The sequence below is a fragment of the Teichococcus globiformis genome (genome assembly GCF_042646265.1).
Classification (GTDB): Bacteria; Pseudomonadota; Alphaproteobacteria; order Acetobacterales; family Acetobacteraceae; genus Pseudoroseomonas; species Pseudoroseomonas globiformis.
On sequence record NZ_JBHRTN010000006.1, the window covers coordinates 1 to 57,671 of the forward strand.

Sequence of the window (57,671 nt, forward strand, 5' to 3'; positions counted from 1 at the left end):
CGGCGGCGAGGTGCGTGAGCTGTCCCTGGTGCCGCTGGGTGAGGCGCGGCTCGGCCAGACCAGTCTCGAGGATTGGCTCCGACGCCGCGCGGCCGCGGCCTGAATCACCTCAATGGCGGTTCTTTGCAGAGCTTCACCCAGGGGCAGAGCTTCACCGAGCTGCCGGGTGGGCGCTACGATGTGAGCACCAATGCCCGCCAGACCAAGCTGGCCAAGCTGCTCGCCGTCTTTGTAGTGGATACGGACGACACCGAGCGCACCACGCGCATCGTCGAGGAACAATAAAGCCCTATCCGGTCAGGCACGATCTCTGGGTCCAAGGAAGGGCCATCAACCATGACCTACTTCGGAGCTGAGGGTATGGACATTGAGGCGATCTTGCCGATGGCATCCTCCTGATCGTGCTGCCTCTCGTGTTCGGCTGCAGGAAGTTAACACTCTGATCCGTAACCGCCGCCTAGATGGCGCAGGTGAGCGTGCCTGTATCAGTGCCGGCGCAGTCTAGTCCGAGGTGCCTGCAGCACTAAACATCTGCTTACGGCTTGGAGTGTGACTGCTGGCGCTGCTCATGGTGCTCTACCCTTTGGCATTCCGCTCATCGGGGCACCAGTCCGATCGATAACAAGCGTGGTCCGGCACAATGACACAATGAGCTTCGTTGCAGTTTCAGCATCATAGGTAGCTTGTGCTGCTCTGTGCCAAAGGGTCGGGCTGGGCGCTTCCCAGCTGGATGAGACGTTCTCGCCTGTAGGTTGCCCCCCCCCGCCGCGGCCACATGCCGTACAGGTAGGCTTTGGGTCCCGCTACCTGAACATAGCTGCTACCCTGTGCCGTGAGCAGCGGCTCCTGCCATTGCCTACCTTACAGCAGGGGGCGATCAGACGCGGACCTGCGCTTTCCTAGGTTCAGGGAAGGTACATGGCAGAGTGCGCGCCAAGTCATGCACCGGAGGCGAGCGACCTCCCGGGCCCTTTAGCGGGCTGCGCTTCCTCCAAACTCCCGGCATCTCACCGGAGCCGCGACACCGTAGGATGAGCCTCCGCTCACTCGCGAGGCATTTTCCACGTCACCGTAGTGAGACCGAGCGGCCGATGTGGTAAACCTTAATGAACGGCGGCTTGGAATGGTCCGCGACTGCCATCTTGGCAGCGTGGACTCGTTCCCGATCCGCACGCTCCGACACGCGGCACCAGAAGGACTTGCCATGCCATCCAGCCGAAACGACCGTCAACGGACCCCCCGCCGTCGGGGCTTCGACGACGATGATTATTCCAGCCGCGCCGGCTTCACGCCCATGCCGAGCTTTGCCGTTGCCGCACCGGAACAGTCGGCCACGGTGAAGTGGTATAATGCCGAGAAGGGCTTTGGCTTCGTGGAACTGGCCGATGGCTCCGGCGACGCCTTCCTGCACGTGAAGGCGCTGCAGCCCCTTGGCCTTGAAGAAGTCAGCCCTGGTGCCACTCTGCGCGTCAGCGTCGGACAGGGCCAGAAGGGCCGCCAGGTCCAGCAGGTTGTTTCGGTGGATGAAAGCACCGCAGCAGCGCAAGCACCGCGTCGCGACGTTGGCCGTCCCCGGTCGGATCGCCCCACTGGGCCGCGCCGGCCAGCCGATCTCAGCAACGCCGTGGAAATGACCGGCGCGGTGAAGTGGTATAATCCCGAAAAGGGGTTCGGCTTCATCAGCCCCCAGGACGGTGGCAAGGACGTGTTTGTCCATGCCTCGGCCCTGGAACGCGCGGGGCTGAGCAACCTGCAGGACGGACAGATGGTGCGCATGCAGGTGGTGCAGGGAGCCAAGGGCCCTGAAGTCGGCTCTCTCGAAATCGCGTAAGCGCCACTGGACAGGTCATGGAGCGGTCGATGATCTTTCAACGGCCTTCGAACCCTCCTACCGACCTGATCCACAATGGGTTCGCCGGTTCGCAGCATCCTAAAGGCCGCCAGATCTTCGGTCTTGGCAAGTTGCGAGGATTGCTCAACCCGAGTAGGCAGGTCAGCCAGTCTGTTCAAGACGAGGGTGCCCCGGCGACTACGACCTTGCCAGGCTAACATCTGGAGCGTCGCTGAATCAGGCTCCTCGAAAACGACAAGCTCTGGTTTGGTGGCAGGCCCGGGCTTCCGTCAGATGACGGAACGGTGATAATCCACAGGTTGCAAACGGCGGCCTCCACTACTTTTAATTGTATTGGAGGTCGTGACGCCTATGAGCCAGCCTGTTTCACTCTCCCCGAAAGATCTAAGTCCCGCGGGCATCGCCGAATGGCTGTCGCAGGCGGAGCAGATCATGGCGCAGTTCTCAGACCCGAAAAATGCGCCTGCCTCGGACAAGAGCAATCAACAGGGTTGAACAACAAAATGGTTGAGGAGCTTCCTTATACCGTGGCCTCGATCATGCCTGCCAACCCGTACTCCTGTTGACGGTGCCTTCGGCCCTAGACAAGCTTCGGCCAGCGTTTGTCATTTTGATGACTGGTGGGTAAAACGGGATCTCGCTTAGATCCCTAGTGTCTCAACGTTCGGTCACGGTACGGTCGCCTGTTCGATCAGGGCTTGCTAGCTCTCATAGTCAGCCAGAGGCTGCCCGGCCTGAATCCATGCTGAGTTTGGCCGATCATCATCATGGCGTCCGAAATTGCAGCGATATCCAGGCCTGACACCTAGCCTGGAGGCCGGCCCAGCTGCGCAGAAAGGTCCGCGGCCTCCACGGCCTGAGGGTTCCAGCCTAGGATGGTCCGTACGAACCGACGGGCTTCCGCATTGCTCGCGATGCCTGCGAAGCGCTGCCGAAGGGCTACCGCAGCCGCAAGCTCTCCTCCTTGCTGGAAGGCGGCCCGGATCGCGTCAGCATCGCTTTCGGAAACACAGAACATCGACCTCAGCATGAGGGTGAGGCTGGGCGGGTAGCAAGGCTTATCCGGTGCTGCCATCAATGCTTGATCGATCGGACCGCAGATGGTCAGCTTACGAGGCTCCCCATATTCGCGGCGCCGAACCCCTTTTTGGCCTTGAACTGCGGCCAAGCCTCCTCTGGGCTCCTTAATGGCTGATGAGCCCGAGAACGTAGATGCCCAGGCCCGCGGCTCCGCACCAAACCACCAACAGGGCAATATCGAGCAACAACCAGCTGTGCAGGAAATCAGGCCGACGATGGAGGGCAGGGGGCGTTTCTTTCTGACCCACGACAGAGCTTCTCCCTGTGTCACCTCCAAGAACGCCGAACGAGAAGAAGAGTTCATGGACACAACCTCTTGAGGGCTGATCGTCCGGCAAATGTTTTTGGAGAGCCGGACACTGGTGCCGCCTGTCGCCAACAGGACTGCCGGCGGACGGGTTTTCTTCCTCTTCAAGCTTCTGGTCACCATCCGGAACCCAGTCCTTGCTGCACAGCCCTACACACAGCTGAGATCGTGTAAATGGCCCGCTGTCACCATCAGCTTGCGGTTGCTGGTGTCAGTGGATTGTCAGGTCGAAAGGAGAGGCGGCAGGGTCACGATAGCTGGCACCCGGACCTGCCCGGATCCTGGCCACAGGAGCCGCCGTGTCGTGAACGGTGACGCGATGGAACACGCATTCCGGCTTCCGTCACGCTTCCGCAGGTGCGGCCTCCAACCACTTGAAGCTCAGGTCGTGCCATAGGCTAGCCCTGGTTTCCTCCCGCGAGCCCGTTCGATAGAAAGCCCGCATGGACAACAGCATGTCGGCCAAGCCCTATAGCAAGCTCAAGGGTGATCCCTATCGGGCGTATGAGGAACTGCCAGCGGAGGTCCGCCAAGCTTTGCAGGAAGCCTTGGTAGATTGGTGTCCCTTGCGCGCTCGCGAATGGCACCTTCACTTATTGTATCAGCAGCGGCTACGGCCGGGGAAGGCGGCTTCCTTCCTGGTCCAGGCTATTCGGAAACACGACCACGCCGAAGTCGCTGCCTTCGCGAGGAGATGGTCCGGAGGTGCCCAGACGTACCCCCACCTCGCCGCCGGCGCGACTCTGCAGCGCTACGAGGGAAGGATCGGCATTCCTGCCGCCAAAACCATTGCTCTTGTCCCGGCAAGAAAACCATCCAAGGCACCAACGAAGCCTAGATCGAGGCGGTCTGCTTCCCGCTGACAACTTCCGGCCTTCGCCCACTCCAAGCGCTTCCCTACCCTGCGCTTCGGTGGTTCATGCTCCATCCCGCCGCTGCTGCCAGGCCAGCAAGCCAAAAGGCTGGGTTCCAGGCATCGACCAGGACGCCACATTGGCGAGCGTCATGCCGGAACAAGCTTTGCCTGGTTTCAGCAAAGGCAACCGTGGCGCTCAGCCTTGCGGCGCGTGCTCACCCAGTGTCCGAGCTGCGCCCTCATTACCCACCGCCCCGGCCCGCCAACGAGTCAAGAACGGATTGGATCATCCAGCGAAGCTGGCGTCCGGGGGGTCAGGAGGCGCCGGGGTCTGATGCACCCGGAGCCGGCGCCCTGTTAACCAGCCTAGTCACAAATCGGCTGTGGCGTTGACGACCATGCTGCCCGCATCGGAGCTTGGCTTGCGCGGCTAATCAGCCTTGATCGAGGCGGCCTCAACCAGTTGGCTCATCTGCTGTCGTCGCTGGCTCAACCAAGCTGTGAATTCAGTACGGCTGCTTCCCACCGTTGTCGCTCCGAGTTGCTCGAGCCGCGATCGAAGCTCTGGCATGTTGAGGGCGGATCTGGCGGCATCACCGATGCGATCCAGGATCGGCTCGGGCGTTCCGGCCGGTGCGTAGAGTCCGGCCCACTCATTGATGTCGAAGCCTGGATAGGTTTCGGCAATGGCTGGGACGTCCGGCAAGGGTCCAATGCGGTTCAGGCTCGATACGGCGAGCGGGCGTAGCTTGCCATCCTGTACGAGGCCGAGAACCGCCGAAACAGATGCAAAGGTGAAGGCAATCTGATTGGCGAGAAGATCCTGCACAGCCGGTCCGCCGCCGCGATACGCGACCTGCGTGACCTCGATCCCCGATCGCCAGGCAAAGGATGCGCAAGCCAGATGACCGGCGGAACCGTTGCCGGGCGTGCCGTATGACAGTGTGCCAGGCTCGCGCTTCGCGAGTGCCACAAACTCCCCGATCGTCCTGGCCGGTGAAGAAGGATGAACCGCCAGGATCTGCGGCGACACCGTCAGCTGCGTGATGGGCGCAAAATCCTTCGCGTAGTCAAAGGGAAGGTTCTTGTAGAGCGCGTGGTTCGAGCCATGTGCGGCAGCATCGACCAGCAACGTATACCCGTCCTTTGGCGACCGAGCGACCTCCGATGCGCCGATTGTGCCAGTCGCCCCTGGCCGGTTCTCCACGACTACAGCCTGTCCGAACGCCTGCGCCATCGGCACAGAGATGAGCCGCGCCGAGGCGTCGGTGCTTCCGCCTGGCGCATAAGGAAGAACAATGCGCACCGCCCGCTGCGGCCAGGAACCTTCCGCCTTTGCGCTGGCGGCCAGCAGGAGCGGGATGGAGCCGCCGATCAGCGTGCTCCGCCGGGTCAGGTATTTCGGCACGGACATTTCCTTTTCTGTTCACCGACGCGGTCGGGGCCCGACTAGCCCGCCAGCGACAAGATCTCCTGGGCCCGCTTCACGACGGGCAAATCGACCATCTTGCCGTCGATCTGAAAGGCTCCGATACCTGCCTCGCGTGCTTGGAGGTCACCATCGATAACGCGCCTGGCCCAGTCGAGCTCCTGCTCAGTGGGAGAGAATGCCGCATTCAGTGGACCCACCTGCGACGGATGCACCACAAGAGCGCCGCGGAAGCCCAAGCGACGAGCCTGCCGTGCCATCTCTGTAAAGCGCTCCTTGTCAGAAAAGTCGCCGATGCTTCCAACAAACCCAAGCGGCAGAATGCCCGCCGCGCGGGCCGCGGCCAGAACGGCGTAGTTCGGCGTCAGCAGGGTTTCAGCGACAGGAATGCCGCCAATAGCAGCGGAATAATCCTCCGGACCAAGCGTCATCGCCGCGACCCGGGCATGTGCATTAGCGATGGCCTGCAGCGAGAACAGCGCTCCTGGCGTCTCGATCTGCAGGATGAAACGCACCGTTCCGAGTTCCATGCCCTGCGAGACTTCCAACTCGCTGACCGCATCGGCCACGTCGCGGACGAACCCTGCGTCCTCAACCTTTGGCAGCACCAGGGCTGTCAGGCCCTGCCGGACCGCCGCTTCCAGATCGGCTCCGATGTGCCGCATGTGATGATTCACACGAACCATGACCGCGACGCCATTGCCGGATAGCGCGTCGATGGATGCCGCCAGCGTCTGACGTGCCTCGGGCTTCCGTGGCAAGGGCACGGCGTCCTCAAGATCAAGAATCACACCATCGGCGCCGCGCTCGTGGGCCTTGGCGACAAACTTGCCGACATGGGCCGGAATAAAGAGGAGCGACCGCCAGCGGGGATAGGGAGGCTTGATGTGCGTCATGCGGCATTCGTCCCATTGGTGGCGGCTGCCGGGGTGGAGATGACCCCGGCGTCCAAAAGTTCTTGGACCTCCTCCTCCGACAAGCCGAGCAGGTCGCGGAGGATCTCCCTACTATGCTCGCCCAAGGCCGGGGCAGGGCCTGAAATCGGGGATGGGCTGCCATCCTCAAAACGGATCGCCGGGGCATGAACCAGTGCGCTGCCGAGCTCGGCATCAGGCACCTCAACCAGGGCACCCCGCTCCCGGAGGTAGGGATGACCAACGAGCTGCGTGGCGTCGAGGACGGCGCCGGCGGTGACGTCAGCCTCCTCGAAAAGCGCCAGGTTAGCCTCCAGGTCGCGGGTCGCGATCGCCGCTGCTATCAGGTCGTCCAGTGCGTCCACATTGGCCTGCCTTGCCGCCGGCGTGGAGAAACGGCTGTCCCGACTAAGCTCTGGCCTGCCAAGGGCTGAGAAAAGCCGCTCCACCGACACCTGCATCCCGGCCGACAGGGCGACCCAGCGGTTATCGGCGGTGCGATAAACGTTGCGTGGTGCATGGCTCGGGGCCCGGCTTCCCTGTCGAAGCGGGACGCGGCCCGAAACCTGGTGATCCAGGGCTAACGGGCCCAGGACGGAGAAGACGCCGTCGAACAGCGAAAGGTCGAGGATGCGCCCGGCACCGGTTGCTTCGACCTGCCGAAGCGCCGCCACAATGCCGAGGGCGCCGTAGAGCCCGGTGACGCTGTCGGCCAAAGGGAAGGGTGGCAGAACCGGCTCGCGGTCGGCAAACCCGTTCATCGCTGCAAATCCGGACAGGCCTTCGACAAGCGATCCGAAACCGGGCCTATGCCGCCAAGGGCCGCTTTGACCCCAGCCGGAGATGCGGGCCAGGATCAAACGAGGGTTCACCGCGTGCAGCACATCGGGGCCAAGCCCCATCTTCTCGAGCGTACCGGGGCGGAAGTTCTCTACCAAGGCGTCTGATCTGCCGATCAGGCGGAGGAGAATATCCTTTCCTGAAGTGGTGCGCAGATCGATCGCCAAGCTCTTCTTGCCGCGGGCATAGGCCTTCCAATGGGTCGACACACCGTCAGTACGCCAGGCCCGGAGTTCATCGCCGCCACGCGGGGTTTCCACCTTGATGACCTCTGCGCCCAGGTCGGCCAGTGCGGCCGACAAGACGTTCCCGGCCACCAGCCGAGACAGGTCCAGCACCCGGATGCCTGTCATCAGCGGAGGGCGAGACTTGCTTTGTTTGGTTGGCATCGAAATCTCCCGTTCCGTCATCATGACAACAGCGTTGCCATAGGAAAAATATGGATGGACGATAGTATCCATTGCATTTTCTTATACCTGGAGCGGCCATGGACGTCCGGCAACTGCGTTACTTCCTCGGCGTCGCCGAGGCCGGGAGCTTCTCGGCCGCGTCTGTAAGGCTCGGCATCGTGCAGCCTGCCTTGAGCCAGCAGGTCGCGCGGCTGGAGGCTGATCTGGGTGTTGCGCTCATGGTCAGGAATTCCCGAGGCATCGCCTTGACCTCGGCAGGCGAGGTTCTGCGAGACCGGGCGACAATCCTCCTGAGGGATCTGCAAAGCACGAGGGAGGCCGTCTTGACTGAAGCCGGCGGACCGGTGAAGGGCAGCGTCACGGTCGGCCTCCCGACAACCGTTGCCATGGCGCTCACGCTACCCTTTCTGCGCAGCATGCGAGAGCGCCATCCTCAAATCGCCCTGCATCTCGCGGAAACACAAAGCGGCCACCTGTTGGAATGGCTCCACCAAGGTAAGATGGATATCGCCATTCTCTTCGACACCAATGGCCCTCAGGCTCGGGGATTGGAGATCGAGCCCCTGGTCACGGAAGAACTCCATCTGGTGAGCTCCAGTGGCCATGATCCGGGTGGAAATGGGGATTGTCCGCTTTCCCGAGCCCTGACGCTTCCGGTCTTGTTGCCGAGCCGAGAACACGGCTTCCGCCGTTTGCTGGACGCGCAGGCTGCGCAGCTTGGGAGCACTTGGAATGTTGTGGCGGAGGTCGATGCGCTGCCTCATCTGAAAAGCGCGGTCGCTGCAGGACTTGCCCACACGGTCTTGCCACGCAGTGCGCTGATCAGGGAAATCGAAACGGGCCTGCTCCACTCGCGGCGGATCTGCGAGCCTGTTCTGCAGCGGACGGCAGTTCTGGCGGTTCCTTCGGGAAAACCATCAAATGCGGCGGCACGGGCCGTTCACACGTTGATGGTGGAGCTGGTCCGCGATCAGATCGACCGCGGAGACTGGAGCGGGGCGGCCAAGCCGACAGGTTAAACAGCAGGCCCTCCGGGACCACCAGTTGATGCTCCCGGGTTAGATCCGCAGCCGTCACAGCTCTTGATGCTGTCCGCCCCCCGCTCAGGGTCTTTGGTGGGGCGCCTGCATGCCATCATGGCGGCGTCTCGCCACTATTGGCGCGGCAGAACGCCGCCGGTGGGACAAGGGACCGAACGCCCGTGTTCTCTTCCGGCGTCACTGGCCTTAGGTCACCAGCCACCAGCGATGGCCTTGGTCCACCTTTCCACACGACGCCCTGCAGGATGAGGGACGGCCGGTCCTTGGTCATTGCAAGGGGGTCAGCGTCCGCCGCACCGCATCACGCCAACCGCCGAGCAAGGTTTCGCGACGTACGCCTTCCATCCTGGGTTCAAAACGCCGGGGCGGATCAACGGTGCCGGCTGCCGCGCCCACCGTGGAATGCAGGCCGCTGCCCAGCCCCGCCAGCACCGCGGCGCCTAGTGCCGTGGTTTCCAGGAACGCCGGACGTTCCACTTCCGTGGCGAGCATGTCGGCCAAAAACTGGCAGAACCAGTCATTCGCCGCCATGCCGCCATCCACACGGATAACCGTTGGTGCACGGCCTCCGTCAGCCGACATCGCCTCAGCCAGGTCATACGTCTGGTAGGCCACGGCCTCCAGCGCGGCCCGCGCGATATGCGCAGCCGTGGCATCCAGCGTCAGGCCGCAGATCAGGCCGCGCGCTTCGGGGTCCCAGTGCGGGGCGCCGAGGCCGACGAAGCCTGGCACCATGTACACGCCGTGATGGTCGGGAACGCGCGTGGCCAAGTCATCTGTCTGCGAGGCATGGGTGATCAGCCCCAGCCCGTCCCGCAGCCACTTGATTGCGGCCCCGGCAGTGAAGATGGCACCTTCCAGCGCATAGGTCGTGCGCCCTCCCAGCCGGTAGCCGACCGTGGTCAGCAGCCGATTTCGTGAAGCCAGCGCCTGTTCGCCGGTGTTCATCAACGCGAAGCAGCCTGTGCCATAGGTGGCTTTCACCATGCCGGGCGCGAGGCAGCCTTGGCCCACCAGAGCCGCCTGCTGGTCCCCGGCCATGCCGGCGATGGGTAGCACCCCGTCGAACAAGCCGGGCGCCGTCTCGCCAAAGATCGTCGCGTTGTCGCGCAGCTCGGGCAGCATTGCGGCAGGAATGCGAAACAGACGCAGCAGGTCCTCGTCCCAGCAGCATCGATGAATGTCGAACAGCAGCGTGCGTGCGGCGTTGGTAGCATCCGTCGCGTGCACCTGCCCGCCGGTCAGCCGCCACAGCAGGAAGCTATCGATCGTGCCGAAGAGCAGCTCGCCTTGCTCCGCCTGGCGCCGAGCGCCCTCCACATGGTCGAGGATCCAGCCCAACTTCGTCGCGGAGAAGTAGGGATCGAGCAACAGTCCGGTGCGCTCTCGTACCATCGGCTCGGCGCCATCGGCCCGCAGACACGCGCAGGCCTCGGCAGTGCGGCGATCCTGCCAAACAATGGCGGGGTGAACCGGGGCACCGGTTCGGCGATCCCACACCACCACTGTTTCGCGCTGGTTGGCGATGCCGATCGCTCGCACCGCCTGTCCAGCGCCGGCCAGGGCGCTGCGCGCCGTGGCCATGGTGTCGCGCCAGATCGCCTCGGCATCCTGCTCCACCCAGCCCGGCCTCGGGTATTGCTGAGGGAGCTCGCGCCGCTCCGTCGCCAGTGGCCGGCTACCGACATCGAACACGATGCAGCGGGTCGAGGTAGTGCCCTGGTCAATCGCCAGAATAGCCTTGGGGTCAGCCATGCCAACCGTGTTCCAGCCTGGCGGCCCAAAGCCTGTTCATAAGGTGCTCCTGCTTCGCGTTCGATGACCGCCAACGCGATCATAGCCTGAACGGTGGCTGGAAAAGAAACCATGCCTTTCACCCAATGGACAAAGCCCAGCAGCACGAAGCAAGGCCTCGGCCCCAGACTTTGCACCCTGAACTCAAGCGCAGCGCTTCGAAACCCAGCTTGCGAACCGGGCTCAGCACTGTGGCCGTTGCTGGACGCACATGCGCTTGGATGCAGGAGACACGATGGTTCGTCGATGAAGCGCGGGCGTTTGATCCACTTCATCACGGACGGGGGGGCTCGTAGCAACAGGTGAGCCCCGGTTCGGACGCCGGCCCTGGGTGACATGAGCCGTCATACCGAAGCACAACGGCCATAAATCCCGGCTGGCTCGGCTCCATCAGCTGATCAGGAACAAGTTCGCGTTCCGACGGATCCGTACTCGCCCTGGGGAGGAGGCCGTCAGCCAGGAAATAGGGCTGCGCCATCGTCGCCAGAGGAGGGAAGACCATTTCGGCTTCACATCCGAACCGCCTCAGTGTGGCTGATCTTTTTCGGGGGCAGCCTTCCGGGGCAAACATTGGCCTTCCGGCCGAGCAGGCCCTGTCGCCGAATCCAAGCGCCGAGTCGCTTGGGAATAGAGGGTCCGCAGCATTTCTGCCGCCAAACGGCAGCTGATCTTTACCGGGGGGCAGCTGATCTTTGTCGGAAGGATGTCTGCTCCTGCTGTCAGCAAAATCAAAAGTTTATCAGCCGTCCACTGACCTTTGTCGGGGCTATAGTATCAAGGTTACAAATAGCTTCTTGCTAGTCCCCGACAGAGATCAGGGTGTCAATCAACACCGCTCCGGGCAGGTTGCCCAAAGTGGCTGCACCAACGCATTGGTCCACAAAGGCGGTCAGGAATGGGCGAGGTTCACCGGCTTCTTCGGGAGCACGGAAAGGAAGCGGCGTTGAGGAGCGACATTCCACGGGATGTTGTGGAGGCCGCCGCTGGCTACCTCGCCTCCGAAGACACTGAAATCGGCTACCTGTATAGCGGCTGGGCGCAAAGCGCGCTGCCGCACCGTCGGCTGCCCGATGAACAGGCCTGGCAGGTGCAAACGGACCGGGTGACGCTGGTTGTCTCGCCGGGGCATCGCCCGTCCCAGGAAGGTGCCCCCACCCCGGTCGGGGTTCCCTACGGTTCGCGGGCCCGCCTGATCTTGCTTTACCTCCAATCGGAGGCGCTGCGGACGAACAGCCGGGAAGTCGAACTGGGTCGGACCCTCCATGCCTGGCTGCGACGACTGGAAATACCCATTGGCGGCAAGGCGATGCAGGTCGTCCGTGATCAGGCGGAACGCATCTCCCGTTGCCGTATGAGCTTCCAGATCCGTCAGGGTGGTCGAACCGGGTTGGTGAACCAGAACATCCTCGATACCTCGATGTTTGTCGACAGCGAGGACGAGACGCCGTCAGGCCAGGCCAGCCTGTTCATCGAGACCGCCACCCTCAGCCAGTCCTTCTACGACCAGCTTCGCGCACATCCCGTGCCAGTCGAGGAAGCCGCCGTCCGTCAGATTGCCAACAATTCGATGGCTCTCGACGTGTATTGCTGGCTCGCTTATCGGCTGCACGCCCTGAAGGAGGACACGCCAGTCTCCTGGCGGGCCCTGCACCAGCAATTCGGTCGCGCAGTCGCACGGCAGGATCATTTTCGTGCCCATTTCAGGAATGTTCTGCAGCTGGCGATCGGAGTTTATCCGGAGGCGCAAGTGGAGGAAGGCTCAAACGGCTTGATCCTGAAGCCCTCACGACCGCCGGTGACACCGAAGGTCCATTCCGCTTCGGGGCCAAAGTCCATGCAGCGACCGTTGATTGGGACCTCCCGGTAAAGATCAGTCCTCGCCGCGATCACAGAGGGAGAACAGCGGAGCTGAGTCCAAGCTTTCCCCCTGCGGCGTGCCATCCCGGCAAAGATCAGCCTTTTTCTCAGGTGGAGCTGATCTCTTTCGGGGCACCGAGCCATGTCCTGTCCTTCTCGCCGCGTGAGAAGCATCCAAGCCAGGCATGACCCGAAGCTGATCTTTGTCGGGAAGTCGGATCAGTGCGTCATTACGACGCCCGAAGCGAGCGACGCTTGGTGACGCTCACTGCTGCCTTGAGCACAGGAAACAGGATGTCAAAGCCGATCGCTGCGGGCTCTACCTACCGATATGACCTCAAGAAGAAGGAAGAGGCATGTGCCGTCCGCTTCCTCCCTGAACGAAGTCAACTATTTCGGACGGGCATTCGTTCCTAGTGACCAGGACTCGGATCCTCGGAAAGCCAATCCTTGTCGCCGAAAATGCCGTACCGTTACATCTGTAGCCATCTTCCGAAATGAACACCGGGCCACGATGACTACTAGATACGTCGTCCAGCCCTTCTCGATCCATCCGGATGCGCTTGTGCAACGGCTCACAGCCAGGAGCGAGAGAGCCGGGAGCATTGCAGAGAGGTACCCTGGGGAGCTTTGCTTTGCAAACAGTCCACAACCGGCTGCCGGCGCAACTTCATCAGCCTTAGACCCCGGACGACCTGGAAGGCTCGTCGCTTCATGGCGACAGCCTCCTTGAAGAAGACGTGGTGACCAGGGCCTCCTTGTTGCGCTGCAGTCCTGATGCTGGTCGCTCAACCATGGCTCCTCTATGGCTTAGCCAAGCAGCTGGAGTTCATGCAGCAAGCTGCGTTGCTTGATAGCAGCGCCACCAGTGGACGAAACGGCAGCGGCTGAATGCCGCAAGAAGGTGGCTATCAGCTCTCCAGGGGCGAGAGGGAATGTCCCTCAACATCACGTCCGAGGTGAAACGGTCCACCTTTCTTCTGAATGCCGTGCTTACTTCCAGGCGTGAACAGGCACCGCATGCCCATCCTGCTTGCTCCCTCTATCCCGCTGTAGATGTGCGAAGCGTGTTCAAGCTCTGCCCAAAGGTCCGCGCCATTTCAGGATCAAGCAGTGTACCGCTGGTGCGAACTGACTGAGTTACCTGGCGGCGCCACCTGGCAAAGGGTCCGTGAGTTTCGGAGTGATTCTCGCCCGTGCCGACCATATAAAGTCCGGCTGTCGCGGGATACGCCAATGGAAAACCGCCCTGTGCCGCACGGGCTTCCCACTCATGGTGCGAGCCCAGCGCCTCGTGGGGGTCCAGCAGATGCGTCTCGGACGCCGTGGCAACGATGCGGCCAATCGTGCAAGACCCGCACAAGGCATGAAATGGGCCGTTGAACGCGCCAGCTATGGGAAAGGGTGCGGTGCGGAGGCTGGCGTAATCCAGCGCGAAGCCGCTTCTGACCACCGCACCTAAATGACAGGGCCGCATCTCGGCACGCACCTTCTCCACCAAGTCAGACGCGACCCAGTCATCGGCGTCCATGAACATCAGCAGGCCGCCCACTCCAGCCCGCACCGCTTGCTTGATGAGCCACTTCTTACGACCGCCATCATCATTTGCTGATGTTGGCGGCTCCGGTGTCCAATCGGCGCGGATTAGATGAAAGCCGGGTTTGCATGAAACATCGTGCCAAGCAGCAGGAACATCGTGGGCCGCGAGGATCACGCTGAAATTGCGGTCAGTCTGAGCCAGCAATGAGCGCAGTGTGAATGAGAAGAGGCGCTCGATCACAGCCCAGTCTCCGGCACCGGCCCTGGACACCAGAGGGATGCCAAAGGTGAACGGTTCCCTCAACGCATGTCCTTTGCAAGTGCCTCAACGTGGCTCCCGTAAAGATTAAGACACTGATTGTGACGCTTGTGGATCAACGGGTCGGCCAGCAACTCCGTCACCGCCTGCCGGGTGGCTGCTGCGTGGCGCTCAATGCTGAGATCGGTCTCCTCGTTCCGGTTGAAAGCTTCCCAGTTCGATGCGCGGTCCCAGCGCTCCGATCCAAGACCGCCGCCGCGCCAATGCTTTACCAAGTAGTCCTGCCGAGAGCGTGTATTGTAATGGTTTACCTGGGCCAGCCGCCACGTTACGGCTCCAGGATCTGTCTGCAGAAACTCTTCAGAGCGTGCATATCGCTCAGGCAGTGGCTGGCCCGCACCGTCGACAACCCTGATGCACCGCAAGGCGTCCGCCCGTGCATATCCAGGTCCATGCGGTAAGAGGGGGCAACGATAATGCCCTGGATTCCGGAACAGCGTCTTGAAGGATCGATTGACCCCATGATTTCGGGCTGCCGCCTGCCGAAAGCGTTGCAGCACTGAATCCGCTGACCAACTCTCATGGCCGGCGCTGCCGAAGATCCGCCAGTTGATCATCATTGCGGTCGCCTGCGGCATGGAACCCAGCAGTTCCGGAACCGTGCCGCCTCCAACATGGATGTTAAGAAACTCATCGCCGTCCAGCACCATCAACACGTCGGGCCAAGCCTTGGAGAGGACTGCCTCCACTTGCTGGTAAGCAAAGAGCTGCGCCTTGTCGTCCGGTCCTGGATCGCACGGGATGTGGCGTAGCTGCCCACGTGCTTGCAAAGCGTCCAGCAGCGCCGGCGTACCGTCAACGCAGTTATTGCTGCAGACGACGATTTCGCTGAAACCGATCATCCGGTGGTAGGCGACCCATTCCAGCAAGTAGGGTCCTTCGTCGCGCATCGTCGCCACAAGCGTCACGTTTGCCACCGGAACTCCCTCATTCAGGCCCACCGGATTGTAACGCCAAACGAGCGATAGCGTTCTGGTAGGCCAAGATCTCCATGCGGGTTGTGGCTCTTGGTCCGCCGGACGATCAGAACGCTGGAGAGCCAGTTCATCTCTCATCAATTGCGTCTTCCGGTAAGCCAAGCCGGCGCCAGGCAAGTCTTCCGCTGATCACGGATACACGAAACGTCTTCTTTTCCACTCAACGAGATCAACCGGCAGAGAGATGACGCAGTGAACACCGTCCGGCCCGAAGGTAAGTTCAGCCCTACCCCGTAACTGGTAGGGCAGGGCACGCTGAATGAGTTCTGTACCGGAACCCCGGCGAGGTGGTGTTACCGAGGGGGGCATTGTGACACCGCGCTCCCGCCAGTCCAGGACCAGATGGTCCTTGCCATTCACGCTTTCGAAGTGCCACGTGATGGAAAGTGTCGCAGCCGGCTGTGCCAAGGCACCATACTTGACCGCATTGGTTGCAAGCTCGTGGAGCGCCAAGGCAAGTGGTTGGACCTTGTCGCCCGACAGTTCCACCGGTGGTCCGGCAACGACGGAGCGCTGAGATGCCTCGGCTCCGGTGGCGGCCAGTTCGGCCGTGATAAGCGCAGCGAGCGAAACTGGCCGTGACGTGGTACCGCCGAGAAATGCTTGTACGCGTCCGAGAGCCGCCAGCCGCCCATCGATCTCATCCCGCTCCGCCGAGTGCGGCAGGCTTCTGACCAGGATCGAGCGGATCACTGTCAGGAGATTGCGGGTACGGTGCTCCAGTTCTGCCACAAGAATCTCTTGTCGATGCTGGAGACGAATGAGGTCCTCGATGTCGGTACAGGTTCCGATCCACTCCGTCGTCATACCTTCGGAGCACTCGCGTCCTTGCGTGTTCCGCGCCAACAATGATCGGGTTCGGTGCCAGCGCCAGCTTCCGTCAGCTGCACAGCGGATCCGGAACTCAACGGTGAGCTGGCCCTGGCGCGATGCCTCGTACCATGCTTGCATCGTTGCTTCCCGGTCGTCCGGATGCACCGCGTTCAGCCAGCCTAACCCAAGGCTCTCTGTTGCGCTTTGACCGGTGTAAGCGCGCCACTGTGGACTTGACCAAGTCCATCTCCCATTGTTGGCAGAGCGCCAGACCAGCTGCGGCATGCCCATGACCAGCAACCGGAAGCGCTCCTTCTGTTCAAGAAGAGCGGCCTCAGCTTCCTTGCGCGCAGTCACGTCGCTGGCGGCGCCGAACCACTCCTGGATCTCCCCCTTCTCGTCGCATACGGGAACCGCCCGGGATTGCACCCAGCCAACTCCTCCTCCTTCCCGAAGAAACCGGTGCTCCATCCTGATAACGCTTTTAGACGCGATGCCTCGCCGAATCGCCAGCCGAACTGCGGTGCGATCATCCGGATGAACGTAGAAGTCCAACCATCCTTCTTTAGAGTGGTGCAGGTTGGTGAAGAGGCCTTCACCGTCCAAGCGATGCAGAACAGTCCAGTCCGGATTGGTAGTGTACATGACTTCGGAGGAGGCGCTGACCAAATTCCGTAGACGCTCCTCGCTCTCCCGCACCGCAGCTTCGGCCTCGTGCCGGTCCGTCAGGTCAGCGGTCACAACTAGCAGGCTACGTACCTGGCCCGTCTCGTCAAACAGTGCTGAGATGCTGCTGCTTGCCCAGACATGCGAGCCATCCGGACGGAGATAGCGCTTGTCGAGCTTGGACGTTTCCTTGCTTTTCAGAACCTCGCCCAAGATGTCAAAGCTTTTTGCGAGGTCCTCCGGATGCGTGACATCCGCGACGCTCATTCGCTGCAATTCGCGCCGAGGACGACCCAAGATGCGGCATAGCTCTTGATTGACCCGGAGAAAGTTTCCTTTCGGCGAGAGCTCGCAAAGCCCAACCGCCGCAGCGCCAAAGATGGCGGACAAGCGAGCCTCGTTTTCGCGCGTCGTCTCGGTAGCCTTCCGCTGCGCAGTGTCGTCCCGCAGGATCTTTACAAAGCCACCGATGCTGTCCTTGTTCAGCCGATTCAAGCGGCCCGATCCCCAGAAGCGGGAACCGTCGCGGCGAAGATGCCAGCGCTCCTCAACCAGCGACCCAGTCCTTAACGCCCGTCTTCTCTCAGCCTCCGGAACAGAAGCGGCTCTATCCTCTTCGGTCCAGATGAAGTCGCTGCTGCGACCCAGGACCTCGTCGGCCTGCCATCCCAGGATGGCGACCGCCCCCGGGCTCCACCCGGTGATGCAGCCATCGTGATCCATGGTAATGATCGCGTGATCAACCGCACTCTCGAGCACGGCACGATAGCGGGCTTCGCTCTCTTCCAGGGCAGCCCGGCTTTCGTCCAGAGCAAGGTTGGCGCGTTGAAGCCCAGCAATAAGCTCTTCCGCACCAGCCAGTTCCGTGTGGCTTGCGGTCCCATGCCAACCTTGCCCCGCAGGGGTAACGGCAGCATGGCTTCTTGCAGCTTTGAGGCACAGGACTTCTGCTTCCAGTTCAGCTACCCTGGCGCGCAATGAAATATCGTCGGTTGTCTGGTTCTCGGCGGCCATCAGAGTCACCTAGCCGGATCAGCACTACGTCATTACGATGGGAGATCAAGGCCGCCTCGTCCCAGGAGTTGCACAGCTGTGTCGCCTTCCCAAACTTGTTTACCTGAGTGCGCCGAGCATGGTTCGCGAAGTTCCGCCGGCTGGGCATGGGCCGCCAGCTTTGGCGCGGCCACATTGCCTCAACCGCTGCGCGAAATTGATGCGACTAGCAGCACAGACGCGCGCTACAATGTGGCGCAACAACGATGCGTGGCATCCTGTGAGCATTAGAAGTGCCGGAAAGGGGTATTTAACTGTCACAGCCCTGAACAATCGTGAACTCTAGTACGGCTTCGCCTTACGCGGAGCCGTCATGGGCTGACCATTTTTACTAGACCGGATCAGCGCAGAACCTCGAATTACCGATAGAGATTCAGGCAAGATGGCCGCCGCTTTCGCAGAATGTAGCGCCGGAGTTGCGGAAGGTTGCCGCTAATGGCAGGTCACGACGATACTAACTTGGTCCTGTGAAGAGCCGGTGGACATAACCAATACGGTGGACCGTAAATCTATGAAATAGGGTCAACGGCGACGGTTGCGCTTATAGATTCCCCATAGTCCACGGAGTATGGCCAGATTTCGAATGAGTCGAAGCATGTTCTACTTTCCTCTTCCACTGGCTTAGAAGCCGGTAAGATGCCGTCGGTTCAGTTGGCAGATGTATCGCGCTAGCTAGGCTATTCCTCGTCCTCGCTGTTATCGAGAGGGATCAGGAACATGACGGCTAATCCATCCTCATCGTCACCCTCGTCCTCCTCATCTTCCAGCATTTCAGCGACATCTGCCTCACCAATATCCTCGTCCACAACATCGTCGGCATCGTCAAAATCGGCTATTTCGCTTTCATGTGCCGGCCGAACATCAAGAGAAGCTTGCCCATCCCAGACAGGGTTGCCTGCCGTGCGGAGACGCTTCAACTCCTGACGGAAGTCTTCGCTTGCGACGATGTTGCGCCCATCCTCTTCGTCAGCGTCAATGACAGCTACGGCTTTACCGCCGATCATAAGCGTGAGCATTGGATTGCTGTCCCTCGAAGTACACGCACTCCAACGTCGCGCTGCTGGATTGGTTGAAATGATCCTGCAAGAACGAACCACTGGCATTGGCTACACCGCATGATCGAGCAGCAGTGACAGTACAAGGTACCAGCAAGAGCACGTACTACCTCTACCTTGAGGGGCCTTGATGCTTATCTGACATGCAGCCACAGTGCTGGAAGCGGAAGGTGCTGCTGCAGAAGCCGGGCGCTGCCAAACCAAGATCTTGCAGGTGCAGTCGATTCGGTTTCGTAGGTGGAGCAATGTGTGGCAAGTCGTGGGCCGCTTCACTGGCCCACCGGTGGAGCCTCGACGGTCAGGACAGCGCAGGAACCTGACCGACAATGCCACGATGTAGCGCTGTCAGCCAGGAATTCTGGACTGATGATGCCTTGCTCTCACGCAAAGGTACAAGCTTCGGTGTCACGTCGCTCTGGTGGGCAGGGCCAGCAACAGCTGAACCAAGGCGAAGGATCGAATGTTCGGACGAGCCGCGAAGGACCAGCAAGACAAGGGAGCTTAGTTCACGGATCCACGATGCTGATCGGGCTCCAAGCCACGATGCCCGTCGCGGTTCGAAAAGCTCGATCCTCGCGGCCGCGTCAATAGCAGGACGAGGCAGCAAGTTTGGGACGGCGCGTGATAATTGATCTCCTCCATTGTCCGTATCGCCATGATGGCTGTCGCACCCGGCTTATACGAAGCTACCGCCCAATAAAGAGCGGGGCCCGCTTCTCGAGCCAAGCCGCCTTGCCTTCCTGCAAGTCCTGTGAACGCCGGGCCTCACGAGCCCGGGCCTCCACTTCCTCGTGGTCCATATCACCGCGGGCTACAGCATTCAGCGCCGCCTTCATGCCTTGCACGGCGAGTGGTGCATGGCTTGCCAGTGTCGCTGCCAGCGCTGCTACACGTGCAGCCAGTGCGTCCGGCGCGACCAGCTCAGTCAGGAAGCCGATATGCAACAATTCCTCCGCGCCTAGTTTCTCGGCCGTCAGGAACAACTGCTTCGCAGCGTTCAGCCCAAGCCGGCTGACATAGCGTTGCATCCCACTTGGATAATAGTGCAGTCCGAGCCGAGCCGCTGGCATGAACATTGCCATGCCGGTGACACCGATGCGGAAATCGCAGGCCAAAGCCAAGTCGGTGGAACCGCCGTAAACGCCCCCGTTAAGGGCACAGATCGTAGGCTGGCGCAGCGCTTCGAGCTGAGTGGCGACGTTCGCGAAGGAAGCGTCGGCCGATGTCTCGTCGCCCTTGATCTTTCCAATGTGAAAGCCTGAGCTAAAGGATTTTCCTGCGGCGGTGATAACCACAGTGAGCACGGTTCGATCGTCTTCGATGCGGTGCAACATGTCAGACAGCACCAGCAGATCGACAGGCTCAATCCGATTATGGACGTCCGGTCGGTTGAGGCGAATGGTGGCAATCGGGCCTTCGATAGTCAGGCTCGGCACACCCGGTGTGGAGTCGATGGTCAATGCGGCGTCTCCAATTCAGTCGGACCCCGATGGACGCATCTACGTCTCGGTGTCATGGGCTATTATGGAATCGCCACGCCCGATCCGGCTAGGCTCTCCTGGGACAGGCCGGCCGGGGGTATGGACAACCGAGCCTGGATGCCTCGCCAGCATCCAATGACCTCCGGAATAGCCGCGCACCGCTTCGCCAAGAGCATGCTGTCGCAACATCCTTGACAGAAGCCAGTTGTGCAACGCTGACAGGCGGTCAAGCCCTATTGGCTGGGCGAAGAAGGCATGAGAAGCCATCCATGCGGATGGTAGGGCCATAGCATGGCAAGGGCCGCATCGTGCTCCGTGTCCGTAAAGGGAAGGATAAGTAGCTTGGCACGCCTCAGGTCGCTTGACGTTCGGTGGCTGTGACGCGCTTCTCTGTTGGATCCAGGCCATCGTATATCGCGGCTGTCCTGAAGATTCCGGACCGCACCATGAGGCGCGATCCTGCCTACCAAATGGCCTTTCCGCCACTGGAGAGTTGCGACACAGCCTGCAACGGCGCACCGAGGCCCTTCTATTCCGATCGTTTCGCAGCCCTCTCAGGGTGGGGCCCGATCCGGCGGAAAGGCGGGCGCTTCTTTGCCATTATCGCAGCTGTCGATATTGCCTGATTATTCTGCTTCGGGAACGCAAACCTCCTGATCCCGAATGTGGCCGCAGAGGCGGTTGCAAGTTGGAATAGACCATTGTTTGCCGATAATGCTTAGCTTTTCATAGAATGCAGGATGCCGGAAGCGGCCCTTGGACAAGGGGAAACTCCGGAAGTTCAGGGAAGGGATGCCGCGCATGAGTTGGAACCCCGCCATGGAACCCGGATGTCCGGATGAGGTCGGGCTCGACGCCATCGAGACGCTCATCATTCCGCGGGCCCGGGACATCGGAGGCTTTGAGGTTCGGCGTGCATTGCCAGCGCCGAAGCGGCAGATGGTTGGACCGTTCATCTTCTTTGACCAAGCCGGACCGGCCGAGTTCCTGACCGGACGTGGCATCGATGTCCGCCCTCATCCGCATATCGGCCTCGGTACCGTCACTTACCTGTACCGCGGCGACTTTCATCACCGCGACAGCATCGGGTCCGACCAGGTCATCCATCCCGGGGCATTGAACTGGATGGTCGCCGGGCGCGGCGTGTCCCATTCGGAACGCACTTCGGCAGCGGGGCGAAGCGGGCCACACAGCCTCTTCGGGATCCAGACTTGGGTGGCGCTGCCTAACAGCCATGAAGACATGGCCCCTGTCTTTGAACATCACGGCAAGGACGCACTGCCTGTGATTCAGGATCATGGTGTCTCAGTTCGTCTTATCCTTGGAAGCGCTTACGGCGAGAACGCTCCTGCAACGATGCTCACGGAGACATTCTACGCCGACGTCAAGCTAGATGCAGGGAGCCGCTTGCCGATGCCTGATGAGCATGAGGACCGAGGCCTCTACATCGTCGAGGGATCAATCTCGATCGCCGGGAAAAATTTCGATGCGGGCCAGATGATGGTTTTTCGCCCCGGGGACAAGATCACAGTCGCGGCCGGCATCCAAGGCGCGCGGCTGATGATCCTCGGCGGTGCGACCTTCGGGGAACCACGCTACATCTGGTGGAACTTCGTCGCTTCCTCCAAGGAGCGTATCGAGGAGGCGAAGGCGGAGTGGCGCGCAGGAAACTGGGGGAAGGGACGCTTCGATCTTCCCATCAATGATCGGGATGAACACATTCCCCTGCCAGGCTGAGGTGCGCTGATGGGATTAGATGGATTCTCAATGTGGTGGAGGACATGCATGACGTTGTGAAGGCAGCAAGCGCCCTGCCAGGACATGGCTTCTCCGATGTTCGCCCGCTGATGAGGCTGCTCGTAAGCAGTCGCCGAGACCTATTGATCAAAGTTCCATGGTCCGACCTGCCTCGACGCCATTGAATCCAGCAAACCATGGATACCACTGAGTACGGCGCCGAAGCGGTATTCCGGGAGTGCCTACCATCGCCAGGTTGCCCAAGCTTTAAGTTTAGGATTCAGTCACCTTCCACCGCGTAACCGCCTCGGTCGGTGCCTCACAACTTCTACCGTATTGCGGTCCATTGAGGCAGAACGCGCACCTATTCGGAGAAACGGTAGCCTATCCCTGGCTCAGTTTTAAGCAATCCCGCCGCCCGTCCCAGCTTCTGTCGCAGATGGCCAACATAGACGCGAAGATACTGGGCCTCGTCCGAGTGGGCAGGACCCCAGACAGCTGTCAGCAGCTGTCGCTGTGTCATGACACGTCCGCTGGCTCTGGCCAGAGTCACCAGGAGTGACCACTCGCGCGGGGTCAAGCGAAGCGCCTCATCGCCGTCAATCCTTGCCAAGCGGTGCTCGATATTGATGGAAAGCGGCCCGACGCGGATCACGGCGTCTTCGACTGATGGCTCTCCAGCGATGGATCGACGTAGCGCGGCGCGGATACGTGCCAGAAGCTCCGCAAGTGCAAAGGGTTTCTCGACGTAATCGTCTGCACCGGCATCGAGTGCTGCAACCTTCTCATCCTCGTGTCCTCTGGCTGATACAACCAGGATCGGGATCGCGCTGAACGCGCGCAGGCGTGGAATGAGAACCTGCCCATCTATGTCCGGCAATCCCAGATCGAGGAGAATAAGGGAGGGCTGGCGCGTAGCGGCAAGCCGCAGACCCTCCTCTCCCGTTTCTGCCTTGATGGGGTCATATCCGGCTGCGCTCAGTGCCGCGCCCAGGAAGCGGTGGATCTGCGGTTCATCATCGACAAGAAGGAGTTTCGTGCGGCTAACGCTCATGCCGGCAGGTGTACGGTTATTCGCGTCCCGCGGCCATCCTCGATGGGGCTCTCGGCGGCGATCCGGCCACCCATCGCATGAATGAGGCCGCGGCAGATGGCTAGCCCTAAGCCACTTCCCGCTGGCGCGGCATCGCCGCGCTTTACACGGAAGAAGGGATCGAAGATTTGCACGAGATGATTCGGTGGGATTCCAACTCCGCGATCTTCCACAGCGACGAAGACGTCGGCGTCCATCCGGCCAGCCTCGATGAGGATCTGTGTTGCGGGCGCCGAGAACTTTGCGGCGTTGTCGAGAAGGTTGGCCAGGACTTGGTCCAACAGAGTGGCATCGAGGCGCAGCATGGGCAGGTGCTCCTGCACCTGACAATCGATGAGGCGACCTGTCCTGCGACTCACGCGATCAGCGGCCACACGGACCGCGTCACCAATGTCGATCGGCTGGCGCTTGGGCTCCACTTGGCCAGCCTCCAGGCGCACGATGTCGATGACGTTGCCGAGATAGCGGGTCAGCCGGATGGTTTCCTCTTCTGCTGTCGTCAGGAGGTCCTGCCGAACGGGATCGGACAGCCCACCGCCGGATATCCGAAGCGTCTCCAAGGCTCCACGGATCGAGGTCAGAGGGGTCCGCAGATCATGGCCGATGGACGCCAGCAAAGCGGACCGCAAGCTTTCGGCTTCCGCCCGTGCCGAGATACGGGCGTGTTCCTCCATCAGATGCGACCTTTCCAGCGCGATGGCGGCCTGATCGATCAGCGCGTTCATTGCGCGATCCCGCTCTGCATCGAGTTCCATGTTGGGAAGGCCCGCCATCTGCAGCGCCAGCAATCCCACAACACCGTTTGCGGTGCGCATCGGCCGAAACTGCCAATCTGCGGAAGGTAGGGCGTCAGTGGCAAATCCGGCTCGGGTGCCGCGCGCCAGAGCCCACCGCGCAGCCGCCATGGATGCCGTGTCCGGTTCCGCCTCAACCGGCTGAGCGGCGCGTGGTACCGGCTCGCCATCCAGAGGCAGGAGCACGCAGACAGGGCGCTCGGTGAGTCGTTCAGCCTCCTGTGCAATAACAATCAGCAGATCTCCCGTCGAGGCGGCCGCACTGAGCTTGCGAGACAGTTCCACCAGACGCCTCATACCGAAGAGCCTGGCCCGTGCCGTGCTGATGGAACGCCCCAGGGTACCCGTGGTCCCAGCTAGCAGCAGTGCGACGGTGAAGAAGATCGCCGCGCCCATGACTTCCTGAATGCCGGACATCGCAAAGGTGAAGCGTGGCATCAGAAACAGGAAGTCCCAGGCCAGAAAAGATAGCAGCGCGCCGGCCGCCGCCGCGATAGGGCCAAGCAGCGCGGCGAGCGCCACCACAGCGGACAGGTAGATCATCCCGATGCCACCTTCGGGAACGCTTCCGTCAAACCAAAGGCTCAAGCCAGTGGTGATGGCTACAAAGGACGGCACTGCGACCCAGCTCGCCCACCGCGGCAAGCCGTTGGCCTCCTGCCGGATGCGTGGCGTGACGCCCGAGGGTGCCGGCACTATGTGCAGGGTGAAGGCGCTGGCACGCCGGATCAATGCTGCGCTCAAGGTTCTGCCCAGCCAGCGTCGCCAGAAGCTCGGCTGTCCGCGGCCGATGACCAAGTGCGTCGCATTATGGATCCTGGCGAAGTTCAGCACTACGGTGGGAAGATCGCGGGCCGCCGTAATCTCCACCTCAGCCTTTAGCTGCTCCGCCAGACGCAGGGCTGGCGAGGGGCTGGTCGACTGCGCAACGCCCATCATTTCGACGTGCAGAGCCATCATCGGCGCATGCAGGGCATCCGCGATACGTCGCGCATGGCGTACCACTTCTTCTGCGGTAGCATCCCGGCCCACCAGCGCCAGCACACGGTCGGTGGAAGGCCAAGGCCCCGAGATGGCGTTGGCCTGCATGTAGCTCATCAGGTCCGCATCGACACGTTCGGCCAATCGGCGCAGTGCGATTTGCCGCAGCGCGGCGAGATTGCCTTCGCGGAAGAAGCCTTTCAAAGCGAGCGCCGCTTGGACCGGACGATACACCTTGCCTTTCCGAACCCGATCCAACAATTCGCTGGGCGATATGTCGATCAGCTCGACAATATCGGCCCCAGTCAGCACATGATCCGGCACGATCTCCTGTACGCGGATTCCGATGATGCGCGCGACGTCCTCAGACAGGCTTTCCAAATGTTGGACGTTGACCGCCGTCCAGACCTCGATGCCCGCGTCGCGCAATTCTTCAACGTCTTGCCAGCGCTTGGGGTGGCGGCAGCCCGGCGCATTGGTATGGGCGAGCTCGTCTAGCACCAGGACCTGAGGCCGGCGCTCCAGGGCAAGGTCCAGATCGAACTCCTTCAGCAGCTGTCCGCGATACGCGATTTTACGGAGAGGCAGCACTTCAACGTTGCGCAGTTGAGCCGCTGTGTCGTCGCGCCCATGGGTTTCCGCCAGACCCACCACAACGTCGACGCCGCCTTCGCGGACACGCCGCGCCTCGTTCAGCATTTGGTAGGTTTTGCCGACACCCGGGGCAGCGCCAAGAAACACCTTCAGGCGTCCACGTCCTTCTCGTTGCGCGATCGCCAGAAGAGCATCCGGATCGGGGCGCAGTGACGGCTTATCCATTGCGGAGAATTACTTCCAAGGTCCTGGCTGCACAATGGTTTCAAACACTACCGCTTGGCGGCAGAACAGGTACGCCAAACCATAGGGCGACCGATGGATGCACATTGGTCTCCGGCGCTCAGCACGAGCGAACCAAAAGGTTCCCGAGCGCCATGGCTTGCTCCCACGGCTGGGAGGATCCATGAAATGTGGGGCCAACCTGGTGCTGAAAGGGAAGCTGCCGCCGTGGCGGCAGAGTCCTGAGCATGAAACACGGTATCCAAAGGGTCCACCTCGGTACAGGGGAGGACGCCGCCCCAAGGGCAGGCATGGTTGCCTTCGCCAGTGTCAAGGACTTCCCGGCCGGAGTACCTCGGGTCGTAATCCGTGTTGGTATAAAGAAGATATGCGTGATGCCGGGTAGGATCATAAAAAGCATATCAAGAAGGTCCAAGACGCCGGTGATCTTTATAGAAAATTTTCAGATCTGAGCGGTAATCCACATAGAGCGTTTAGACGCCGCGATCGTAACAGGGAGCAGCCTTGATAATGGCTCCCTGTTCTCTATCGCGAGTTCATCTCGATGATCGACATCCTATTGCTGGCGCTGGGTCTCGGCTTCTTCGGCCTGATGGCCCTGTATGCGGCACTCTGCGAGAAGGTCTGAGCTCTATGCTGGACCTGATCCTGGGCGCCGCCGTCTCAGTCGGCCTGCTGGGCTACTTGCTTTGGGCTTTGCTGCGCCCCGAGGACGTGTGAGCCGATGACGATGATTGGATGGGCGCAGATTGCGCTCGTGCTCGCAGCCATTGTTGCGGCCGCCATTCCGCTCGGCCGCTACATCGCCGCTGTGGCCGAAGGAAGCATGCGCTGGCTGCGGCCTGTTGAAGCGCTGTTCTATCGTGTCAGCGGAATTGACCCCGCAGCCGAGCAAGGCTGGCGAGCCTACTCCATGGCCATGTTGGCGGTGAATGCGGCCGGTTTCCTTTGGCTTTACTCCGTTCTGCGCCTACAGGGCCTGCTACCCCTTAATCCCCGGGGCTTCGACAGCCTGCCACCCTGGCTAGCCTTCAACACTGCCGTTTCCTTTGTCGCCAACACAAACTGGCAAGCCTATTCCGGCGAAGCGGCCATGTCATACTTCTCCCAGATGGTGGGCCTTGCGGTGCAGAATTTCTTGTCCGCCTCCACTGGCATCGCCCTGGCAATAGCAGTGTCCCGAGCCTTTGCGCACGGTCGCGTTGGCGGCCTCGGCAATTTCTGGGTCGACTTCACCCGTGTGACGCTCTACCTCCTGCTGCCGCTGTCCGTCGTGGCAGGCCTGGTGTACGTTGCACTTGGCGTTCCGCAGACCCTCGGCGACTACGTCATTGCTGCAACTTTGGAAGGCGATCGGCAGGTGATCCCATTAGGGCCTGCAGCCTTCCAAATCGCCATCAAGCATCTGGGCACCAATGGCGGCGGCTTCTTCGGCGCTAACTCGCTGCATCCTTTCGAGGGACCGAACGCACTAGCCACGGCCATCCAGATCTGGTCGCAAGCACTGATCCCCTTCGCGCTTTGCATCAGCTTCGGCCATTTGGTGCGCGATACACGCCAGGGCCGCACCTTGATGGCCGTGATGCTGGGTTTTGTGGTGGTGGCCACCGGCGCCATCTACGCCGCTGAGGCCGCCGGTACACCGATGCTGGCGTCCCTGGACATCGAGCCTGCGCAGGGCAACATGGAAGGTAAGGACGTCCGCTTCGGGCTCGCCTTGGCGGCACTGTTCACCGCCACCACCACGGGGGCATCATGTGGCGCGGTGAATGCCATGCTGTCTTCCTTTACGCCACTGGGCGGCATGGTACCGCTATTCCTGATCCAGCTGGGGGAGGTGCTGCCCGGCGGTGTCGGCTCTGGCCTCTACGGCATTCTGAACTTCGTGCTGCTGACAGTGTTCATTGCCGGTCTGATGGTGGGCCGCACGCCGGAGTACCTGGGCAAAAAGGTCCAGGCACGCGAGATCAAGCTGGTCATGCTGGCAGTGTTGGTGCTGCCGGCCACCATCCTCGGCTTCACAGCCGTGTCCATGGTGCTCCCGGCGGCCACTGCCTCTCTGGCTCATGCGGGACCGCACGGGCTAACTGAGATGCTCTACGCCTATACCTCTGCCGCCGGCAATAACGGCTCGGCTTTCGGCGGGCTGACGGCGGATACGCCCTGGTTGAACACCACCCTCGGCGTCGCCATGCTGCTCGGCCGCTTCGCCTATGCGCTGCCGGTCATGGCCATCGCCGGCAGCCTAGCGGGCAAGGTGAAGATGCCTGAGGGCAGCGGCACACTGCCGACGCATGGACCACTCTTCGCCGGGCTGCTGGCCGGCATCATCCTGATCCTGGGTGGGTTGCAGTTCCTGCCCTCGCTCGCCCTCGGCCCTCTGGCGGAGCACTTCGTCATGCTCGCCGGCAAGACCTTCTGAGGTTCCACACGATGGACATGCCAACAGCCACGTCCACCACGTTCCGGCGTAGTCGGGACCGCGTGGGGCTTGATCGTTCCCTGCTGGGACGCGCCGCGCTGGACGCAGTCTTCAAGTTGAACCCGGCAAGATTGATCCGCAATCCGGTTATCTTTGCCACCGAAATAGTCTCGATCCTGGTGACCATTCTGGCGGCTATGGCAGCCGCGCGCGCCGAGCCATGGAGTTTTCAGGCGTCCGTCGCCGCGTGGCTGTGGTTTACCGTGCTGTTCGCGACCTTTGCAGAGGCCTTGGCCGAGGGGCGTGGCCGGGCGCGAGCCGAAAGCCTGCGTCGCGCCCGCACCGAAGCGCGGGCCAAACGTTTGATTCGCGCCGACGATCGTAGCCTGTGGGAATTGCGCGCAGCATCCGAGCTCCGGGTTGGTGATTTAGTGCTCGCTGAAGCTGGTGACCTCGTTCCATCGGATGGCGAGGTGGTTGAGGGCATCGCTTCGGTTAACGAGGCGGCGGTGACCGGCGAAAGCGCACCTGTTATCCGCGAGAGTGGCGGCGACCGCTCTGCCGTGACCGGCGGCACAACCGTTGTCTCCGATTGGATCGTGGTCCGCATCACTGCCGCGTCGGGTTCCACCTTTCTCGACCGCATGATCAGCCTGGTGGAAGGTGCCGCTCGGCAGAAGACCCCGAACGAAATCGCCCTCGACATCCTGCTGGCCGGCATGACGATCATTTTCCTGATCACCGTGACGACGCTGGTGGGTCTTGCGTCCTGGAACGGGCAGGCCCCGTCTGTGCCGATGCTGGCGGCATTACTGGTCACGCTGATACCGACCACCATCGGCGGGCTGCTATCTGCCATCGGCATCGCCGGCATGGACCGGCTGGTACGCTTCAACGTCATGGCCACCTCCGGCCGCGCGGTGGAGGCGGCGGGCGACGTGGACGTGCTGCTTCTGGACAAGACCGGAACCATCACCCTGGGCAACCGCCAAGCGGCTAGCTTCTCCCCAGCGCCGGGCATCGAGCTCGGAATGCTGGCTCAGGCCGCGCTGCTGGCGTCCCTGGCGGACGAGACGCCGGAGGGCCGCTCGATCGTGGCTTTCGCGCGGGAGCAGCACCACCTGCCGCTATCGGCGCTGCCTGCCGAGAGCAAGGTCGTGCCCTTTACCGCGCAGACCCGCGTTTCCGGCCTCGACACGGCAGAGGGGACGTATCGCAAGGGTGCAGTGGACTCGATGCTACGTGCACTGAAGACCGAGGCGCCGCCTGTCATCCGACAGGAAGCGGAGCGTATCGGCCGCAAGGGCGGTACCCCGCTGGCGGTCGCGCAGAATGGGCGGCTGCTGGGACTTATCGAGCTGAAGGATATCGTCAAGCCGGGCGTCCGGGAGCGCTTCGCCGCACTCCGTCGCATGGGCATCCGCACGGTGATGGTGACCGGCGACAACAAAGTGACCGCCGCCGCGATCGCGACCGAAGCGGGCGTGGACGACTTCATTGCCGAGGCGACGCCGGAGGACAAGCTCGGCTACATCCGCGCGGCGCAGGCGGAGGGCCGCCTTGTCGCTATGGCGGGTGATGGCACAAACGACGCGCCGGCACTGGCGCAGGCGGATGTCGGGGTCGCCATGCAGACCGGCACGCAGGCCGCACGCGAGGCCGGCAACATGGTCGATCTCGACAGCGATCCCACCAAGCTGATCGAAGTGGTGGAGATCGGAAAGCAAATGCTGATCACCCGCGGCGCGCTGACCACCTTCTCCATCGCCAACGACGTGGCCAAGTACTTCGCGATCCTGCCCGCCATCTTTGTGGCGTCCTATCCGGAGCTCGAGGCGCTGAACGTGATGCGCCTTCACAATCCTGAAAGCGCTATCCTGTCGGCGGTGATCTTCAACGCACTGATCATTGTGGCGCTCGTGCCGCTGGCGCTTCGCGGAGTGCGCTGCCGCCTCACCGATGCCGCCGCGCTGCTGCGGCGGAACCTGCTGCTCTACGGCCTGGGTGGTCTCGTTGCACCTTTCATGGGCATCAAGATCATCGACCTTATCCTCGTCCTGCTTGGAGCTGCCTGAACCATGATCGCTATCCTTCGTGCCGCCGCCACCATGGTGGTGCTGTTCACCGTACTGCTGGGTTTGGTTGCTCCACTTGCCATGACAGCCATTGCCGGTGCCGTGTTTCCCCGACAGGCCGGCGGCAGCCTGATCGAACAGGATGGACAGGTGATTGGCTCGGAACTGATCGGTCAAGGTTTCGCCGGAGCTCGCTACTTCCAGCCGCGCCCCTCAATGGCCGGCGCAGGCTACGACGGCGCCGCAGGCGCGGCGTCGCAGCAAGGGCCCACAAGCGCCCAACTTGCCAGCACCTTGCGTGAACGTGTCGCCGCCGCTGGATCGCAGCCGGTGCCGGCTGACGCGGTCACCGCCTCAGGATCGGGCCTCGATCCGCATATCAGCCCGGAGAATGCGGCGCGGCAGGCTTCGCGCATCGCCAAAGCGCGAGGCGTGCCAGTGGAACGTGTCCTGGCGCTGCTACAGAAACACACCCAAGGTCGCGAGCTTGGTCTGTTGGGCGAACCGCGGGTCAACGTGCTGCAGCTTAATCTGGCACTCGCAGCGCTGCGATGAATTAAAGGGCGCGCGCCGTGAAAGTGGTCGGGGCTTGCGGGAGACGTCCGGACTGCAACCCTCATCGCTCTACATCTTCGCCTTTGGCACCCTCCTCGGTCAGCGCCGTCCAATGATGTTCTCAACGCGTCATTGATCATCTCGCAGAGCGGTCAGGGGTATCTCGATGGATTCCCCAATGGCTAATGGGCCTTGAGGCTTCAGTGGCTGGGCCTAAGCGGGCGCAATCGTCAGAATTGCCGTGCCCCATTTCCCAGAAACGATGCGGAGATGGGATATGGCACGGGCACTGAACTTGCCCTGCTGGGAGTTGACGGCTGCGAGCCCGACAATCGCTAAATGGCGCCCGGTGGTCAGCGAAATGCAGCTTGCCCTGCCCTTCAATTGTAGCAGCGATCTTGCGCTGTTTCCTGCGCCCACAGCTTTCTGGCATGCACTGCTCGCCATGTCTTGCAGCCTGGGGCGCCAGGAGCCGGTCGTTGTTCTGGCAGGCATGACGGCTTATCGCTCCGACCTGGGCGTTGTCGCAATAGGCGTGCTGGATACCGCCCACCTCGCGAATGGAACCCATTGCATCCAGGTCGCAAGTCTCATGCATGCTTTCCTCCGGGTACTCCATCATTGAACCGCCTCGCGGTAGTTCGTGTGCGTGATCAGAGCCTGAACACATACTGGAAAAGGTCATAGAGTAGCTTGGCCTGCCCACCCCTTTCTGGGAGGAGGTACCTTAGGGAAGCGATCCCGGTAACCAGCGGAGCTTGCATCGAACAGCAGGGCCAGCTGTGTCGGCTTGGTAAGATACTCAGGTCAGGAACCATGCAGGTGTCCGACAACGGTGTAGTGCTTCGGACCTAGCAAGGTGACCGGCCCTAATCAGGGCTCCTTGGTGGCCGAAGGCACTGGCGCCGACCTTGGGTAGCCAGCTTCCATCAGAAGCCAATGCTGCTGTTCCTCGTGAGCCCGCCATGGTCTGAGGCGGATCTGGTGGGTCGCTCGCGGCCCACCTCCTGGCAACGACGCAGCATGGAGACCGCTCTCCTCCAGAACTGCTCCGCCAGCCAGAGCAGGGCATCGCTTCCAACAACAAGCCAAGCCGGCGCGCCAAGTCTCGCGAAAGGCAACGCGACGGATCCGGTCCGGTATCCGCTGCACCGGCACGGCTTCGATAGCAGAGCAGGATAGATGAATCCGGTATGGCGAGCCGGCGATTATGCGCGGGCCTCGGCTGATAAGCGCCGGTGACGCCCTTTGTTTGTATCCGAACATGTTGGGGATCGGCGCGCCCTGGCCGGACGTAGGGCTTGGCGATGCAATGCAGGCGATGGGGGACCGAGCCCTGACCGCACCGTTTATGGACGATGCATCGCGTCGTAAAAGACGATCGAGAAGGCGAAAAAATCCATATTGACTCATTCTGAATAGTGTAATCAGAATGATGCAGCTTGGAGGAACGTGAAATGACTGGGCGGGTAGGAAGATCAATGGCGAGCTCTTCAGGTCGGTGCCGCAGGCCCATAGGCCGCCGATGTTGCATGCCCCATCAGCCTCCTCTCCCGCCCACCGTCTTCATCCGGAGAAACTGCAGCCATGGCTCTGCACATCACAGGCATGATTTGGGCCCGCCCTACCTCTGATCTCGAGGTACCCTCCGGCGAGGCATTCCAGCCTGACTTCATCGCAGCCATCACCCGCGCGCACGAAGAGGCCGGGTTTGATCGCGTTCTTGCCGGCTACTGGACCAATGCCGCAGACGGATTCCTCGTCCTGGCTCATGCTGCATCGGTTGCACATCGCATCCACTTCCTGCTGGCTCATCGCCCCGGCTTCGTGGCGCCCACTGTTGCCGCACGCAAACTGGCCACGCTCGACCATCTGACGGGCGGCCGCCTGGCGCTGCACGTTATTTCGGGCGGAGAGGACCTCGATCAGCGAAAGGATGGCGACGCCGCCGGTCACACCGAACGTTATCGTCGAACGGATGAGTTCCTGCACATCGTTCGCCGCATCTGGAACGCCGAAGCTCCCCTCGATCACACGGGCGAATTCTATCATTTCCAGCAGGCCTGGTCCGACATCCGGCCACTACAGAAGCCGTCTCTGCCTATCTTCTTTGGCGGTGCATCCGATGCCGCACTGCAGGTTGCGGGCCGACATGCCGATGTTTATGCGCTGTTCGGCGAACCGTTGCGGGACACCGCGACCATGCTCGACCGCGTGCGCGCCAGCCTTCCGGAGGGTCGGGAAGTCGCCTTCTCCTGGTCCAACCGGCCGATCCTCGGCGCAACTGAGGCAGAGGCTTGGGACCATGCGCGCCACATTCGCGAGCGCGCGCGCGCCAAGTTGGAAGCGGCAGGGCATGAGGGCCTCATTCCTGCAGGACAGGCGGTGAACTCGCAGCGTTTGGTGGGACTCGCGCAGCGAGGTGAGGTACTGGACGAGCGGCTATGGACCGGCATGGCTGAGTTGCTGGGCGGCCGCGGCAACAGCACGGCGCTGGTTGGCACTGCAGAGCAGGTGGCCCGCGCCATGCTGCGCTATCGAGAGATCGGTGTAAGTCACTTCATTCTTCGCGGCTGGGACCCGCTACCGGACGTGGCGGCGTACGGGCGTGAACTGATCCCCCTGCTGCGCGAGATGGCGGAGGCGCAGGATCGTGGCCGTGTCAGCCTCGGCGCCCGCACCATTGCAGCCTGACAAACGAAAAGGAGAGTTGCCGGTGAGCCTGCATCCCGAAACGCTGGCGCTGCATGCTGGCTGGCGAGCCGATCCGACGCATGGCGCCGTTGCCGTGCCAATCTACCAGACCACCTCCTATCAGTTCGCTGACAGCGAGCACGCCCGCAGCCTTTTCGCGCTCGAACAGTCTGGATTTATCTACTCGCGCACCGGCAACCCGACCGTGGATGTGCTGGAGCGGCGTCTTGCCGCCCTGGAGGGCGGCGCCGGCGCGCTGGCACTCGCATCGGGCCAGGCTGCCTCGGCCTTCTCGATCCTGGCCCTGGCGCGAGCCGGCGACAACATCATCTCTTCGACCGATCTTTACGGCGGCACCTGGAACCTTTTCGCCAATACGCTGCGGCGTCAGGGCATCGAGGTGCGCTTTGTTGACCCCGCCAATCCGGAGGACTTCCGGCGCGCCACTGATGACCGCACCCGCGCCTATTATGGGGAAACGCTGCCGAACCCGAAGCTGGTCGCCTTCCCGATTGCCGAAGTGGCGGAGATCGGCCGCCCACTGGGCATCCCACTGATCCTGGACAACACCGCGGCACCGCTGCTGGCCAAACCGTTCGCACATGGCGCCGCCATCATTGTGTATTCGACCACCAAGTTCATCGGTGGTCATGGAACCAGCATCGGAGGCGCGGTGATCGATAGCGGTGACTTCGACTGGCGGACGGTTCCCGCGCGACAGCCGGCATTGAACACGCCGGATCCGAGTTACCACGGGACGGTTTGGTCCGAGGCTGCGCCGAAGCTCGGTCTTGCACCCTACATTTCCGCCCTGCGGGCCACGGTGCAACGCGACCTCGGCGCGCCGCTGGCACCGTTCAACGCATTCCAGATCCTGCAAGGGCTGGAGACGCTGCCGCTGCGCATCCGCCGGCACAGCCAGACAGCAGCGGCCATTGCCGGCTGGCTGGCTTCACGCGCGGAGGTGGCGCAGGTGATTTACCCATCCCGTCAAGCGGGAGAGGCACGCGCGCGGGCGGAGCGGTACCTGGAAGGCGGCTTCGGGGGGCTGGTCGGCATAGAGCTGACTGGGGGCAGGGAAGCTGGGCAGCGATTCATCGACGCGCTGCAGCTCTTCTACCACGTTGCCAATATAGGCGATGCGCGCAGTCTCGCGATCCATCCAGCCAGCACCACCCACAGCCAGCTCGCGCCCGAGGCGCAGGAACAGGCCGGTGTAACGCCTGGCTACGTGCGCCTGTCCATAGGGCTGGAGCATCCGGACGACATCCGCGCGGATCTGGAGCGAGGGCTGGCGGCCGCGGGTCGGCTCGCCCACGCCGCGTGATCGGAATGGCGTATGTCTTTCCAACAGACGCGGCATTCCTCGCCGCACGCCCACTGCCTGACCGGAGCGCCTTCATGAATGACTGTATCCAAACCGAGGCTCGACTTCCTCTGCTCGACATCAGCCGCTTGGCCGGCGACGCCGCCGAACGCGCGGCCTTTCTCGAGGAGTTGCGTGGAGCGGCACGTCGTATCGGCTTCTTCTACCTCTCGGGCCACGGCATTCCAGCAGAGCTGGAGAGCCGGGTCCGAGCGGTTTCCCGCAGCTTCTTCGCTCTGCCAGAAGCCGAGAAGCTGAAAGTGCAGATGATCCACTCGCCCCATTTTCGCGGCTATAATCGGGCAGGGCTGGAGTTGACGAAGGGTAAGCCCGATTGGCGCGAGCAGTTCGATCTGCATGCCGAGCGTGAGGCGCTTCCCGCCGGTCCGGGCCGTCCGCCCTGGGCACGGCTACAAGGCCCGAACCTGTGGCCCGATGATGCGCTGCCGGAACTGCGCCCGTTGCTGCTGGAGTGGCAGTCCCGGCTTACCGAGGTTGCGGTACGCTTGGTTCGCGCCTTTGCGGAGGCGCTCGTAGGCGATGCTGGGGCATTGGAGCCGATCTGTGCCGGATCCCCGAACCAGACCATGAAGATCATCCGGTACCCCGGCCGGCAAGCAGTCGAGCCCGAGCAGGGGGTCGGCGCGCACAAGGATAGTGGCCTGCTGACCTTTGTGTTGCAGGACGATGTAGGCGGCCTGCAGGTTGAGACCGCACAGGGGTGGGTGGATGCCACCCCCTTGCCAGGAACCTTTGTAGTCAACATCGGTGAATTGCTGGAGTTGGCATCGAACGGTTACCTGAAGGCAACGGTTCACCGCGTAGTAAGCCCGGCGAGCGGGCAGGACCGCTTTTCCATCGCCTTCTTCCTCGGCGCACGACTGGATGCCGAAGTGCCGCTGCTGGACCTGCCGCCGCATCTGGCAGCGGAGGCGCAGGGCCCGGCGAGCGATCCGGAGAATCCGCTCTTCCGCAATGTTGGCGCCAACTACCTGAAGGGGCGGCTGCGGTCGCACCCGGATGTGGCGCGCAAATACCATGCCGACCTCCTCGGATGAGGCTGCCGTCGCATGGTGCCGATCGATCCAAGACCAATGTGAGGGAAACTCGACGATGAAGACGCCATTCCAATTGGAAGACGTAGCGTCCAGGCGTAGGCTTCTCGGTGCCCTGGGCACAGCTGGCCTCGTGCTCCCGCTGTCCGGCTTCACTTCGATGAGCGCCGAGCGGCGTGCATTCGAGACCATGCTGGCCAATGATCCCCGCTGCTTGACGCCCGCCGCGGCGGCTGGGGCTGCATCTCGCAAGCTGCGCCTGGCATGGAATGCGACGGCCATCTGCACCTCGCCAGTCGAGGTCGCGCGCCGCACCGGCATTCTGGCTCGCCACGGGCTAGAGGTGGAGCTTGTGAACTTTGGTGGCTCCACGGAGGCGCTGCTGGAAGCAATTGCCACGCGCAAGGCGGATGCCGGTGTCGGCATGGCGCTACGCTGGCTCAAACCGATGGAAATGGGCTTCAACGTCAAGATCACCGGTGGCACCCATGGCGGCTGCATGCGCCTTGTGGGCAATCCAGCGGCAGGGATCACGACTGACCTTAACTCCATTCGTGGCAAGACGATTGCCGTTACCGACATGGCGGCGGCAGACAAGAACTTCTTTGCCATGCTGCTGAAGCGCAACGGCATAGACCCGGACAGGGACGTCACTTGGCGCGTCTTTCCGGCGCATGTCATGGGACTGGCACTGCAGCGGGGTGAGGCGGATGCGTACTCCCTGGGCGATCCTATTGCCTGGACGCTGCGGCGTGATGCCAACCTTGTGGAGATCGCAACCAATCTCAGCGGCGAATGGGCGAACCGGGCCTGCTGCATCATTGGTGTTTCCGGCGGGCTCGTACAGGAAGAGCCGCAAACGGCCCGTGCTCTGACACAGGCCTTGATCGAGGCGCAGCATATCGCCGCACACAAGCCGGAGGTCGCTGTGGACGCGTTCCTCGATTACGCGCCGGCCAGTGTGAAGCGCGAGGACTTGATCGCTATTATGCGAAGCCATACCCATGGGCACAGCCCTGCCGGTACCGACATCCGCCGGGAGATCGAGCTCTATGCGGAGGAGCTGAAGTCTGTCGGCGTCATGCGCGCCAGCACTGATCCAAAGCGTTTCGCTGAGCGCGTCACTGTTGATGTGATGAGCGTGTGATGAGCGGGGCTATTGTTGCCGAGCAGGGCCAAGAGCAAAGGCAAGATGCCGCATCCACCCGCCTTTGGCCTGGTGGCTTCGTCGCCGGCGCCGCATGGGTCCTCGCCGCTGCCGTGACAGGCCTTCCCGCAGACGGGATCGAGGTCGGCAGGACTCAGGAGCTCGCGCTGATCGCGTTGTTGTCAGGGGGTATCTTGCTGCTGGCGGGACTTCTCGCGCCCCGGCTGGGTGCTGCGGGCCGCAGGCTCCGCAAGGGAGGGCCATGGCTGGCCGTGCTCGGCCTCGGCCTCATAGCGTGGGAGCTAGTGACGGCCAAGCTGGCCTTGTTGCCGTTGCCCTTCTTTGCTTCTCCGCAAGGCCTTCTGGAAGTGTATCTGGAGGATTGGCCGCGCCTCGGCGAGAGCGTTCTGCATTCCCTCTGGCTCTTGCTCAGCGGCTACGCCCTGGGAGCGCTGGCGGGCTTCGTCGCAGGCATCGCGCTTGGCTGGTCGCGCGCCATCGGCTACTGGGTTCATCCCGTTCTTAGGCTCATCGGTCCGCTACCGGCGACGGCTTGGCTGCCGATCGCCTTCTTCGCCTTCCCAAGCAGCGGCAGTGCGAGCACCTTCCTTGTCGCGCTGGCCACTTGGTTTCCCGTTACGGTGCTGACATGGTCCGGCGTCGCCGGCGTGAACAGGGCCTATTACGACATCGCCCGCACCTTGGGTGCTTCACAAAGCTTCCTCGTGCTTAAGGTTGCTGTGCCGGCAGCCTTGCCGCAAGTCTTTGTCGGGCTGTTTATGGGTTTGGGTGCATCCTTCTCCGTACTCGTTGTGGCCGAGATGCTGGGCGTCAAAGCGGGCCTCGGATGGTATCTTCAATGGGCGCAGGGTTGGGCCGCTTACGGCAACATGTATGCGGCACTCGTGGTGATGGCGTTGATGTGCTCAGGCCTAACCACGCTACTTTTTAAGGGTCGCGACCGGCTGCTCGCTTGGCAAAAGGGAACCGTCCGTTGGTGACCACAGCGATGAAGAACAGTGCTGGCGATGCTGGCATGGCGGTCTCGATCCGCAACGCCTGCCAGTCCTTCGAATTCAAGGGCGCTCCGCTGCCTGTCCTTGACAATGTGTCCCTTGATGTGGAGCCCGGCGAGTTCGTTGCCCTGCTTGGTCCCTCCGGCTGTGGCAAATCCACTCTGTTGCGGCTGCTGGCAGGACTTGATGCGCCGGTGTCGGGCGAGGTGCTCGGGGATGCCGAGTCGATCGTTTCACCCAACCCTTCCCGTGTGCTGGTCTTCCAGGATCCAACCCTTTATCCCTGGCGCACTGTGCGCGCCAATGTTGCTTTGGGACTGGAAGCGCGCGGATTGCTGAAGCGGCAGGGCCACCGCGTTCAGGAGGCCATCGAGCTTGTCGGCCTGGGCGGCTTTGAGAGCGCCTATCCTCATCAGCTTTCAGGTGGGATGGCGCAGCGCGTGGCGCTGGCCCGCGCGCTGGTCAACGAGCCACGTCTGTTGTTGCTGGACGAGCCTCTGGGCAAGCTGGACAGCCTGACCCGCCTTTCGATGCAGGCGGAACTGGTGCGGCTTTGGCAGCGATCGGGCTTGACTGCCCTGCTGGTGACCCACGATGTCGAGGAAGCCCTGCTTTTGGCGCAGCGCGTTGTGATCTTCAGCCCCAGGCCCGCCCGCATCACTGCCGAGCTAACGGTTGATCGGCCTTATCCGCGGCATCGTGACGATCCATACCTCGTATCACTCCGGCGCGATGCCCTGATCCTGCTTGGTTTGGAAACTGCGGGTTCCTGATCCGGCTGGGGAAGAGGGCATGGACGGGGGCGTGACGGAGTCTGTAGGCCGGCGTCCGGCCCATCGCAGCAGGCAATAACAAGGTTTGCCGATTGCCTGCCGTAGCGGATGGCCGCTTGATCTGCCTGGCGGATTGGTGAGCCCTGTCTTTCTATCGCCGTACATCAACCGGAAGCCCTCTGCCGGCGTTGCATGTCCCGTCACGCCAAGGAGCACCAAACATGCGCGTCCATCTGCTCACTGCATTCGCCAGCCTCGCCCTCCTGGCGACGCCACTGGCGACATTTGCTCAAACCCCCTCTTCCACCGGAACACGGGCGGGAATGCAGATCGATGCTAATCACATCCGCGCCAAGCAGCTGATGGACAGGGACGTCTATACGACCGACGACACTGAGATCGGGGAGATCGAAGACCTTGTCATTGATCCAGCGAACGGCCATGTCGTTACCGTCATCATCGAAGTTGAGAATCGCCTTGGTCTGACGGACAAGCATGTGGCGGTGGATCTGAACCAGCTTCGTCTGACGCCAGGCGAGCGCCGTATCACCATCAACATGACCCGCGACAATGTGCGCTCGCTGCAGGGCATCACCTACAACGACTAGGTGTAGAGTGCCCGACACTGTAGAGCGTATAGGGGATTGCAATTGTCGGACGGCCGAGCCTCGTAGCTTCCGTCCATTTTTCGATCTGCGGTAGAGACAGCGGAGCCGCTGGCTCTGATGCCGATGACTGCGGCCCGACGCTGCGTAAACTGACGTGGCGTCGTGACCTCTATTGCCTTGCGGAAGCCCGTCCTCAACGCTGTCTCCGGCCAGCAAACCTCCATTCGGCCCTTCCTCTACCTTGCTCCCGACTTGGCAGAGGGTCAATTCGTAAGCGGATCGACTTGCCGACATTTGGAAGGCCAGAGAAGCTGCAGCACGACACCAGTGGCTCTTGTGTTCGGCTTCGCATCTGCGCCAAGGCAGACGCAACATCAGCCGGAGGGGCGGCGGCATGTCGAATGCCACGGAGCGGGCCTATCAGTGGATCCGTCAGAAGATCATGGATGGAAGTTTTCCCGCGGGCTCGCCATTGCGCGAAGAAGCGCTTGCGGCCGAGATCGGGGTTAGCCGCACCCCGGTGCGTGACGCACTCCGCCGCTTGTTGGCAGATGGACTGGTTGAAAGCGCCCGCAACTACGGAACCTTTGTCACCCGGATCACCGAGGGCGATTTACACGAGGTTTATCACCTGCGTGCCATGCTCGAGGGCTATGCCGCAGGTCGCGCTGCCGTTCGCATCACAGCAGATGAAATTGCCCAACTGCGGCGCGTGGCCGATGCCATGGAAGCAATTAGCGGAAGGGAGGAGCAGCGCGTGATGCAGTTCAGCAACCTGAACCGCGACTTCCACCTGACCATCGTGCGTGCGGCACAGTCGCAACGGCTGGAAGGGATGCTGGGCTGGGTCCTGCAGGTGCCGCTGGTACTACTCAAGCAGTATCGGATGCAGGAGTGGATCAATATTTCTCGCTCCAACGCTCAGCACCGCGACATCATCGAGGCTCTGGCGGCGCGAAATGCAGAATGGGCGGCGCATCTCATTTCAGCGCACCTTCATTCGACACGGCCTAGCCGCCTCGTCTCGGAAGACTAAGCATGGCAGCCAAGTTGTGTACATCGGCGTTGCGTTGGGCAATCGCCTGGGCAGCCAGATCGGTGATAGCTGCCAGGAAAGGCCTAGACCGAAAGTGGAATCTTAGTGACAGCTGGGGAAAAATGTACACAATCCAGGTAGGCCGCCGTTAAGAGCGATGGAAGGCGAGGAGCGGAGATCTCTAGCCAGTAGGTACAGACCAAGTCTCCGCTCGTCGCTCCATACCTCTTCCGGCCGGCGCTACCATCGCCTGGAAAGTTCGGCCACCATGACACAGGACCTAACATCACCCTCCTTGGTTGGCAGGGTGGGAGATCGCCCGCCGGTGATGGTCGCCGGCGCCGGCCCCGTAGGGCTCGTTGTCGCGACAGCACTCGCTGCGGAGGGCATTCCGGTGATCATTGTGGAAGCGGAGCGGAAGCTTCCTGACGGTCTTCGCGCCTCCACCTTTCATCCACCGACGCTCGACATGCTGGACCGTTTTGACGTGTCGCGAGAGTTAGTCGAGCAGGGGCTGATCTGCCCACAGTGGCAATTCCGGGACCGGCGCGAGGGGCCCGTTGCCACCTTCGATCTTTCGCTGCTGGAAGGCGAAACCAATTATCCTTTTCGGCTTCAATGCGAGCAATGGCGGCTGACGCGCCTCTTGCGCGATCGGCTGCTCAACAACCCCGCCGTCCGCTTCCTGTATGATGCGCGTGCGGTGGACACTTCTCAGGATGAGGACAGCGTTGACCTCCTGATCGAGCGGCCTGACGGCTCACGTGAAGCAATTCGGGGTTCCTGGCTGATCGGCGCTGATGGCGCGCGCAGCGCAGTGCGTAAATCTCTGGGCGTGGCCTTTGAGGGGCAAACCATTCCCGAGCTGTTCCTGACGTGCTCAACTACTTTTCAATACCAAGAGGTGATGCCGGAGCTAAGCAACATTGCCTACATCTCGGACCCTGACGAATGGTTTGTGCTTCTGCGGACCACCAGTCTCTGGCGGTTGCTTCTGCCGACCGAACCCACTGAGCCGGAGTCTGTCATGCTGTCCGATACCCGGATCCAGCAGAGGATGCAGGAGGTGCTTCCCAAGGCAGGTGATTACGAGATCCGGCACCGTACCGCCTATCGGGTGAACGAGCGCGTGGCCCGCAACTACGTTGCCGGACGTGTCCTGCTTGCCGGAGACGCTGCCCATGTGAATAATCCACTAGGTGGGATGGGCATGAATGGCGGCATTCACGACGCCCTTAATCTGGCCAGCAAGTTGGCGGAGGTGTGGCAGGGTGCGGATCCGGTCCTGCTCGGGCGCTATGAGCGGCAGCGTCGCAAGGTCGCGTTGGAGGTGGTCCAGCAGCAGGCGCTACGCAACAGAGCAACGCTGAACCAGCGAGATCCCGCAATCCGCCGCGCTGCCCTTGACGAACTGCGGGCGACAGCTGCGGACCCTGTGCGCCACAAGGACTATCTCTTGCGCAGTTCCATGATTGCCTCGTTGCGGGCGCTGGACAATGTGGCCTGAGGACGCCGGAGCGTCCTCAGGTTCAATTGGCGGAGGCGCCCGACGCCTTAATGATGTCACGGTACTTCAGCGTCTCGGCCTCCATGAAACGTTGGAACTCTTCTCGTGTGCTGCCGCGCGGCACAGCGCCAAGGCCAATCAGCTTCTGTTTCACCGACTCATCTGCCAAGGCGGTGACCACCGCCTTCTGGAGCATGTCCAGGATGGAAGCGGATACTGCAGCGGGCGCCACAACTCCGAACCAGCCGGTCGAGGTGATGTCGACTCCGCTTTCCTTGAGCGTTGGAAGGTGGGGAAATACAGAAACACGCTCGATACCTGTCACCGCGAGCGCCCGCATAGCACCCGCACGCACCATCTCTGCCACGGCAGAAACAGACTGGAACAGCACCTGCGTACGGCCTTCCATCAGGTCAGTGTTGAGCTGGCCGGAATTGGTATAGGGCACATGCTGCATTTCAACTCCTGTTGCGAGTCCGAACTGCGCGCCTGCCAGGTGCTGGGAGGAGCCGGCGCCCACGGACCCGAAGCTGATTGGCGCATTGGCGCGGCACCATGCGATGAACTCGGCAAGGTTACGCACCGGCAGCCGTGGCGGCACAACCATGATGTTCGGCATCAGAACCAACATCGAAACAGCGGCGAAGTCGCGCTCGGGATCGAAGGGCAGATTCGGGTAGATCCATTTGTTGACAGCGTTCGCGGCGATCGAGCCAAGTCCGATTGTGTATCCATCGGCCTGGGATTGCGCGACCGCGGCCATACCAATATTTGTGCCGGCGCCGGGCCGATTGTCGATGACGACCGGCTGCCCGAGCGTTGCGCCGACATGTTCCATGACGATTCGGGCCACGACGTCGCCCGAGCCGCCGGCCGGGCCGGGATTGATGAAGCGGATCGCCCGGTTGGGCCATTGTGTCTGCGCCCCAGCCGTTTTCGCCATCGTCAACCCGAGTATGGAGCCGAGCATCAGACGACGCCTCGGAGGTCCTGCGATATCCATGTAACTCTCCACTATACAACGTCGATACTGGAGAATTGTGTGACAGGCGGAAATAATCTTCAATAAAAAACCTGATCTCTAGTAAAAATAACTAAGGGGCCAAATCATGAAACAAGATACGCTAGGCTGGAGGGCCAAGTTCGGTGTGCTGGGGCCCTCTACCAATACCATTGTACAGCCGGACTTCGAGGGGATGCGTCCTCGGGGGGTGACCAATCACTACAGCCGTATCTTCACACCGAACGCTAAGGCAGTTTCCAACGAGGCATCGCGTGCCGGCACGGAGGTCATCGCGGGCAATACATTGGATGCCGTGCGAAGCATCATGACGTGCGAGCCGCATTACCTTGTTATGGGGATGTCAGCTGTCACCTTCTTTGACGGTCGAAAGGGTGCTGACCGCTTTGTCCGCATGGTCGAAGACGAGGCCGGCGTGCGCGTCAGCGTCGGCAGTCACGCTTGCGCCGCAGCCCTGGAGGCTTATGGCGGCATCCGTCGCATCGCCATTCTCACACCCTATTGGCCGGCAATCAATGCCGAGGTTAGGCGCTACTTTGGTGAGATGGGCTTTGAAGTGGTGCGCGACGTTGCGCTGGAATGCCGATCCTGGATTGCAATCGCCGAAGTTACGACAGAAACGCTGCGAGATACCCTGAAGCGCCTCGATGGCGACGACGTTGACGCCATCGTCCAGGTCGGGACCAACTTGTCCATGGTTCGGCTGGCAGCAGCGGCCGAGATGTGGCTGGGGAAGCCTGTGATTGCCATCAACACGGCGACGTACTGGCATGCGCTTCGGGCAAACAGCATCATCGACCAGATGGATGGGTTCGGCCGCCTGCTCGCCGATTTCTGAAGGTTTCGCGGCACAAGGAAAAGGATGGATGGATGAGCGAACTGGATATCTACAAGGCTCAAGGGATGGGCCAGTCGGTTGGACTTGGTCGCCGCTTAGCGCTTGTCGTCGTCGACTTCGTCAACGGCTTCATCGATCCCGCACATTTCGGTGGCGGTAACATCAGCGATGCTGTTCGCTGCACCGTCCCACTGCTGGGCGAGGCTCGCCGGCGTAGCTGGCCTATCGCGCACACTCGCGTTGTCTATGCTGATGACGGGTCTGACGCTGGCGCCTTTGCGCGCAAGTCGCCAGGGCTGCTGAAGCTTACGGAAGCGAGTCCGCTTAGCCAGATCGTTCCTGAGCTGATACCGGCGGCTGGCGAGTTGATCATCCGCAAGCGGCAAGCCTCCGCGTTCTTTGGAACGGAGCTGGCGGGTTGGTTAATGTGGCGTGGTGTGGACACCGTGCTGGTCACCGGCTGCACCACATCCGGCTGTGTGAGGGCGACAGTGGTGGATGCGGTCGCGCACAATCTTCGCAGCATCGTGGTTTCAGATTGCGTCGGTGACCGCGCCATCGGGCCGCATGAGGCCAGCCTCTTCGACATGGGCCAGAAGTACGCTGACCTGATGGATAGTGCCGAAGTTCTCAGGGCAACGTCCAAGCCGGCCTAAGTTGGCAAGAAGGCCCGCCTATGCGGCAACAACAGGAGTTGCCATCGCCGCATTAAGGATGCACGGAGTCACTACTTGCAAGAGGCTCCGCGCAAGTGGCAGCTGCACAGCCTTCGCCGTGCCCTGCTTCTGCACGACAGGCCTAGGTCAGGCGGCACTGTTATCAGCCGGTCAGGCTACCCTCCTGCGCTTGCCTAGTGCTGCAGAGACGCGGTTGAAGGCGCTCAATCGAATGAGAGAGCGATCTAATGCGGTGGGGGTACTGCTTGGTTGGCGCGTGGTGCTAGTCGGAACCTCCCGTCATAGCTGGGATGGCGATGGTGATGACCCACTGGGTCCTTACCTGTGCAAATCGCCTGAGAACAGGAGGTAGCATACCGTTTGCTCGATCGATGCCCTTCTGAGCCTGAACGAGGTCCTATACGGCGGCACCTTTGTCTCAGTCGACATAACAGCACGATCAGGGCGCTGGCGGCTTGCTGACACGTCCGAGCCTCGCAGCAGCGCGACAGCGCTGATGGCTTGGTGTCGTGGCTAACCCATCTAGCTGATCTGACCTTGCTGGTCTTGTACGGCCAGACGAGGGTCTACCTCCGCTTCTTTCCGAGACTTGTCCTAGATAGTCTTCTCGAAGGGGATTGCTGACGCCGTGTGCGCGCGGCACCGTCTTCACGGGCGTCGGTCCCCCAGCGACAGCATCAGGAGCGGACGGTTCCGGCCTAGCAAGGTCCGACTGTCCCAATTGATCAAGATGCGTGGAAGAGGCATGCTGCGTCGAGGAACCCGAATGCAGTCACGATTGCAGGCTTTAGGTGATCCTCGCGCCTATCGAATGATCGGGCTATGCTGACGTGATGCCACCTTCCGGACCTACTTCACGGAAGGCAACTTCCTGATCTGTTGAGCGTGATCCATCCGCCTGGAGCAGCCGAACTTCCTCGTTTTCACTGACTGCATCGTAGAAGCTTGAGGAGGAACCATGCTTGGACTCAATCGCTGCAAGGCACTTGCTGTCGGTGCCAGCTTGCTGCTGTTGCCATCGCTTGCGGGTCAAGCCGCATCACCGCCCGGCACGCTGACGATTGGAGTGGAAGCGCCCTTCGGCATTGATCCGCATTTTCTCTTCGTTGGCCCTAACATGGCCGCGGCTCGACAGGTTTATGATAGCCTGATCAATCGTGATTCCGAGAGTCGCTTTGTTCCTGGTCTTGTGGAAAGCTTTCAGACTACGGATGAGCATACTTGGCTGCTGAAACTGCGCCGGGGCGTTGTGTTCCACGATGGCAGTGCATTTACAGCCGAGGACGTTGCCTTTTCAATCGCCCGTGTATCGGCGGTACCAAACAATCCGGGTCCTTATATCTCCAACTTGCGTACCATTGCTTCCGTCGAGGTGGTTGACCCTTACACGGTGCGGATCAGGACAGACCGGCCCAATCCAACACTGATGGGGCAGCTGACCAACATCTTTGTCGTTTCCCACAACGCCGCGCGCGGCGATGGATCCCCTGCCGGTGCCAGCACCGCCGATTTCAACAATGGCAAGGCAGCCATTGGAACGGGCCCCTACCGTTTGCTGGCAATGCGCGGGTCCGAGGGCATGTCGCTCGTCCGCAATTCGACTTACTGGGGCAGCCCCGCTGCTTACGAGAAAGTCGAGATCCGCGTCATCGGTAGCGATGCCTCGCGCCTCGCCGCTTTGCTCTCGGGTGATGTCGATCTGATCGAAAGTGTGCCACCGAGCGATGTGGCGCGGCTTGAAGGCGACAGGCGAGTCACGGTCTTCCGGCGTAACTCCGATCGCATCATGTACCTGATTCCGCATGCCGGTGCCGAGAAGCTGGCCATGCTGTTAGATGCCGATGGCAAACCATTGACCATCAATCCGCTACGGGATGTCCGAGTTCGCAGGGCGTTGTCCATGGCACTGGATCGTGCAGCACTGGCCGACCGGGCGCTGGACGGACAGGCAGTGGCCACCGGCCAGATGGTACCCCAGCAATTTGGCGCATTTGACCCTGATTTTCCTGCACCAGCGGCCGATCCAGAAGGCGCACGCCTCTTGTTGGCCGAAGCCGGTTATCCGCGCGGCTTCGGATTAACAATTGGCTGCTCGAATAATCGCTTTGTCAATGACGCCCGCGTCTGCCAGGCGGTTGGACAGATGCTGACCCGTGCCGGATTTCAGGCGAAGGTAGAAGCTATGCCTAGCACTGTCTTCTTTCCGCGCACGGTCGAAGGCAAGAATGATTTTCCGCTAATGCTCTACGGGCTCTCCCTCTCATCGTCTCGCGATGCCAGCTACATCCTTTCGACCGCCGTGCATTCTCGCAACGTTCGGGAGGCGTATGGTCAGGGCAATCGCGGCAGCTTTGCCGACCCTGAGCTGGACCGGGCCATCCAGGCCGCCGTTTCCTACTCCGGTTCAGACCGCGAGGAAAGGCTCCGGGAAGTGATGCACCGAGCCATCGAGGCAGCGGCAATCATCCCCATGTACAATCAGGTCACTCTGGTCGCCGCACGCAAGGGCGTGGTCTACGTGCCGCGTATGGATGAGCAGATGCTGGCCCAACAGGCGGAGCCGGCGCAATGACAACACGTCCTCTTATTAGCGGTCCACGGCACGCCATCAGCGCTGGCCACTATCTCGCATCCGGAGCCGGTCTTGCGATCCTGGAAGCCGGCGGAAACGCTATCGATGCCGGTGTTGCGGCCGGCCTCGTGCTGGGCGTAGTGCAGCCGGATATCGTCAATTTCGGCGGTGTCGCCCCGATCCTGATCCGCCGGTCCGACGGACTCATTGAGAGCATTGCTGGTCTTGGCCACTGGCCGATGGCATTGCCGTCCGATCTCTTCATGCGGGAGCATGGAGGCAAGATGCCGAAGGGTGTGCTGCGGAGCGTCGTTCCAGCGGCGCCGGACGCATGGATCACTGCTCTGCGCCGCCATGGCACTATGGGCTTCGCCCAAGTAGCCGAGGCTGCAATCCGCTTTGCTAGTGAAGGCTTTCCAGTCTACCCGATGTTGGCGGAAAGCATCGCCTTACACCAGGCGGATTATGCATCCTGGCCTTCCAACGCATCGATCTTTCTGCCGCACGGTCAGCCGCATGCGGTGGGTGACCTGTTCATTCAGCCTGACCTTGCAGCCTCTATTCGGTATATGGCCGATGAGGATCGGGCAGCCAGCGCCCGCAATGGGCGCCAAGCCGGGCTGCAGGCCGCGCACGACGCATTCTATCGTGGCGATATCGCTCGGAAGATCATTGGCTTTATGCAGCAGGAAGGCGGCTATCTGTCAGAAGATGATTTGGCCAACTTCCACTCTCGCATAGAGCCGGCCGTAACCCGTGCGTGGCAAGGCCACCAGATCACCACCTCCGGTCCCTGGTGCCAGGGGCCCGCCTTGCTCGAAGCGCTGTTGTTGATGGAGAAGGTCGGGTTCGGGGATCTCGCCCATAACAGTGCGGATTATCTGCACCTGATCGCGGAATGCCTTAAGGTCGCCATGGCAGATCGTGAGTATCACTTCGGCGATCCAGCCTTCAATGACGTGCCGCTCGACGCGTTGTTGGGCGAGGCTCATCTTGCCGCGCGGGGAGCGGGCATCGACCTAGCCCATGCTCATCCCGGCATGCCGGCCGCACGGCTGAACCGTGGCACCGGAAGTCATGAACCGAGTGAGCGACAGGTCGCGGCGATCGAGCCCGATACCTCCTATGTCGCCGTTGTCGACCGGGACGGAAATGCTTTTTCCGCTACACCCAGTGATGGAAGTTGGAACATCCCAGTGGTTCCCGGTCTGGGCTTCATTGTATCCGGGCGCGGCTCGCAATCGCGCCCCGATCCCAGGCATCCCTGCGGCGTACGTCCAGGGGCCCGACCCAGGCTGACTCCCAATCCTGCGCTGGCAGTCACGCGTGACGGCGCCGTCATTCCCTTCGGAACGCCGGGCGGGGACGTGCAGGTCCAGGCCATGATGCAGGTGTTGCTCAACCATCTGCATTTCGGCATGGACCTGCAGGAGGCGATCGAGGCGCCGCGTATCGCCACCTACTCTTTTCCCTCGTCCTTTGCGCCTTACGATTACTTTCCCAGACGCTTGGCCGTGGAAAGCAGGATCCCCACCACCATACGCGAGGAGCTCGGCATGCGTGGGCACGACATTCAGGATTGGCCTGAGTGGACATGGCTTGCAGGCAGCGTTGAGGCCGTGCGTTTTGATCCGACAACCGGAACAAAGATGGCGGGCGCTGATCCCCGGCGCCCGGCCTATGCGATGGCGATGTAGCGAAGTCCCGCGCAGAGACGCTACTACTCGTTTGTCGCCTGCTAGGCGAATGCAGAATGATTTGTGGCCCTGGAGGCAGGAGATGTGCCTCGCCAGTGGGAGTTGTCCTGCGGCAAGTCAGGTTAAGGCCGTGTGCACAATGGTTGCACGTGGACGAGCCCGGTGATGCAGCGCAGTCTCGAACTAAGGGAGGCGCCGCGCTCTAAACTCGGTGCAGAGCGCGGCTGCCGCAGTGATGGCTTTGGTGTATGTGGTACGCTGCGGCGCCGATGTGGAGGGAAGGGTCCGTGGCCTGAACGAGGCGATTGAATAGCGTTGCACAGCGCGTTTGCCGGATGTCACCGCGGACTAGGTGACGGGTGTTGTCACTGATAGGAAGCTCTGCACACCTAAGCGGTGCTGCACTGCTGGAGCTCCGCGCCCTCGAATGCACCACCGAGAGCGAGTATGAGCAACGCCTGCGGGATTGCCTGGAACAACTGGATGACCAGCACCGGGGTGCCATCCTGCCGGCCTTCGTCGGCGGCCTGTCGTATCCGCGGATCAGGACGCGGCTCAGGGCGCCGCTGGACACAGTGAATCGGTAATAAATCGAAGTCTGCTTCGCCTACGGGATTGTTTGCCATGATCCCGCGCGATGGAGAGTACATGGATCTGATTACAGCCGAATATGTTCTTGGCACTCTGGAGGCGTACGGGGCGATAGAAGCCGAGGCGGCGCTGGCAGGCGACCATCGATTGCATAACGCTGTGCACCGCTGCCAGCTCCGACGTCTCTTAACTCGATGCCGATTGCGGAGAGTGTGCCGCCTGAGTTGTGGTCGCGCGTAGAGCGCAGTCGCGCCGAGCGACGTCATGGTGGGAAGGCGACGCCCATTGGTGCTCGGCAGCGGTTCGGCCAACACGGCGTGTGGCGCGCCTGGGCGCTGCGAAGCACTGCGCTGGCCGCTGGATTGGCGGCCTTCCTCGGGATGCGGCCGGTGCCAGAACCGTACCAGGCCGCCTGGCTGGTGAAAGCGAGAGGTGAGGCCTTGCAACTCGCAGCTGTGAATCCGCAGCCGGTCGATCCAGACCGTGTTCTGCAGCTCTGTGCCCTTCCGCGAGGCGCGACAGCACCAACTTCGCTCCGGCTTACTCCGTCCGGCGGGCAGTCTAGGGTAACCCCAGGAGGCATCAGCCCTTCTCCGGGCATGCTCGTGGAGATCACGCTGGAGCCGCCCGAGGTTCCACAACCGGTAGGCAGACAAGGCCCATCCTGTTCACCAGCCGACTTTCAGCGATCTGGTGAAAGCGATGCCTAGATTGTCTGGGACCAAGGCACGAGCAAGTTGCTTTTCAACAGCCAGGGTGATTGCGGCGGCGACGCCACGCCTTCGCGACGCTGATGACAAAGCCGGCGGATCTTTCCGCTAGCGGCCTCTTCGTGGCTGAATGCAAGAATGACCATACGTCTTGCCCGGCCAGCTTGTCAGACGTTTGCGCCTTTTGCCCCAGCTCATGGTCGGAGAGCGTAGTTGGATGCGTGACGAGCGATGGGTTGCCAAGTTGTCCGGGTGCGCTTCCTCAACGCCTGGGCAGAAGATCCAAAGCAAGCAACCGGCGCAGTGATGCATCAGAAATGCTGTCGACGGCTGAGGTGAAATCCCGCTCACAGCCCGCCGCCAGGAAGTCGCCGACCGGCGTGTCAATTGTGCGTTCCGGCCGATCCTCGATAACCGGCAGGGATTGGGAAATGCGCCGCGCCAGCAGACGGGACAATACAGCATCGACGTGGAAGGCAACCAGCCCGTCCGAGGTTGTTGGCTCCGGGCATCTCCGATCCGCATGCAGGCGCATCCGCACGAAGCCAATCACCTCGTCCTGGTATAGGAATCGATAGATGCCTTGGTGCCGCCCTGTTTCCTCCGTTACCTCTGACAGGGCTTCAGCTGCACATTCGGCAAGAATCTGCGTGTACTCAGCGTCGTTCATGCTCTGAAAATCGGCCATGCGTGTGAAGAGATCGAAACTGTAGGCTCGCATGAACTGCTCCAGCGCGGACTGGACGCCGCGCCGTGACAGGGTACGCTGTGTCGGCATAAGCAAGAGGTCTGCAACTGTTGGGGTTTTAAGCATCGCTCGCATTCCATTCTGGATGAGAGTTCCGGACTAGAGCGGTTGCCGTGCTGGGTTGGTGATCCCCCCTTGGCACGGGTCGCAACATGTCTACGGAGCACATCCTCCAACGGATGCATCGATCAATGCAGCCACCTCAGTGGCTTTCAGAAGCCGATAGCTGCTTTCAGGATCAATGGGAAAGACGATTGTGGCCAGTTCGGAACGCGGCGGCCCGACGATGTCCTTCCAGCCCCTCACGTGCGCTTTGCCGCACAGCCGGAGGCGCAACAGTGGCGACGCCCTGCGGCTCAAGCCACTGGTGCGTGCAGACCTTCAGGTATGAGCCGACCCACAATCCTCCAGTGTAACGCCCGGCGCCGAGTGTTGGCAGGGTGTGGTTTGTTCCGCAGCACTTATCGGAATAGACAACACTGGCCAACGGTCCGATGAACAACGAGCCGTAATTCCGCAGCTTTCGTGCTGTCGCATGCGGGTCCGCGGTGTGCACCTGCAGATGCTCGGCGGCAATTCGGTCAGAATAAGCCAGCATGGCTCTCTCATCTGCGCAGAGCACAACCTCGCCGTAATCCCGCCAGGCTCGGCCGGCCACGCCTGCGGTCGGAAGATCCGCCAGCTGCCGCTGTACCTCCATGATGGTTGCCTCGGCCAGCCCGCGATCGGTAGTAATGAGCCCCACCCTAGTCATCACGTCATGTTCCGCCTGGGCAAGCAAATCCGTCGCGATCATCTTCGCATCGCCAGTGTGATCCGCGACAACGTAGATCTCGCTAGGACCCGCAAGCTGATCGATGCCCACCGTGCCGAACACCTGCCGCTTCGCCTCGTTTACGTAGGCGTTTCCTGGGCCGAAGATCTTGTCGACCAACGGTACGCTTTCGGTACCATACGCCATGGCCGCGATCGCTTGTGCGCCGCCGATTCGAAAGATGCGGTCGGCACCGGATAAGTGGCAGACCGCCACCATGTCGGGATGGGCCGTCGGCGGCAGACACGCCACCACCTCGTCGCAGCCCGCGACGCGTGCCGGCACAATGGTCATAACGGGAGCCGAGAGCAGTGGATATCGCCCTCCTGGCACATAGGCTCCAACCCGCTCGATCGGGATGATGCGGTGTCCCAGATGAAGCCCTGGCAATACCTCGGCTTCCAGCGGCAGCATGGTTGCCCGCTGCCGCTCTGCGAAGTCGCGCACACGCTCGATCGCAAATTCAGCATCTTCCCGCGCAGCCTTGTCCATGCGGGATACGGCGGTGACACGCTCCTCGTTACGGACCTCAAAGCAATCCAGATTAGATTTGTCAAAGGCCTGGCTGTATTCTCGCACCGCCGCGTCGCCACGGCCTCGCACGTTCTCCAGCACGGCTTTCACCGTGCCGGCCAGCGCATCGTTGTCCTGGAAGGAATTGCGATTCACGGGCTTCAGGAAAGTCAGCGCTTCGTCGGAGATGGTCATAAGGATCTTCCGTTGAATGGCGGGCCACAGCGCTTCAGGCGCGGCGCACGTTCCAGGGGTAGCGGACTGAGCCGCCGAGCACGCCCTGCAGATCGGCGCGGTAGGCGGTTTTAGGGAAATAAATGCCCAGTGGCAGGCTGGGCACGTCGCGTAGTGCCAGGGCGTGCGCCTCATGCGTCAGGCGATCTCGTCCTGCATCGTCCTCGACAGCTAACCAGTCTGCCGTCAAACGCTCCATCTCGGCGCTTTCGTACCACCCTGGCCAGCCGCGCTCGCCTTCTCCACGCACTGTGGTGTTCAGCACCGGGTTGGCAATAGCGATGCTGGGCCAGGTGCTGTGATAGATACCCCATCCGCCCTGATCTACCGGCGCCTTGGATAAACGGCGTTGCAGCAAGGTGCCCCAATCCATGTCCTGAAGATCCACATTGAGCCCAGCCTGGCGAAGCCGCTCCGCGGTGACAAGGCCGAGTGGCGCGATCGCGGCGCTGTCAGCCGCATTGATCACCACCACTTTCTCTCCGCCATAGCCCGTTGCCTTGAGCGCCTCGGCCATACGCGCAGGATTACTGGCCAAAGCACCGAATTTTTGCCGCCCCAGTTCTTCGATGCCGGGAATGGTGCAGGGGAACATCGCCTTGCACTCGCGCCAATCCTCGCTCTTGCCCCCCGTTACGGTGGCCAGGTAATCGACCTGCTGAACAACCGCCATGACGAAGCGGCGCAGTTCAGGATTGTTGAACGGAGCGACGCTGTGGTTGAAGCGGAGCACGAGTTCGGTGCCGAGTGGGTCGGCATTCTCCACCTTCACCTGTCGGTTGCGGGCAACCAGCGGCTCCAGATCTGCAGGCAGATTTTCTACCCAATCCACCTCACCCTGCTGCAAAGCTGCGACACTGGTCGCTTTATCGGCGATGACGCGCCATTCGACGCGTTCGAAATGTGCGACCTTGCCGCCAGATGTCCATTCGGGATTGCCTGCGCGAGGCTTGTAGCCATCGAAGCGTGTGTAGGCGATGAGATTGCCTGAATCCAGCTCGTCGGGGAGAAAACGATATGGACCTGAGCCGATCATCTCCGTCACCGGCTGGTCTGGTGCGGAGCGAGCCAGACGCTCCGGCATAATGAAAGCTGGCGCCGAATGTGGCTTGCCGATGGCATCGAGTAGGCGTGGAAAGGGGCGCTTCAGGTGGATGCGCAGAACGCGGCTGTCGCTAGTGTCATAGCGTTCCACCGCTGCACCATAGGCCCGACCGAAGGTGTCACGGCGGCTCCAGCGTTCCAGGCTCGCGGCGCAGTCCGCCGAACGGACGGGTGTGCCGTCGTGGAACAGCAATCCCTCCCTGAGGCGGATGCTCCAGATCCGGCCGTCATCGCTGATGGTGGCACCTTCCGCCATCTGTGGCTGTGGCCGCATAGCGGAATCCACACCGTAAAGCGTGTCGAACACATGGTATCCGTGTTGCACCGCGACGAGAGCAGTTGAGAAGACGGGGTCCAACGAGACCAGATCGGTGGAGGGTACCAGCCGCAGCGTCGCAGCTCGACGGTTCTGTGCCAGGGCCGGTCGCGCCAGGGCACGATCGACCAACGGCAGCGCTGCCGTGGCCAGCATAAGGTTTCGACGTCTCAGGCTCATTATGGTCCCTCCTTTCTGTCCCAAGGGGCCCGTCTTGGCGGGGCTTGTCGCACATCCTGACAGATATCGGCTTCCAGAAGCGGATACCGGCCAACGGCGGTCAGAATACTCACCGTGTTGGGATGCTCTCAGAGCCGGGCGGGCGGCTCAGCCGAAGGTGCTTTCTGCATCTTGTCGATCATTCTAACCGGTTTCATGCTGCGTCCTGGCGGGTAGGGGCACTGCGGACGATGGCTTTGGTAGGCGGAAAGTTGCGTGCGCTGCGGCAAAGGCGAGGGCTCGGCATGCGAGAACTGGCGCTACGCTCTGGCGTTTCTCATTCGGCCATTTCACTGATCGAGCGGGAAAGGATGAGTCCCTCAGTGGACACACTAGCGGCGATCCTGGCCGCTTTGGGAACTACCTTGTCTTCCTTCTTCTCGGATCTCGAAAGCGGCTTCCCTACCAAGCCGTTCTACAAAGCGGAAGAACTGGCGGAGATCGGCCGTGCGGATCGCGTTTCGTACCGCTTGGTCGGCATGGATTACCCCAATCGGCGCATGCTGATGCTGGCAGAGCGTTATGCGCCTGGTGCCCGTACAGAGGCCATGATCGCACATAACGCGGAGGAAGCCGGCATTGTAACGCAAGGCGCGGTTGAGGTAACGGTGGATGGTCGCATGCAGATCCTGCGCAAGGGCGACGCTTATTATTTCGATAGTCGCCTGCCTCACAGCTTCCGGAATGTCGATGCCGATGTGAGCGAGATCGTAAGTGCTATCACCCCCCCGACCTACTGAGTATCCGGGCATTATCCTGCCCAACGATGCTGCCCCGGCTTGCGCCTCCAGGGGCAACAGGCTGAGCTTCCGCCGCAGAAGAACAGGCGGAGGCGTATGATGAGCAAGAGGCGGATCCTGGCCGGCGGTATTGCGCAGGAATCACACAGCTTCAATCCTGTCCTCACCAACCGGGTCCGGTTCAACATTCAGTCTGGGCTGGACGCCATCGCTTCGGCCCGCGGCACCAACTCCTTGCTAGGCGGGATTTTGGATGCGGCGGGGCAGGCCGATGTTGAAGTGCTCGTTCCAACGCTGTTCCGTGCTCAGTCCGGCGGACCGGTGGAGGATGCCGTTTTCACCGAGATGCGCGACATCATGTGCAATGCCGCAAAGCGCGGCGATTTTGATGCCATCGTGCTGCCGCTACATGGCGGCATGCTGACGCCCACGCTGGAGGATCCGGAGGGTGAACTGATGGCATCGCTTCGCGCCATCGTGGGTCCCGATCTGCCGATAACAGTTGCCTTCGACCTGCATGCACATGTGACGTGCCGCATCCTAGAAACCTGCGACCTCCTGGTCGGCTATCTGACCAACCCGCATGGGGATCAGGGAAATACAGGCCGCCGGGCTTGTCAGGCGGCGTTCGACATCCTGGACCGCCGTCTGCGTCCGGTGCTGTCCGCCGTCCATGTGCCGATGCTGACCTTGGGCCATGACCGCACCGATGAGGAGCCACTTATGGGCTTGCACGCCCGTGCGCGCGCGGCAGTTGCGAGCGGTCTGGCTTACGATGTCTCGATCTTCAATGCCCAGCAGTTCCTGGATGTGCATGGTCTCGGCAACTGGGTCCTGGCCTATGGCAATGGCAAGGACGCTGGACGGGATAGTCTAGCACTGGAACTGGCTCAATCCTTATGGGATCAGCGTTGTGCGCTGATCGGCACCTATCCCTCACTGGATGAGTGTTTGGACCGGGCCGAGCGCGGGACCGAACGCCCCCTCATTCTGGGCGATCAGGGGGATCGAGTAGCGGGTGGCGGACCCGGCGATAGCACCTACGTGCTGGGTGCCCTGCTGGCCCGTCCTGGATTGCCGGCGTCTGTTGTGCCGTTGACCGATCCGGTATCGGTCGCCGCCTGCCACGCAGCCGGCAAGGGCGCACAGGTGACCCTGGACGTAGGTGGCCGCTTCTCCACCGTGGCGCCTCCCATCACTGTTTCGGGCAAGGTGCTCGGGCTCGGCACCGAAGCCCATGTCACCTATGACGGGCCCGCCGACGCCGGCTACAAGTCGAAGATCGGAGCCTTTGCGGTGCTGGAGATCGGCAAGGTGCATGTTCTCCTGACCGACCAGCCCTACTCCTATCTCGACCCGGATTATTTTCGCGCCATGGGGGTCAACCCGGCGGAGATGCGCGTCATCATCACACGGTCGGGCTACCACTTCACCCTGAACTTCGCCGCGATGGGCGAATGCATCACCGTTGATACACCGGGGATGACCTCCTATCGGGTTGATGAGCTGCCGTTCACCGTGGCGCGCCCCTTCTTCCCACTGGATGAACCGAACTTTGTGCCTGTTCTGGTAGATCATCCTAGCCGCAGGGATTGAAGATTAGCTCAGCCGTGCTCCAGCGCTCGCCCAAGCATCAAGAAGTATCATGTAAGTTGGGACGCAGCCTTGCCTGAGTGAACCGGCGGTGCACGTTTGCCCGCCCGGTTCGTTGGACAAAGTATACCCACTGGCGGCCGAGTCTTCATGGTGCCGTCACGGATTTGCTAAACAGAGCAACTTGAAAGCATTTCCGCCGCAGCATTCAGCGCCGCCATGATGCGGGCTGGCACGGCGGGACTTGTGCACACGAAAGTCGGGCTGGGATGTGGCATTGCGAGGACGGAAAGGGTAGGCCGTACGGCGCGCAGCGGTGCATCCGCGGCTGCGGCGAAACGGCCAGCCAGCACAACCACGCGCAACGCGGGCAGGAGGTCCAACAGAGGCGGCAGATATTGCAACCCGCTTCGAAGTTCAGCTTGGCGCGGGGGCCGGTTCAGGGCGCCTTCGGCGTGGATCACCCACGGCACAACGTTCCAGATCAGCGTGTCCTGACGTGCGATGCCCGCGGCACCGAGGAAGCGGCGCAGATTTGCGGCGGTGCCGCCTGGCCGGTCGCGCGACACAATATCCACCGCGCGCATGCCGGGGCCTGGGGTTTCCAGCAGCAGCAGGAGTCGTGCCCCGACGCCGCCATCCAAAGGGTCGGGGCCGGGAACTGGGCGACCTACAGCATCGGAGATGCGCGCCGCCAGCGCCAGGATCGGCGCCGCATGCGCCGTCCGGAGCAGCAGTGCCTGTCGTTCCATCCGCTCCGCCGGATCGGACAATGCGCCGGCGTGGGCTCGAAGCTCTGTCCGCTCAGCCACGCTCAGCCTACCATCCCGCTGCTGACCGCCGCGCGCCGGTAGAAGCGCTGCAGCAGCAGGAATAGTAACAGTACCGGCATGGTGCTCACCGCGATGGCCGCCTGTTGCAGTCCCTGCTGGGCCGGATCGTCGAAGGCGCTGCGCAGCAGGTAGATGCCGACAGGCACGGTTTGCAGATCGGGCGAGGCGCGCGTCACCGTCATCGTCCAGATGATCTCGTTCCATTGGTAAATGAACGCGAAGATTCCCAGCGTCACCAGCGCAGGTCGCGCGAGCGGTAGCACGATGGTGAAAAGGATGCGCAGCTCGGAGGCACCGTCGATCCGTGCCGCGTCCAGCAATGCATCGGGAATGGACAGCAAAAATTGCCGCATCAGGAAGATGCCATACCATGATACGGAGAATGGCAGGATCAGCGCCAGGTAGCCGTTGAGCAGCCCGCTGCCACCTTGGCCGAATAGGTCATTGCCACCAGCCAACGGCCAGAAGCGGAT

General features: G+C 61.8%; 44 protein-coding genes (1 of these 44 running past the window's edge). 27 read left to right on the plus strand and 17 right to left on the minus strand.

The features are described from left to right. Nucleotides 1–123: 123 nt before the first annotated feature. From ACFOD4_RS04710 to ACFOD4_RS04725, 4 genes are all read left to right on the plus strand, one after another. Nucleotides 124–285: a cupin domain-containing protein gene (locus tag ACFOD4_RS04710; protein WP_379594781.1), complete on the plus strand. Its 162-nt coding sequence runs from the start codon at nucleotides 124–126 to the stop codon at nucleotides 283–285. Nucleotides 286–1,204: 919 nt separating this feature from the next. Further along, complete coding sequence (locus tag ACFOD4_RS04715; RefSeq protein WP_379594782.1) at nucleotides 1,205–1,831, plus strand: cold-shock protein; 627 nt, start codon at nucleotides 1,205–1,207, stop codon at nucleotides 1,829–1,831. A gap of 372 nt (nucleotides 1,832–2,203) precedes the next feature. Beyond that, entirely contained in the window at nucleotides 2,204–2,347 is a 144-nt protein-coding gene (locus ACFOD4_RS04720) for a hypothetical protein (RefSeq protein WP_379594783.1), read from the plus strand. A gap of 1,347 nt (nucleotides 2,348–3,694) precedes the next feature. Continuing rightward, complete coding sequence (locus tag ACFOD4_RS04725; protein ID WP_379594874.1) at nucleotides 3,695–4,102, plus strand: DUF6525 family protein; 408 nt, start codon at nucleotides 3,695–3,697, stop codon at nucleotides 4,100–4,102. A 423-nt stretch (nucleotides 4,103–4,525) separates the two neighbouring features. Here ACFOD4_RS04725 and ACFOD4_RS04730 read toward each other — a convergent pair whose 3' ends face one another. The 3 genes from ACFOD4_RS04730 to ACFOD4_RS04740 are packed head-to-tail and all read right to left on the minus strand — an operon-like array spanning nucleotide 4,526 to nucleotide 7,667. Beyond that, entirely contained in the window at nucleotides 4,526–5,509 is a 984-nt protein-coding gene (locus tag ACFOD4_RS04730) for a Bug family tripartite tricarboxylate transporter substrate binding protein (protein ID WP_379594784.1), read from the minus strand. Nucleotides 5,510–5,544: 35 nt separating this feature from the next. Further along, a complete protein-coding gene (locus tag ACFOD4_RS04735) occupies nucleotides 5,545–6,420 on the minus strand; it encodes an HpcH/HpaI aldolase/citrate lyase family protein (protein WP_379594785.1) in 876 nt (291 codons plus the stop codon). After that, on the minus strand, nucleotides 6,417–7,667 hold the full coding sequence (locus ACFOD4_RS04740; protein ID WP_379594786.1) for a CaiB/BaiF CoA transferase family protein: 1,251 nt from the start codon (nucleotides 7,665–7,667) through the stop codon (nucleotides 6,417–6,419). Before ACFOD4_RS04740 ends, ACFOD4_RS04735 begins: the two co-directional genes overlap by 4 nt. A gap of 98 nt (nucleotides 7,668–7,765) precedes the next feature. Here ACFOD4_RS04740 and ACFOD4_RS04745 point away from each other — a divergent pair, with 98 nt between their 5' ends. Beyond that, nucleotides 7,766–8,707 (plus strand): LysR substrate-binding domain-containing protein, encoded by a 942-nt coding sequence (locus ACFOD4_RS04745; RefSeq protein WP_379594787.1) that lies wholly within the window; start codon nucleotides 7,766–7,768, stop codon nucleotides 8,705–8,707. Between the two features lie 288 nt (nucleotides 8,708–8,995). Here ACFOD4_RS04745 and glpK read toward each other — a convergent pair whose 3' ends face one another. Further along, complete coding sequence (glpK, locus tag ACFOD4_RS04750) at nucleotides 8,996–10,483, minus strand: glycerol kinase GlpK (RefSeq protein WP_379594788.1); 1,488 nt, start codon at nucleotides 10,481–10,483, stop codon at nucleotides 8,996–8,998. A 982-nt stretch (nucleotides 10,484–11,465) separates the two neighbouring features. Here glpK and ACFOD4_RS04755 point away from each other — a divergent pair. Continuing rightward, on the plus strand, nucleotides 11,466–12,389 hold the full coding sequence (locus tag ACFOD4_RS04755) for a replication protein RepA (RefSeq protein ID WP_379594789.1): 924 nt from the start codon (nucleotides 11,466–11,468) through the stop codon (nucleotides 12,387–12,389). 1,032 nt (nucleotides 12,390–13,421) lie between these two features. On the opposite strand, the gene ACFOD4_RS04760 is transcribed toward ACFOD4_RS04755, so the two are convergent. The 5 genes from ACFOD4_RS04760 to ACFOD4_RS04780 form a co-directional block, all read right to left on the minus strand. Beyond that, nucleotides 13,422–14,159 carry a hypothetical protein gene (locus tag ACFOD4_RS04760; RefSeq protein WP_379594790.1) on the minus strand — a complete coding sequence of 246 codons (738 nt, stop codon included), beginning with the start codon at nucleotides 14,157–14,159 and terminating at the stop codon, nucleotides 13,422–13,424. 59 nt (nucleotides 14,160–14,218) lie between these two features. Continuing rightward, nucleotides 14,219–15,154: a glycosyltransferase family 2 protein gene (locus tag ACFOD4_RS04765; protein ID WP_379594791.1), complete on the minus strand. Its 936-nt coding sequence runs from the start codon at nucleotides 15,152–15,154 to the stop codon at nucleotides 14,219–14,221. 189 nt (nucleotides 15,155–15,343) lie between these two features. Then, nucleotides 15,344–17,707 (minus strand): PAS domain-containing sensor histidine kinase, encoded by a 2,364-nt coding sequence (locus ACFOD4_RS04770; RefSeq protein ID WP_379594792.1) that lies wholly within the window; start codon nucleotides 17,705–17,707, stop codon nucleotides 15,344–15,346. 716 nt (nucleotides 17,708–18,423) lie between these two features. Then, nucleotides 18,424–18,762 (minus strand): hypothetical protein, encoded by a 339-nt coding sequence (locus ACFOD4_RS04775; protein WP_379594793.1) that lies wholly within the window; start codon nucleotides 18,760–18,762, stop codon nucleotides 18,424–18,426. Between the two features lie 725 nt (nucleotides 18,763–19,487). Then, nucleotides 19,488–20,261, minus strand: a complete 774-nt coding sequence (locus tag ACFOD4_RS04780) for an enoyl-CoA hydratase/isomerase family protein (RefSeq protein ID WP_379594794.1) — start codon at nucleotides 20,259–20,261, stop codon at nucleotides 19,488–19,490. Between the two features lie 813 nt (nucleotides 20,262–21,074). Between ACFOD4_RS04780 and ACFOD4_RS04785 the strand changes: the two genes are divergently transcribed. Continuing rightward, entirely contained in the window at nucleotides 21,075–22,019 is a 945-nt protein-coding gene (locus ACFOD4_RS04785) for a pirin family protein (RefSeq protein ID WP_456316867.1), read from the plus strand. Nucleotides 22,020–22,383: 364 nt separating this feature from the next. Here ACFOD4_RS04785 and ACFOD4_RS04790 read toward each other — a convergent pair whose 3' ends face one another. Together ACFOD4_RS04790 and ACFOD4_RS04795 are read right to left on the minus strand one after the other, a co-directional pair. Further along, nucleotides 22,384–23,073, minus strand: coding sequence for a response regulator (locus ACFOD4_RS04790; protein WP_379594795.1), 690 nt, complete (start codon nucleotides 23,071–23,073; stop codon nucleotides 22,384–22,386). After that, nucleotides 23,070–25,706, minus strand: coding sequence for an ATP-binding protein (locus tag ACFOD4_RS04795; RefSeq protein WP_379594796.1), 2,637 nt, complete (start codon nucleotides 25,704–25,706; stop codon nucleotides 23,070–23,072). The genes ACFOD4_RS04790 and ACFOD4_RS04795 overlap by 4 nt, the downstream gene beginning before the upstream one ends. A gap of 651 nt (nucleotides 25,707–26,357) precedes the next feature. Here ACFOD4_RS04795 and kdpF point away from each other — a divergent pair. From kdpF to ACFOD4_RS04865, 14 genes are all read left to right on the plus strand, one after another. After that, complete coding sequence (gene kdpF, locus ACFOD4_RS04800) at nucleotides 26,358–26,444, plus strand: K(+)-transporting ATPase subunit F (protein WP_379594876.1); 87 nt, start codon at nucleotides 26,358–26,360, stop codon at nucleotides 26,442–26,444. Between the two features lie 4 nt (nucleotides 26,445–26,448). After that, nucleotides 26,449–28,146: a potassium-transporting ATPase subunit KdpA gene (gene kdpA, locus ACFOD4_RS04805; RefSeq protein WP_379594797.1), complete on the plus strand. Its 1,698-nt coding sequence runs from the start codon at nucleotides 26,449–26,451 to the stop codon at nucleotides 28,144–28,146. Between the two features lie 11 nt (nucleotides 28,147–28,157). Further along, on the plus strand, nucleotides 28,158–30,221 hold the full coding sequence (gene kdpB, locus ACFOD4_RS04810) for a potassium-transporting ATPase subunit KdpB (RefSeq protein WP_379594798.1): 2,064 nt from the start codon (nucleotides 28,158–28,160) through the stop codon (nucleotides 30,219–30,221). A gap of 3 nt (nucleotides 30,222–30,224) precedes the next feature. After that, complete coding sequence (gene kdpC, locus ACFOD4_RS04815) at nucleotides 30,225–30,776, plus strand: potassium-transporting ATPase subunit KdpC (protein WP_379594799.1); 552 nt, start codon at nucleotides 30,225–30,227, stop codon at nucleotides 30,774–30,776. A 277-nt stretch (nucleotides 30,777–31,053) separates the two neighbouring features. Further along, nucleotides 31,054–31,401 carry a hypothetical protein gene (locus tag ACFOD4_RS04820; RefSeq protein ID WP_379594800.1) on the plus strand — a complete coding sequence of 116 codons (348 nt, stop codon included), beginning with the start codon at nucleotides 31,054–31,056 and terminating at the stop codon, nucleotides 31,399–31,401. Between the two features lie 962 nt (nucleotides 31,402–32,363). Beyond that, on the plus strand, nucleotides 32,364–33,470 hold the full coding sequence (locus tag ACFOD4_RS04825; protein WP_379594801.1) for an LLM class flavin-dependent oxidoreductase: 1,107 nt from the start codon (nucleotides 32,364–32,366) through the stop codon (nucleotides 33,468–33,470). Nucleotides 33,471–33,486: 16 nt separating this feature from the next. Beyond that, nucleotides 33,487–34,797 (plus strand): O-acetylhomoserine aminocarboxypropyltransferase/cysteine synthase family protein, encoded by a 1,311-nt coding sequence (locus ACFOD4_RS04830; protein WP_456316868.1) that lies wholly within the window; start codon nucleotides 33,487–33,489, stop codon nucleotides 34,795–34,797. A gap of 74 nt (nucleotides 34,798–34,871) precedes the next feature. Beyond that, the gene (locus ACFOD4_RS04835; protein WP_379594803.1) at nucleotides 34,872–35,894 is read left to right on the plus strand and encodes an isopenicillin N synthase family dioxygenase; all 1,023 of its coding nucleotides are present in this window, start codon (nucleotides 34,872–34,874) and stop codon (nucleotides 35,892–35,894) included. Between the two features lie 55 nt (nucleotides 35,895–35,949). Then, entirely contained in the window at nucleotides 35,950–37,038 is a 1,089-nt protein-coding gene (locus ACFOD4_RS04840) for an ABC transporter substrate-binding protein (protein ID WP_379594804.1), read from the plus strand. Nucleotides 37,039–37,310: 272 nt separating this feature from the next. Further along, nucleotides 37,311–38,039 (plus strand): ABC transporter permease, encoded by a 729-nt coding sequence (locus tag ACFOD4_RS04845; protein WP_456316869.1) that lies wholly within the window; start codon nucleotides 37,311–37,313, stop codon nucleotides 38,037–38,039. Nucleotides 38,040–38,074: 35 nt separating this feature from the next. Next, entirely contained in the window at nucleotides 38,075–38,827 is a 753-nt protein-coding gene (locus ACFOD4_RS04850; protein ID WP_379594877.1) for an ABC transporter ATP-binding protein, read from the plus strand. Nucleotides 38,828–39,048: 221 nt separating this feature from the next. Then, nucleotides 39,049–39,435, plus strand: coding sequence for a PRC-barrel domain-containing protein (locus ACFOD4_RS04855; protein WP_379594806.1), 387 nt, complete (start codon nucleotides 39,049–39,051; stop codon nucleotides 39,433–39,435). Between the two features lie 394 nt (nucleotides 39,436–39,829). Continuing rightward, nucleotides 39,830–40,471: a GntR family transcriptional regulator gene (locus ACFOD4_RS04860; protein ID WP_379594807.1), complete on the plus strand. Its 642-nt coding sequence runs from the start codon at nucleotides 39,830–39,832 to the stop codon at nucleotides 40,469–40,471. A gap of 328 nt (nucleotides 40,472–40,799) precedes the next feature. Next, entirely contained in the window at nucleotides 40,800–41,978 is a 1,179-nt protein-coding gene (locus tag ACFOD4_RS04865) for an FAD-dependent oxidoreductase (protein ID WP_379594878.1), read from the plus strand. Nucleotides 41,979–42,000: 22 nt separating this feature from the next. Here the strand turns inward: ACFOD4_RS04865 and ACFOD4_RS04870 are convergent, their stop codons facing one another. Next, nucleotides 42,001–42,981 (minus strand): Bug family tripartite tricarboxylate transporter substrate binding protein, encoded by a 981-nt coding sequence (locus ACFOD4_RS04870; RefSeq protein ID WP_379594808.1) that lies wholly within the window; start codon nucleotides 42,979–42,981, stop codon nucleotides 42,001–42,003. Between the two features lie 106 nt (nucleotides 42,982–43,087). On the opposite strand from ACFOD4_RS04870, the gene ACFOD4_RS04875 reads away from it, so the two are divergent. The 4 genes from ACFOD4_RS04875 to ACFOD4_RS04890 all read left to right on the plus strand — a co-directional run bounded on the left by ACFOD4_RS04875 (nucleotide 43,088) and on the right by ACFOD4_RS04890 (nucleotide 48,783). Next, entirely contained in the window at nucleotides 43,088–43,837 is a 750-nt protein-coding gene (locus ACFOD4_RS04875; RefSeq protein ID WP_379594809.1) for a maleate cis-trans isomerase family protein, read from the plus strand. Between the two features lie 32 nt (nucleotides 43,838–43,869). Continuing rightward, on the plus strand, nucleotides 43,870–44,493 hold the full coding sequence (locus tag ACFOD4_RS04880; protein ID WP_379594810.1) for an isochorismatase family protein: 624 nt from the start codon (nucleotides 43,870–43,872) through the stop codon (nucleotides 44,491–44,493). Between the two features lie 979 nt (nucleotides 44,494–45,472). After that, entirely contained in the window at nucleotides 45,473–47,086 is a 1,614-nt protein-coding gene (locus ACFOD4_RS04885) for an ABC transporter substrate-binding protein (RefSeq protein ID WP_379594811.1), read from the plus strand. Continuing rightward, entirely contained in the window at nucleotides 47,083–48,783 is a 1,701-nt protein-coding gene (locus ACFOD4_RS04890; RefSeq protein ID WP_379594812.1) for a gamma-glutamyltransferase family protein, read from the plus strand. The genes ACFOD4_RS04885 and ACFOD4_RS04890 overlap by 4 nt, the downstream gene beginning before the upstream one ends. A 1,563-nt stretch (nucleotides 48,784–50,346) precedes the next feature. On the opposite strand, the gene ACFOD4_RS04895 is transcribed toward ACFOD4_RS04890, so the two are convergent. From ACFOD4_RS04895 to ACFOD4_RS04905, 3 genes are all read right to left on the minus strand, one after another. Continuing rightward, nucleotides 50,347–50,898 carry a hypothetical protein gene (locus tag ACFOD4_RS04895; protein WP_379594813.1) on the minus strand — a complete coding sequence of 184 codons (552 nt, stop codon included), beginning with the start codon at nucleotides 50,896–50,898 and terminating at the stop codon, nucleotides 50,347–50,349. Between the two features lie 172 nt (nucleotides 50,899–51,070). Then, nucleotides 51,071–52,354, minus strand: a complete 1,284-nt coding sequence (hisD, locus tag ACFOD4_RS04900) for a histidinol dehydrogenase (protein WP_379594814.1) — start codon at nucleotides 52,352–52,354, stop codon at nucleotides 51,071–51,073. Between the two features lie 34 nt (nucleotides 52,355–52,388). After that, nucleotides 52,389–53,993, minus strand: coding sequence for an ABC transporter substrate-binding protein (locus ACFOD4_RS04905; RefSeq protein WP_379594815.1), 1,605 nt, complete (start codon nucleotides 53,991–53,993; stop codon nucleotides 52,389–52,391). 230 nt (nucleotides 53,994–54,223) lie between these two features. Between ACFOD4_RS04905 and ACFOD4_RS04910 the strand changes: the two genes are divergently transcribed. Both ACFOD4_RS04910 and ACFOD4_RS04915 read left to right on the plus strand, forming a co-directional pair. Next, nucleotides 54,224–54,772 carry a cupin domain-containing protein gene (locus tag ACFOD4_RS04910; RefSeq protein WP_379594879.1) on the plus strand — a complete coding sequence of 183 codons (549 nt, stop codon included), beginning with the start codon at nucleotides 54,224–54,226 and terminating at the stop codon, nucleotides 54,770–54,772. Between the two features lie 99 nt (nucleotides 54,773–54,871). Further along, nucleotides 54,872–56,368 carry a M81 family metallopeptidase gene (locus ACFOD4_RS04915; RefSeq protein ID WP_379594816.1) on the plus strand — a complete coding sequence of 499 codons (1,497 nt, stop codon included), beginning with the start codon at nucleotides 54,872–54,874 and terminating at the stop codon, nucleotides 56,366–56,368. Between the two features lie 167 nt (nucleotides 56,369–56,535). On the opposite strand, the gene ACFOD4_RS04920 is transcribed toward ACFOD4_RS04915, so the two are convergent. Together ACFOD4_RS04920 and ACFOD4_RS04925 are read right to left on the minus strand one after the other, a co-directional pair. Next, complete coding sequence (locus tag ACFOD4_RS04920; protein WP_379594817.1) at nucleotides 56,536–57,177, minus strand: uracil-DNA glycosylase family protein; 642 nt, start codon at nucleotides 57,175–57,177, stop codon at nucleotides 56,536–56,538. 2 nt (nucleotides 57,178–57,179) lie between these two features. Beyond that, a protein-coding gene (locus ACFOD4_RS04925; protein WP_379594818.1) for a carbohydrate ABC transporter permease crosses the window boundary here: on the minus strand, nucleotides 57,180–57,671 show its 3' portion. Its footprint extends 393 nt past the window's final position; only the last 492 of its 885 coding nucleotides appear in the window; its start codon lies beyond the right edge, outside the window; it ends in the stop codon at nucleotides 57,180–57,182.

Coding starts and splice junctions, on each gene's coding strand:
- ACFOD4_RS04850 (WP_379594877.1), top strand. CDS start 38,075: ATGGCGGTCTCGATCCGCAACGCCTGCCAGTCCTTCGAATTCAAGGGC.
- ACFOD4_RS04730 (WP_379594784.1), bottom strand. CDS start 5,509: ATGTCCGTGCCGAAATACCTGACCCGGCGGAGCACGCTGATCGGCGGC.
- ACFOD4_RS04915 (WP_379594816.1), top strand. CDS start 54,872: ATGAGCAAGAGGCGGATCCTGGCCGGCGGTATTGCGCAGGAATCACAC.
- ACFOD4_RS04740 (WP_379594786.1), bottom strand. CDS start 7,667: ATGCCAACCAAACAAAGCAAGTCTCGCCCTCCGCTGATGACAGGCATC.
- ACFOD4_RS04720 (WP_379594783.1), top strand. CDS start 2,204: ATGAGCCAGCCTGTTTCACTCTCCCCGAAAGATCTAAGTCCCGCGGGC.
- ACFOD4_RS04715 (WP_379594782.1), top strand. CDS start 1,205: ATGCCATCCAGCCGAAACGACCGTCAACGGACCCCCCGCCGTCGGGGC.
- kdpF (WP_379594876.1), top strand. CDS start 26,358: ATGCTGGACCTGATCCTGGGCGCCGCCGTCTCAGTCGGCCTGCTGGGC.
- ACFOD4_RS04745 (WP_379594787.1), top strand. CDS start 7,766: ATGGACGTCCGGCAACTGCGTTACTTCCTCGGCGTCGCCGAGGCCGGG.
- ACFOD4_RS04785 (WP_456316867.1), top strand. CDS start 21,075: ATGCCGCGCATGAGTTGGAACCCCGCCATGGAACCCGGATGTCCGGAT.
- ACFOD4_RS04735 (WP_379594785.1), bottom strand. CDS start 6,420: ATGACGCACATCAAGCCTCCCTATCCCCGCTGGCGGTCGCTCCTCTTT.
- ACFOD4_RS04855 (WP_379594806.1), top strand. CDS start 39,049: ATGCGCGTCCATCTGCTCACTGCATTCGCCAGCCTCGCCCTCCTGGCG.
- ACFOD4_RS04885 (WP_379594811.1), top strand. CDS start 45,473: ATGCTTGGACTCAATCGCTGCAAGGCACTTGCTGTCGGTGCCAGCTTG.
- ACFOD4_RS04910 (WP_379594879.1), top strand. CDS start 54,224: ATGGCTTTGGTAGGCGGAAAGTTGCGTGCGCTGCGGCAAAGGCGAGGG.
- ACFOD4_RS04825 (WP_379594801.1), top strand. CDS start 32,364: ATGGCTCTGCACATCACAGGCATGATTTGGGCCCGCCCTACCTCTGAT.
- ACFOD4_RS04725 (WP_379594874.1), top strand. CDS start 3,695: ATGTCGGCCAAGCCCTATAGCAAGCTCAAGGGTGATCCCTATCGGGCG.
- ACFOD4_RS04840 (WP_379594804.1), top strand. CDS start 35,950: ATGAAGACGCCATTCCAATTGGAAGACGTAGCGTCCAGGCGTAGGCTT.
- ACFOD4_RS04875 (WP_379594809.1), top strand. CDS start 43,088: ATGAAACAAGATACGCTAGGCTGGAGGGCCAAGTTCGGTGTGCTGGGG.
- hisD (WP_379594814.1), bottom strand. CDS start 52,354: ATGACCATCTCCGACGAAGCGCTGACTTTCCTGAAGCCCGTGAATCGC.
- ACFOD4_RS04905 (WP_379594815.1), bottom strand. CDS start 53,993: ATGAGCCTGAGACGTCGAAACCTTATGCTGGCCACGGCAGCGCTGCCG.
- glpK (WP_379594788.1), bottom strand. CDS start 10,483: ATGGCTGACCCCAAGGCTATTCTGGCGATTGACCAGGGCACTACCTCG.
- ACFOD4_RS04835 (WP_379594803.1), top strand. CDS start 34,872: ATGAATGACTGTATCCAAACCGAGGCTCGACTTCCTCTGCTCGACATC.
- ACFOD4_RS04820 (WP_379594800.1), top strand. CDS start 31,054: ATGGCACGGGCACTGAACTTGCCCTGCTGGGAGTTGACGGCTGCGAGC.
- ACFOD4_RS04865 (WP_379594878.1), top strand. CDS start 40,800: ATGGTCGCCGGCGCCGGCCCCGTAGGGCTCGTTGTCGCGACAGCACTC.
- kdpA (WP_379594797.1), top strand. CDS start 26,449: ATGACGATGATTGGATGGGCGCAGATTGCGCTCGTGCTCGCAGCCATT.
- ACFOD4_RS04770 (WP_379594792.1), bottom strand. CDS start 17,707: ATGGCCGCCGAGAACCAGACAACCGACGATATTTCATTGCGCGCCAGG.
- ACFOD4_RS04790 (WP_379594795.1), bottom strand. CDS start 23,073: ATGAGCGTTAGCCGCACGAAACTCCTTCTTGTCGATGATGAACCGCAG.
- kdpB (WP_379594798.1), top strand. CDS start 28,158: ATGGACATGCCAACAGCCACGTCCACCACGTTCCGGCGTAGTCGGGAC.
- ACFOD4_RS04775 (WP_379594793.1), bottom strand. CDS start 18,762: ATGCTCACGCTTATGATCGGCGGTAAAGCCGTAGCTGTCATTGACGCT.
- ACFOD4_RS04795 (WP_379594796.1), bottom strand. CDS start 25,706: ATGGATAAGCCGTCACTGCGCCCCGATCCGGATGCTCTTCTGGCGATC.
- ACFOD4_RS04860 (WP_379594807.1), top strand. CDS start 39,830: ATGTCGAATGCCACGGAGCGGGCCTATCAGTGGATCCGTCAGAAGATC.
- ACFOD4_RS04870 (WP_379594808.1), bottom strand. CDS start 42,981: ATGGATATCGCAGGACCTCCGAGGCGTCGTCTGATGCTCGGCTCCATA.
- ACFOD4_RS04880 (WP_379594810.1), top strand. CDS start 43,870: ATGAGCGAACTGGATATCTACAAGGCTCAAGGGATGGGCCAGTCGGTT.
- kdpC (WP_379594799.1), top strand. CDS start 30,225: ATGATCGCTATCCTTCGTGCCGCCGCCACCATGGTGGTGCTGTTCACC.
- ACFOD4_RS04895 (WP_379594813.1), bottom strand. CDS start 50,898: ATGCTTAAAACCCCAACAGTTGCAGACCTCTTGCTTATGCCGACACAG.
- ACFOD4_RS04890 (WP_379594812.1), top strand. CDS start 47,083: ATGACAACACGTCCTCTTATTAGCGGTCCACGGCACGCCATCAGCGCT.